At 52.6% G+C, this 56,668-nt stretch carries 58 protein-coding genes and 1 riboswitch (1 of these 59 cut by a window edge); of the genes, 23 read left to right on the top strand and 35 right to left on the bottom strand.

Annotated elements, in window-relative coordinates; all coding sequences use genetic code 11:
• On the bottom strand, positions 1 to 492 hold the beginning of the coding sequence (locus tag ACFOMG_RS09820; protein WP_376866342.1) for a DUF3549 family protein. The gene continues 531 nt to the left of window position 1, outside the view; the window shows 492 of its 1,023 coding nt (coding positions 1–492); the start codon lies at positions 490 to 492; its stop codon lies off the left edge, out of view.
• Positions 493 to 636: 144 nt separating this feature from the next.
• On the opposite strand from ACFOMG_RS09820, the gene ACFOMG_RS09815 reads away from it, so the two are divergent.
• Complete coding sequence (locus ACFOMG_RS09815; RefSeq protein ID WP_376866340.1) at positions 637 to 885, top strand: hypothetical protein; 249 nt, start codon at positions 637 to 639, stop codon at positions 883 to 885.
• 7 nt (positions 886 to 892) lie between these two features.
• On the opposite strand, the gene ACFOMG_RS09810 is transcribed toward ACFOMG_RS09815, so the two are convergent.
• Positions 893 to 1,483: a DedA family protein gene (locus ACFOMG_RS09810; RefSeq protein ID WP_376866339.1), complete on the bottom strand. Its 591-nt coding sequence runs from the start codon at positions 1,481 to 1,483 to the stop codon at positions 893 to 895.
• A 92-nt stretch (positions 1,484 to 1,575) separates the two neighbouring features.
• Here ACFOMG_RS09810 and ACFOMG_RS09805 point away from each other — a divergent pair, with 92 nt between their 5' ends.
• Positions 1,576 to 2,433: a class I SAM-dependent methyltransferase gene (locus ACFOMG_RS09805; protein WP_376866336.1), complete on the top strand. Its 858-nt coding sequence runs from the start codon at positions 1,576 to 1,578 to the stop codon at positions 2,431 to 2,433.
• On the opposite strand, the gene ACFOMG_RS09800 is transcribed toward ACFOMG_RS09805, so the two are convergent.
• Together ACFOMG_RS09800 and ACFOMG_RS09795 are read right to left on the bottom strand one after the other, a co-directional pair.
• Positions 2,434 to 3,423, bottom strand: a complete 990-nt coding sequence (locus ACFOMG_RS09800; RefSeq protein ID WP_376866335.1) for a GGDEF domain-containing protein — start codon at positions 3,421 to 3,423, stop codon at positions 2,434 to 2,436.
• A complete protein-coding gene (locus ACFOMG_RS09795; RefSeq protein WP_376866334.1) occupies positions 3,413 to 4,345 on the bottom strand; it encodes a diguanylate cyclase domain-containing protein in 933 nt (310 codons plus the stop codon). Before ACFOMG_RS09795 ends, ACFOMG_RS09800 begins: the two co-directional genes overlap by 11 nt.
• Before the next feature lie 148 nt (positions 4,346 to 4,493).
• On the opposite strand from ACFOMG_RS09795, the gene ACFOMG_RS09790 reads away from it, so the two are divergent.
• The 8 genes from ACFOMG_RS09790 to ACFOMG_RS09755 are packed head-to-tail and all read left to right on the top strand — an operon-like array spanning position 4,494 to position 12,014.
• Complete coding sequence (locus ACFOMG_RS09790) at positions 4,494 to 5,750, top strand: glutamate-5-semialdehyde dehydrogenase (RefSeq protein WP_376866331.1); 1,257 nt, start codon at positions 4,494 to 4,496, stop codon at positions 5,748 to 5,750.
• On the top strand, positions 5,750 to 6,385 hold the full coding sequence (gene nadD, locus ACFOMG_RS09785; protein ID WP_376866330.1) for a nicotinate (nicotinamide) nucleotide adenylyltransferase: 636 nt from the start codon (positions 5,750 to 5,752) through the stop codon (positions 6,383 to 6,385). The genes ACFOMG_RS09790 and nadD overlap by 1 nt, the downstream gene beginning before the upstream one ends.
• Before the next feature lie 7 nt (positions 6,386 to 6,392).
• The gene (gene rsfS, locus ACFOMG_RS09780; protein ID WP_376866329.1) at positions 6,393 to 6,731 is read left to right on the top strand and encodes a ribosome silencing factor; all 339 of its coding nucleotides are present in this window, start codon (positions 6,393 to 6,395) and stop codon (positions 6,729 to 6,731) included.
• 6 nt (positions 6,732 to 6,737) lie between these two features.
• Complete coding sequence (gene rlmH / locus ACFOMG_RS09775; RefSeq protein WP_376866328.1) at positions 6,738 to 7,205, top strand: 23S rRNA (pseudouridine(1915)-N(3))-methyltransferase RlmH; 468 nt, start codon at positions 6,738 to 6,740, stop codon at positions 7,203 to 7,205.
• Between the two features lie 9 nt (positions 7,206 to 7,214).
• Positions 7,215 to 9,068, top strand: a complete 1,854-nt coding sequence (gene mrdA, locus ACFOMG_RS09770; RefSeq protein WP_376866327.1) for a penicillin-binding protein 2 — start codon at positions 7,215 to 7,217, stop codon at positions 9,066 to 9,068.
• Complete coding sequence (gene rodA, locus ACFOMG_RS09765; RefSeq protein ID WP_376866326.1) at positions 9,068 to 10,222, top strand: rod shape-determining protein RodA; 1,155 nt, start codon at positions 9,068 to 9,070, stop codon at positions 10,220 to 10,222. Before mrdA ends, rodA begins: the two co-directional genes overlap by 1 nt.
• 44 nt (positions 10,223 to 10,266) lie before the next feature.
• Positions 10,267 to 11,238 carry a lytic murein transglycosylase B gene (gene mltB, locus ACFOMG_RS09760; protein ID WP_376866325.1) on the top strand — a complete coding sequence of 324 codons (972 nt, stop codon included), beginning with the start codon at positions 10,267 to 10,269 and terminating at the stop codon, positions 11,236 to 11,238.
• Positions 11,238 to 12,014 carry a septal ring lytic transglycosylase RlpA family protein gene (locus tag ACFOMG_RS09755; RefSeq protein ID WP_376866323.1) on the top strand — a complete coding sequence of 259 codons (777 nt, stop codon included), beginning with the start codon at positions 11,238 to 11,240 and terminating at the stop codon, positions 12,012 to 12,014. The genes mltB and ACFOMG_RS09755 overlap by 1 nt, the downstream gene beginning before the upstream one ends.
• Positions 12,015 to 12,155: 141 nt before the next feature.
• On the opposite strand, the gene ccoM is transcribed toward ACFOMG_RS09755, so the two are convergent.
• Together ccoM and ACFOMG_RS09745 are read right to left on the bottom strand one after the other, a co-directional pair.
• A complete protein-coding gene (gene ccoM / locus ACFOMG_RS09750; RefSeq protein WP_376866321.1) occupies positions 12,156 to 12,275 on the bottom strand; it encodes a cytochrome c oxidase subunit CcoM in 120 nt (39 codons plus the stop codon).
• 101 nt (positions 12,276 to 12,376) lie between these two features.
• A complete protein-coding gene (locus ACFOMG_RS09745; protein WP_376866320.1) occupies positions 12,377 to 12,646 on the bottom strand; it encodes a hypothetical protein in 270 nt (89 codons plus the stop codon).
• Position 12,647: 1 nt separating this feature from the next.
• Here ACFOMG_RS09745 and ACFOMG_RS09740 point away from each other — a divergent pair, with 1 nt between their 5' ends.
• The gene (locus tag ACFOMG_RS09740; protein ID WP_376866319.1) at positions 12,648 to 14,000 is read left to right on the top strand and encodes a surface lipoprotein assembly modifier; all 1,353 of its coding nucleotides are present in this window, start codon (positions 12,648 to 12,650) and stop codon (positions 13,998 to 14,000) included.
• An 11-nt stretch (positions 14,001 to 14,011) separates the two neighbouring features.
• Entirely contained in the window at positions 14,012 to 15,544 is a 1,533-nt protein-coding gene (locus tag ACFOMG_RS09735; RefSeq protein WP_376866318.1) for a FecR family protein, read from the top strand.
• Positions 15,545 to 15,546: 2 nt separating this feature from the next.
• Here the strand turns inward: ACFOMG_RS09735 and ACFOMG_RS09730 are convergent, their stop codons facing one another.
• From ACFOMG_RS09730 to ACFOMG_RS09695, 8 genes are all read right to left on the bottom strand, one after another.
• Positions 15,547 to 17,757 (bottom strand): CHASE2 domain-containing protein, encoded by a 2,211-nt coding sequence (locus ACFOMG_RS09730; protein WP_376866316.1) that lies wholly within the window; start codon positions 17,755 to 17,757, stop codon positions 15,547 to 15,549.
• An 81-nt stretch (positions 17,758 to 17,838) separates the two neighbouring features.
• On the bottom strand, positions 17,839 to 18,144 hold the full coding sequence (locus ACFOMG_RS09725; protein ID WP_376866314.1) for a hypothetical protein: 306 nt from the start codon (positions 18,142 to 18,144) through the stop codon (positions 17,839 to 17,841).
• 50 nt (positions 18,145 to 18,194) lie between these two features.
• Positions 18,195 to 19,355, bottom strand: coding sequence for a glycosyltransferase family 4 protein (locus ACFOMG_RS09720; RefSeq protein WP_376866313.1), 1,161 nt, complete (start codon positions 19,353 to 19,355; stop codon positions 18,195 to 18,197).
• Between the two features lie 73 nt (positions 19,356 to 19,428).
• Positions 19,429 to 20,145, bottom strand: a complete 717-nt coding sequence (locus ACFOMG_RS09715; RefSeq protein ID WP_376866311.1) for a helix-turn-helix domain-containing protein — start codon at positions 20,143 to 20,145, stop codon at positions 19,429 to 19,431.
• Between the two features lie 184 nt (positions 20,146 to 20,329).
• Complete coding sequence (locus ACFOMG_RS09710) at positions 20,330 to 20,764, bottom strand: CBS domain-containing protein (RefSeq protein ID WP_376866310.1); 435 nt, start codon at positions 20,762 to 20,764, stop codon at positions 20,330 to 20,332.
• A gap of 28 nt (positions 20,765 to 20,792) precedes the next feature.
• Complete coding sequence (locus ACFOMG_RS09705; protein WP_376866309.1) at positions 20,793 to 21,050, bottom strand: DUF4404 family protein; 258 nt, start codon at positions 21,048 to 21,050, stop codon at positions 20,793 to 20,795.
• Between the two features lie 54 nt (positions 21,051 to 21,104).
• Positions 21,105 to 21,614 (bottom strand): hypothetical protein, encoded by a 510-nt coding sequence (locus tag ACFOMG_RS09700; RefSeq protein WP_376866308.1) that lies wholly within the window; start codon positions 21,612 to 21,614, stop codon positions 21,105 to 21,107.
• A 104-nt stretch (positions 21,615 to 21,718) separates the two neighbouring features.
• Complete coding sequence (locus tag ACFOMG_RS09695) at positions 21,719 to 21,925, bottom strand: DUF2788 domain-containing protein (RefSeq protein ID WP_376866306.1); 207 nt, start codon at positions 21,923 to 21,925, stop codon at positions 21,719 to 21,721.
• Between the two features lie 143 nt (positions 21,926 to 22,068).
• Between ACFOMG_RS09695 and ACFOMG_RS09690 the strand changes: the two genes are divergently transcribed.
• A complete protein-coding gene (locus ACFOMG_RS09690; protein ID WP_376866305.1) occupies positions 22,069 to 23,082 on the top strand; it encodes a putative solute-binding protein in 1,014 nt (337 codons plus the stop codon).
• A gap of 13 nt (positions 23,083 to 23,095) precedes the next feature.
• Here ACFOMG_RS09690 and ACFOMG_RS09685 read toward each other — a convergent pair whose 3' ends face one another.
• Positions 23,096 to 24,622, bottom strand: a complete 1,527-nt coding sequence (locus ACFOMG_RS09685; RefSeq protein WP_376866303.1) for an AbgT family transporter — start codon at positions 24,620 to 24,622, stop codon at positions 23,096 to 23,098.
• A 75-nt stretch (positions 24,623 to 24,697) separates the two neighbouring features.
• Here ACFOMG_RS09685 and ACFOMG_RS09680 point away from each other — a divergent pair, with 75 nt between their 5' ends.
• Entirely contained in the window at positions 24,698 to 25,807 is a 1,110-nt protein-coding gene (locus ACFOMG_RS09680) for an NAD(P)/FAD-dependent oxidoreductase (RefSeq protein WP_376866302.1), read from the top strand.
• A 241-nt stretch (positions 25,808 to 26,048) separates the two neighbouring features.
• Complete coding sequence (locus ACFOMG_RS09675; RefSeq protein WP_376866300.1) at positions 26,049 to 26,297, top strand: hypothetical protein; 249 nt, start codon at positions 26,049 to 26,051, stop codon at positions 26,295 to 26,297.
• A 56-nt stretch (positions 26,298 to 26,353) separates the two neighbouring features.
• Here the strand turns inward: ACFOMG_RS09675 and ACFOMG_RS09670 are convergent, their stop codons facing one another.
• Entirely contained in the window at positions 26,354 to 26,632 is a 279-nt protein-coding gene (locus ACFOMG_RS09670; RefSeq protein WP_376866298.1) for a thioredoxin family protein, read from the bottom strand.
• The gene (locus ACFOMG_RS09665) at positions 26,613 to 27,596 is read right to left on the bottom strand and encodes a permease (protein ID WP_376866297.1); all 984 of its coding nucleotides are present in this window, start codon (positions 27,594 to 27,596) and stop codon (positions 26,613 to 26,615) included. Before ACFOMG_RS09665 ends, ACFOMG_RS09670 begins: the two co-directional genes overlap by 20 nt.
• Positions 27,597 to 27,928: 332 nt before the next feature.
• Between ACFOMG_RS09665 and ACFOMG_RS09660 the strand changes: the two genes are divergently transcribed.
• Positions 27,929 to 28,855, top strand: a complete 927-nt coding sequence (locus ACFOMG_RS09660) for a patatin-like phospholipase family protein (protein ID WP_376866296.1) — start codon at positions 27,929 to 27,931, stop codon at positions 28,853 to 28,855.
• Here ACFOMG_RS09660 and ACFOMG_RS09655 read toward each other — a convergent pair.
• Positions 28,763 to 29,050 carry an acyl-CoA dehydrogenase family protein gene (locus ACFOMG_RS09655; protein ID WP_376866293.1) on the bottom strand — a complete coding sequence of 96 codons (288 nt, stop codon included), beginning with the start codon at positions 29,048 to 29,050 and terminating at the stop codon, positions 28,763 to 28,765. The two genes, ACFOMG_RS09660 and ACFOMG_RS09655, sit on opposite strands and share 93 nt — an antisense overlap.
• 159 nt (positions 29,051 to 29,209) lie before the next feature.
• On the bottom strand, positions 29,210 to 30,106 hold the full coding sequence (locus tag ACFOMG_RS09650; protein WP_376866291.1) for an SDR family oxidoreductase: 897 nt from the start codon (positions 30,104 to 30,106) through the stop codon (positions 29,210 to 29,212).
• Between the two features lie 419 nt (positions 30,107 to 30,525).
• Here ACFOMG_RS09650 and ACFOMG_RS09645 point away from each other — a divergent pair, with 419 nt between their 5' ends.
• Positions 30,526 to 30,774 carry a helix-turn-helix domain-containing protein gene (locus tag ACFOMG_RS09645; protein ID WP_376866290.1) on the top strand — a complete coding sequence of 83 codons (249 nt, stop codon included), beginning with the start codon at positions 30,526 to 30,528 and terminating at the stop codon, positions 30,772 to 30,774.
• 44 nt (positions 30,775 to 30,818) lie between these two features.
• Positions 30,819 to 32,009 carry a type II toxin-antitoxin system HipA family toxin gene (locus ACFOMG_RS09640; RefSeq protein WP_376866289.1) on the top strand — a complete coding sequence of 397 codons (1,191 nt, stop codon included), beginning with the start codon at positions 30,819 to 30,821 and terminating at the stop codon, positions 32,007 to 32,009.
• Between the two features lie 7 nt (positions 32,010 to 32,016).
• On the opposite strand, the gene ACFOMG_RS09635 is transcribed toward ACFOMG_RS09640, so the two are convergent.
• Positions 32,017 to 32,970, bottom strand: coding sequence for a GlxA family transcriptional regulator (locus ACFOMG_RS09635; RefSeq protein WP_376866288.1), 954 nt, complete (start codon positions 32,968 to 32,970; stop codon positions 32,017 to 32,019).
• A gap of 119 nt (positions 32,971 to 33,089) precedes the next feature.
• Between ACFOMG_RS09635 and ACFOMG_RS09630 the strand changes: the two genes are divergently transcribed.
• Complete coding sequence (locus tag ACFOMG_RS09630) at positions 33,090 to 33,593, top strand: nuclear transport factor 2 family protein (protein ID WP_376866287.1); 504 nt, start codon at positions 33,090 to 33,092, stop codon at positions 33,591 to 33,593.
• Here ACFOMG_RS09630 and ACFOMG_RS09625 read toward each other — a convergent pair.
• Entirely contained in the window at positions 33,587 to 34,624 is a 1,038-nt protein-coding gene (locus ACFOMG_RS09625) for an AraC family transcriptional regulator ligand-binding domain-containing protein (protein WP_376866286.1), read from the bottom strand. The two genes, ACFOMG_RS09630 and ACFOMG_RS09625, sit on opposite strands and share 7 nt — an antisense overlap.
• A 77-nt stretch (positions 34,625 to 34,701) precedes the next feature.
• Here ACFOMG_RS09625 and ACFOMG_RS09620 point away from each other — a divergent pair, with 77 nt between their 5' ends.
• Positions 34,702 to 35,649, top strand: a complete 948-nt coding sequence (locus tag ACFOMG_RS09620) for a pyridoxamine 5'-phosphate oxidase family protein (protein WP_376866285.1) — start codon at positions 34,702 to 34,704, stop codon at positions 35,647 to 35,649.
• Between the two features lie 37 nt (positions 35,650 to 35,686).
• Here the strand turns inward: ACFOMG_RS09620 and ACFOMG_RS09615 are convergent, their stop codons facing one another.
• The 13 genes from ACFOMG_RS09615 to ACFOMG_RS09555 all read right to left on the bottom strand — a co-directional run bounded on the left by ACFOMG_RS09615 (position 35,687) and on the right by ACFOMG_RS09555 (position 48,344).
• Positions 35,687 to 36,142, bottom strand: a complete 456-nt coding sequence (locus ACFOMG_RS09615; protein WP_376866284.1) for an NfeD family protein — start codon at positions 36,140 to 36,142, stop codon at positions 35,687 to 35,689.
• A 26-nt stretch (positions 36,143 to 36,168) separates the two neighbouring features.
• Entirely contained in the window at positions 36,169 to 37,110 is a 942-nt protein-coding gene (locus ACFOMG_RS09610) for an SPFH domain-containing protein (RefSeq protein ID WP_376866283.1), read from the bottom strand.
• 42 nt (positions 37,111 to 37,152) lie between these two features.
• Positions 37,153 to 37,698, bottom strand: coding sequence for a GNAT family N-acetyltransferase (locus tag ACFOMG_RS09605; RefSeq protein WP_376866282.1), 546 nt, complete (start codon positions 37,696 to 37,698; stop codon positions 37,153 to 37,155).
• On the bottom strand, positions 37,698 to 38,276 hold the full coding sequence (locus ACFOMG_RS09600; protein ID WP_376866280.1) for a hypothetical protein: 579 nt from the start codon (positions 38,274 to 38,276) through the stop codon (positions 37,698 to 37,700). Before ACFOMG_RS09600 ends, ACFOMG_RS09605 begins: the two co-directional genes overlap by 1 nt.
• 180 nt (positions 38,277 to 38,456) lie before the next feature.
• Positions 38,457 to 39,860, bottom strand: coding sequence for a replicative DNA helicase (dnaB, locus tag ACFOMG_RS09595; RefSeq protein WP_376866278.1), 1,404 nt, complete (start codon positions 39,858 to 39,860; stop codon positions 38,457 to 38,459).
• A gap of 178 nt (positions 39,861 to 40,038) precedes the next feature.
• A complete protein-coding gene (gene rplI, locus ACFOMG_RS09590; RefSeq protein ID WP_376866277.1) occupies positions 40,039 to 40,485 on the bottom strand; it encodes a 50S ribosomal protein L9 in 447 nt (148 codons plus the stop codon).
• Positions 40,486 to 40,523: 38 nt separating this feature from the next.
• Complete coding sequence (locus ACFOMG_RS09585) at positions 40,524 to 41,381, bottom strand: hypothetical protein (protein ID WP_376866276.1); 858 nt, start codon at positions 41,379 to 41,381, stop codon at positions 40,524 to 40,526.
• A 19-nt stretch (positions 41,382 to 41,400) separates the two neighbouring features.
• Positions 41,401 to 41,631, bottom strand: coding sequence for a 30S ribosomal protein S18 (gene rpsR, locus ACFOMG_RS09580; protein WP_094059612.1), 231 nt, complete (start codon positions 41,629 to 41,631; stop codon positions 41,401 to 41,403).
• Between the two features lie 14 nt (positions 41,632 to 41,645).
• Positions 41,646 to 42,080: a 30S ribosomal protein S6 gene (gene rpsF / locus ACFOMG_RS09575; protein ID WP_376866275.1), complete on the bottom strand. Its 435-nt coding sequence runs from the start codon at positions 42,078 to 42,080 to the stop codon at positions 41,646 to 41,648.
• Between the two features lie 977 nt (positions 42,081 to 43,057).
• Positions 43,058 to 45,376: a TonB-dependent receptor gene (locus ACFOMG_RS09570; RefSeq protein WP_376866274.1), complete on the bottom strand. Its 2,319-nt coding sequence runs from the start codon at positions 45,374 to 45,376 to the stop codon at positions 43,058 to 43,060.
• A 192-nt stretch (positions 45,377 to 45,568) separates the two neighbouring features.
• Entirely contained in the window at positions 45,569 to 47,314 is a 1,746-nt protein-coding gene (locus tag ACFOMG_RS09565; RefSeq protein WP_376866273.1) for an alkaline phosphatase, read from the bottom strand.
• A gap of 279 nt (positions 47,315 to 47,593) precedes the next feature.
• Positions 47,594 to 47,905, bottom strand: a complete 312-nt coding sequence (locus tag ACFOMG_RS09560) for a DUF2149 domain-containing protein (protein WP_376866272.1) — start codon at positions 47,903 to 47,905, stop codon at positions 47,594 to 47,596.
• A complete protein-coding gene (locus ACFOMG_RS09555) occupies positions 47,898 to 48,344 on the bottom strand; it encodes a MotA/TolQ/ExbB proton channel family protein (RefSeq protein ID WP_376866270.1) in 447 nt (148 codons plus the stop codon). Before ACFOMG_RS09555 ends, ACFOMG_RS09560 begins: the two co-directional genes overlap by 8 nt.
• Positions 48,345 to 48,480: 136 nt before the next feature.
• A riboswitch (cobalamin riboswitch) is annotated at positions 48,481 to 48,610 on the top strand.
• A 102-nt stretch (positions 48,611 to 48,712) separates the two neighbouring features.
• Between ACFOMG_RS09555 and ACFOMG_RS09550 the strand changes: the two genes are divergently transcribed.
• Together ACFOMG_RS09550 and ACFOMG_RS09545 are read left to right on the top strand one after the other, a co-directional pair.
• Positions 48,713 to 53,167, top strand: a complete 4,455-nt coding sequence (locus ACFOMG_RS09550) for a cobaltochelatase subunit CobN (protein ID WP_376866268.1) — start codon at positions 48,713 to 48,715, stop codon at positions 53,165 to 53,167.
• A 306-nt stretch (positions 53,168 to 53,473) separates the two neighbouring features.
• Complete coding sequence (locus ACFOMG_RS09545) at positions 53,474 to 54,748, top strand: hypothetical protein (RefSeq protein ID WP_376866267.1); 1,275 nt, start codon at positions 53,474 to 53,476, stop codon at positions 54,746 to 54,748.
• Positions 54,749 to 54,968: 220 nt separating this feature from the next.
• Here the strand turns inward: ACFOMG_RS09545 and ACFOMG_RS09540 are convergent, their stop codons facing one another.
• The gene (locus tag ACFOMG_RS09540; RefSeq protein WP_376866266.1) at positions 54,969 to 55,358 is read right to left on the bottom strand and encodes a hypothetical protein; all 390 of its coding nucleotides are present in this window, start codon (positions 55,356 to 55,358) and stop codon (positions 54,969 to 54,971) included.
• 351 nt (positions 55,359 to 55,709) lie between these two features.
• On the opposite strand from ACFOMG_RS09540, the gene ACFOMG_RS09535 reads away from it, so the two are divergent.
• Positions 55,710 to 56,668: alpha-amylase family glycosyl hydrolase (locus tag ACFOMG_RS09535; RefSeq protein WP_376866370.1), on the top strand; the 959-nt coding region annotated here is incomplete at its 3' end.

The following is a 56,668-nucleotide window of genomic DNA, read 5'->3' as shown; positions in this document are numbered from 1 at the left end:
GGCCACCACTTCGGCCAACCCCTGTAAACCCAGCTGCTGCCAGTTGTCCCAGCCCAGATCACCACTCAGATACGCCCGTGTCGTGGCGTAATACTGAGTCACCGGCTGCCCCAGCGTCATCAGCGCCAGGGCATGAAAATACGCCATACGGTTAGCATCCGGCTTAAAGCTGCAGGGCGCTTCACCGTGCTCTTTATCCGGATCAGCGACTACCCGTAACCAGTGCTCCAGAAACTGATCCCGTGGCCCGGGCTGCAGAATGTTCTGTTCGTCCAGTGGCAGCTTCAGAAACCAGATATTGTGCTGCCCCGGCTGTTTAGGGTTCCAGCTCAGCACGCCCACCCAGGCATGTTTCAGATACGGGGTTGGATAAGGTTTGGCCAGCTGCTCAAAGGCGGCAAAATCCTTGCGGGAGATTTTTTCAATCCGACGTCCGAGGTCAAATATGCGCATTTGTGCGCCGCTTTTTTCTACTAACTGGCCAATGGTCACTGGATCGCCCTTCTGGAATGGTTGTGCAAAATGCGGATTTTATCAGACTCAGCAACAGGCTTTTAGGCCCACGCCGCTTTGTCCGCGGTTTTATCTCACCGGTGATGTTAAACTGCTGCCGAATCATCACCACAGGATAAAAATATGGCACTGCTATTCGCAATTATCGCCGGCATGATTATCGGCGCCGGCAGCGTGGCTTACACCCTGAGCAAACGCTGGAAAAACGAAGTGGAGATCGCCAAAGCCGATATGCAGCAGGTGCTGGAACAACATCAGCAGGAGCAGCAGGCCAGCCGTGAGCTGCAACAAAAAGTGGCTGATCTGGAATATCAGCTGAACGAGGCCCGCAAAGACCTGAACCATTACCGCAGTCAGCACAAGCCTGACTGAACGCTGGTCAGCGACGCCGTAGCCAGAAGCTGAACAGCAGCGCCACGGCGCTGGCCAGTAGCAGCATCAATACCAGCTGACTGCCGTCCAGATAGTCTTGTACCGCCTCCCCAAGCCAGAATACCGGCAAACAATACAGCAGTGCCCAGGCCGGAGCCGACAAGCCGTTGGCGCTGTAAAACTGTCGCCGTGGCATCGCACAGGCACCCGCTACCGCGGGGACCAGCGGCCGCAACGGCCCGATAAAGCGCCCCAGCACAATGCTCCAGACGCCATAACGAAAAAAGAAGCTTTCACCGTCGGCCAGCCAGCGCGGATGGCGGCGAAAATATGACCAGTGGCGAATGCGCTGCTGAGCGTTAAAACCCAGTTCATAGCTGATCATATCGCCAGCGAAGGCGCCCGCAGCCGCTAGTGCACACCACAACAGCGGATCTATGCCCTGCTGCTGGGCCAGCAGGGTCAGCGATACCAGCAATGCCACTCCCGGAATCAGCAGCCCTACCACCACTAATGACTCCAGCAGTGCCAGCAGGCAGATGGCCAGCAGCAGCCAGCCGCGCGATTGGGTCAGAAAATCGGGAATCAGTTCAGGCATAGCTCATTGTCGGGTTTCAGGGTATGGTTTATCGCTAAACCGGATATAAGGCCGGATTTAGTGATAACAATGATAAGATAACTGAGTTCACCATGACCGCTGCCACAACTCAAGATACCGATACCTCCCGCATCAGCATCAGCGCCCACTACACAGGTTACATCTGGTACAAACACGGTTTGTCTGCCCCGGGGTTTGTAACGACCATGGGGCGTATTGCCAATGCCGCCCTGACACCGGTTAATGCGTTTCTGAGGCTGGTCGCCGGCGCCGATATCGACGTATTTTTATTACAACGCCACTCAGTGATCGATCATCAGGTCGAACAGCTGATTGAACAACAGGGCGTGGAACAGGTACTGGAACTGGCCTGTGGTTTATCGCCCCGTGGTTACCGGCTGACACAAAAATACCCACAGCTGCATTATATCGAAGGCGATCTGCCCGGTATGGCACAACGCAAACAGGCGTTACTGGCGGACATCAGTCAGACCGACAAACATCAGGTCTTCGCCTGCAATATTCTCGAGCAACACGGCGAACAATCGATCCAGGCGCTGTTAGATAAGCTCGACCCGGGCAAAAAAACCCTGATTGTGACTGAAGGGCTGGTGAATTATTTTGATCTTGCGACGATTCGTGGCGTCTGGGCACGCATGGCCAGCGGTCTGAAACAATTCCCGGCCGGTTATTACGTCACCGACCTATACCCGGATTTCGTCCACCACCCATCGTACAAATACGTGCAGTTCGCGCAGAAACTGGTGGGCTTTTTTACCCGCGGCCAGTGGCCGCTGCATTATCGCAGCGATGAGGCCATTGAAAGTGGTTTTAAGCAGGATGGGTTCAGCGATGTCAGGGTCCACGACCCGGCAGAATTTTATGGCCAGCTGAACGTGCCACAGGCGAAAACCCAGACACTGGTGCGGATTATCCGCGCCAGTGTCTGATCAGTCATCCTGAAACGCAGCCAGCTGCAGGCTGGCACGTTTCTGTTTTTTCAGCCGCATATCCAGTCGTTTTTCCAGCTCCCAGCTATCCAGCCCGGCCTGCCAGGTCACCGCGGCGGTGCCCAGAGTCATTTCCGCCACCGGTTTCCAGGTCTGGGCCTGCATATTGCGCTTAATACGCTCCATCAGAATGATGGCACCGTCTTCCGGGCAGTGCGGTAAAATCAGCACAAACTTATCGTCGCCCAGGCGAAACACATCATCTGCCGCCCGGATCTGCTCCTGAGCGCGGCGGACAAAATCCGGTAATAACTGCTGAATCGCACGCTTGCCATGAATATCGATCAGCTGGCGATAATCTTCCATCACCAGACCGATCAGCGAAACCTGCTGCCGGGTGGTTTCACTGCGGGCGATTTCACGCTCCAGTGCATTAACAAAATGGCGGCTGTTATAAGCTCCACTTTCCGGATCCGTTAACGCCAGACGTTTCAGTGATTCTGACTTCAGCTGCGTCAGATAGGCAAAACACCAAGCCGAGCCCAATAACAGCAGGTAGTTAGTGCCGGTCCGCAAACCGTAGGCGGTATTACTTTCACTCCAGACGATCACAATCACACACACCGCCACCAGCAGATTAAAAACGGTCGCCTGAGCAATCGGCAAACAGAAATAACTGAACAGCGGGACCGCATACAGATAATGAATCATCTGCTGGGGATAACTCGGTAACTGATACAGGGCCAGTGATACCAGCAGCAGGATCAGCGGATAATTAATCCAGGCGTAGGTCTGGCGGTCACGGTTGATATAAATAAAGATGGCACTGAACAAAAAGGCAGGAATAGCGATGGCATTACTCAGCACCAGCGGATACAACCCCTGGCGGTACTGATCGTACATTAGCAGGGTAACGGCCAGAGCAGCCAGGGTATACACAATCATCTGTAACCGGGGTTGCAGTTGCTCCTGGGGAATATCAAGCAGCATAAAGATTCTCCATCACCCGGCGGATCAGACTGTGGCTGTCGTCGTCAGCCCGATAATGTTCCTGATGCAGCGTCAGGCTTTTTAATTCGGCATAACGGCTGTTTTGCATGCTGCCATGAATCTCCTGCTTCAGCTGCTGTGCCTCCGGCAGGCCACTGTGGGGCATCAGAATAACAAAGTCATCACTGTCGAGCCGGTAACAGGCATCATAGTTACGCAGGCTTTTACGCAGCTTTTTACCGAGATAACTCAGTCGTTGTTCATAATCGTCTACTTTCAGACTGTGCCAGCTGCGCGGCGTGGCAATGGCCAGCAACATCAGCTGACTGCGCTGCCGGTCAGCCCGGGTCATTTCTTTGTTCAGGTCCAGATCCAGCTGATGCTGGTTATACACCTGGGTCAGCGGATCAGTATTGACAATTTCGATCAGCCCCTGGTTGTTGCGTTCGTTGATCAGCGCGTACATCACCGAAAAGATGTAACAGGCGGCGTAGGTAAATAACATCTGCATGCGGATATAGCTGTCGAACTTATCCAGCACCATCACAATCAGCACCGCACTGTAGATCAGTGAAATATAACTGGCCGCCCGGAACGGAAACAGGAAGTAAGTATAAATCGGTACAAAGTAGATCCAGTGCACCACCTGAGAATTCTGATTCATACCAAACAGGGTAAATACCGATAACAGCCCGACCAGAATCCATTCGGGATACGGTGACGAACGTTTTTTACGCCGCACTAATAAAAAACCGGCGTACAACACCAGCAATAACGAAAAGCCAGCCGCCACGGCGGCAAACATTTTTTTGTCTTCGAGCAGGTCGAGAACCGCAATCACACTCAGACCGGCGGCAGCCAGCAGGCAATAAATCACTTTAACCTGCAACACGACCAGACTGTGAAACTGTGCTTTTTCCATGAAAAACTGATCCGGGGAACGGGTGAATAATATTCTGCCTGGGCGTTATTATCACTTTTCGGGCACAGGCCGTTTAAGTGTAGTACAGACCGCAGTTGGTATATACTAGCGCGCTTTATCGTCAACGATCCGCAAACCGGTGTGCCCGATGGATGTAACCGAATATATGAAATCTCTGGGTGGGAACGCCCGCAAAGCCTCTCGTGCTGTTGCCCGCGCTTCTACTCAGGACAAAAACGCCGCGTTATTGGCCATTGCCGACGCTATTACCGCACAACGCGATACACTGAAAGCTGCCAACCAGCGTGATATGCAGCGTGGCCGCGATAACGGCCTGGATGCCGCCCTGCTCGACCGGCTGGAACTGACCGATGACCGCATCGACACCATGATCGAAGGTCTGCACCAGGTCGCCGCCCTGCCTGACCCGGTGGGTGAAATCACCGATCTGAAATACCGCCCGAGCGGCATTCAGGTTGGCAAGATGCGGGTACCGCTGGGGGTAATTGGCATCATTTATGAGAGCCGCCCGAACGTTACCATTGAAGCCGCCAGTCTGTGCCTGAAATCCGGCAACGCTGCTATTCTGCGTGGTGGTTCTGAAGCCATTGAAGCCAACCAGGCGCTGGCCGTGTGTATTACACAGGGGCTGGCCGCTGCCGGTTTACCCGCCGCGGCCGTACAGGTGGTGGAAACCACCGATCGTGCTGCGGTCGGTGAGCTGATCACCATGCCGGAATACGTCGACGTGATTGTGCCGCGCGGCGGTAAAGGCCTGATCGAACGTATCAGCCGTGATGCCAAGGTAACGGTGATCAAACACCTGGACGGTATTTGTCACGTTTATATCGACCAGTTTGCCGACAAAACCAAAGCCATCAATATTGCCATTAATGCCAAAACCCATCGTTACGGCACCTGCAATACCATGGAAACCCTGCTGGTTCACCAGGCTGTGGCAGCCGAGATTCTTCCGCAACTGGCCAGCGCTTACGCCGATATCGGGGTTGAACTGCGCGGCTGCGAAGCCACCCGCGCCATCCTCAGCGATGCGCTGGTGGCCAGCGAAGAAGACTGGCACAGCGAATACCTGGCACCGATTCTGTCGATTAAGCTGGTCGATGATATGGACCAGGCGATTGAGCACATCAATCATTATGGCTCGCACCATACCGACAGCATTATCAGCGAAAACTACACGCTGGCACGCCGCTTTTTAACCGAAGTGGATTCCAGCTCGGTGATGATCAACGCCTCCACCCGCTTTGCCGATGGCTTTGAATATGGCCTGGGTGCGGAAATTGGTATTTCCACCGATAAAATCCACGCCCGCGGTCCGGTTGGTCTGGATGGCCTGACGTCTCAGAAATACGTGGTGTTAGGTAACGGTGAAGTGCGTAACTGATGTCTGACGTTACTGGCCGCTGGGCCCTGCTCGGCGGCACCTTTGACCCGATCCACATCGGCCACCTGAGAATCGCCGCCCATTTGCGCGACCTCGGCTTTGATAAAGTTCTGCTGATTCCGAACCGCATTCCGCCACACCGGCCACAACCCCAGGCTGACGGTGAACAACGGCTGCAAATGCTGACACTGGCATGTGTGCCGCTCGATGGCGTCGAACCCTGTGCGGTCGAACTGCAGCGCGACGATTACAGCTACAGCGCCATTACTGTCGCAGCACTTAATGAACAATACCCTGACGTCCGCTTTACCTGGGTTATGGGTCAGGATGCCTGGCAGGGATTTGAACACTGGCATCTGCCACTGGAATTATTGCAGCAGGCTAACCTGCTGGTGGTCAGCCGCCCGGGACTGCAAAATACCAGCCACTGGCAGGAACAACAGCTGGAACTGAGACAGACCGATATCCGGGGTTTATTACAGTCTGACGCCGGAGCAATTTGTCTGCACCCGCTGCCGGAACTGGATATCTCGGCCTCTTACTTGCGTCGTGCTATCAAGCAAGGCGACAATGTCACCTTTCTGGTGCCGGACGCGGTACTGGAATACCTGAATCAACATCAACTCTATCGATAGTACCTGAATGCAAACTGAGCAAATTAAATCTCTGGTGGTTGACGCCCTGGACGACATGAAGGCCCAAAACATCACTGAACTGGATGTCCGCGGCCGCACCTCCGTAACCGACTGGATGATCATCGCCACCGGTACCTCTAATCGCCACGTCACAGCCGTAGCAGCCAATGTCGAAGAAAAGGCCAAACACGCCGGACTGCGCCCCAATGGCACTGAAGGCCGGGCAGCGGCCGACTGGGTACTGATCGACCTGGGCGATGTTGTGGTCCACGTCATGACGGATCAGTCACGTCACTTTTACGATCTGGAACGCCTCTGGGGTGAACCGGAAGACAACGCTGAATAATCCCCTATGAAGCTGCGTTTATTGGCCGTGGGCACCAAAATGCCGGCCTGGGTGGAACAGGGTTATCAGGAATACGCTAAGCGCCTGCCGCATGACTGCTCGCTGGAGCTGGTGGAACTGAACCCGGGTCACCGCGGTAAAAACACCAGCAAAGAAAAAGCCATGCAGCAGGAAGCCGAAGCGCTGAAAAAAGCCATTCGTCCTCAGGATCATGTGGTGGCGCTGGATGTAAAAGGCAAACCCTGGAGCACCGAGCAGCTGGCCGGCAACCTGGCCGACTGGCGTATGCAGGGTGGCGATGTGGCGTTGCTGATTGGTGGCCCGGACGGCATGACGGCCGATGTCTTGGCACTGGCGAAACAACGCTGGTCGTTATCCAACCTGACGTTACCGCACCCACTGGTGCGGGTACTGATGGCCGAACAACTGTACCGCGCCTGGAGTATCCTCCAGGGCCACCCTTACCATAAATAAGGGACGGTCATGTGGGAGCAGTCGTTCAGAGACACATCGGCCGAAAAATCCATTTTCCGAAACCGTACCATTGTTCTCGGCAGCATCATCTTTCTGATGTTATGTGGCCTGGCCTGGCGCATGATGTACCTGCAGATCGACCTGCATGAAAAATATCGCGACCTGTCAGAAAACAATCGCATCCAGCTGAAACCCATTGCCCCCAACCGCGGGCTGATCTACGACCGTAACGGTGTATTACTGGCTGAAAACGTCCCCGCCTACAGCCTGACTCTGGTGCCGGAGCGGGTACGCGATCTGGAACAAACCATCGCCTACCTCGATCAGCTGATCGGCATATCGGAACGTCACCGCGAGCAATTTGAAAAACGCCGTAAATACCGCCGTCGTCCGTTTGAACCCGTGGTATTGCGCCATAAGCTGAGCGAAGACGAAATTGCCCGCATTCAGGTGAACCGCTCCTTCCTGCCGGGCGTCGATGTCGAAGCACGACTGGTACGCCATTACCCGCAGGGAGACACCTTTGCTCACGTATTGGGGTATGTCGCCCGGATTAACCAGAAAGAACAACAAAAACTGGATGAAGATGAAGATACCAAACGCCAGTACAGCGCCAGCCGCTACATTGGCAAAATTGGTATCGAGCGCCGTTATGAACGCGACCTGCACGGGCAGGTGGGTTATCAGAAAGTAGAAACCAACGCCCGCGGCCGCATTTTACGGGTAATTGAACAAACCGACCCGGTGCCCGGTGACGATATCACCCTGCAACTGGACACCCGTCTGCAAAAGCTGGCGGAAAAAGAAATGCAGGGCTACCGTGGCGCCCTGGTTGCCATCGACATCGCCAGTGGTGGCATTATCAGCCTGTACAGTAACCCGAGTTACGACCCCAACCTGTTTGTCACCGGCATTTCCCATAAAGACTACTCTTCCCTGCGTAATAATCCGGACCTGCCGCTGTTCGACCGCACCCGGCGCGGTCAATATCCGCCGGCTTCCACCCTTAAACCGTTTGTCGGGCTGGCGATGCTGGATGCCAACATCACCAGCTGGGATGAACAGATCCACGACCCCGGCTGGTACCAGTTACCCAATGACAAACGGGTTTACCGCGACTGGAAACGCCGTGGCCACGGACTGGTTAATATGGAAACCGCCATCGTACAGTCGTGTGATACCTATTTTTATGAAACCGCCGTACGCACCGGCATTGATACGCTGTCGCCGTTTCTGGCGCAGTTTGGTTTTGGCCGCGATATGACCCTGGACGTTAACAATACCTTAACTGGCCTGTTGCCGACCCGGGACTGGAAGCGCGCTCATAACGGTTCATTCTGGTATGCCGGTGACACCGTCAACCTCGGTATTGGCCAGGGATATATGCTGGCTACACCATTACAACTGGCCACCGCCACCGCGGTGTTAGCTAACCGTGGAAAATGGGTCACTCCACGGCTGATTTACGCCCATAACAATGAGCTGGATACCGTTCCACACCCGGATATCCCGGACATTAAGCTGCAGAACGAACAACACTGGGATCGTATGTTCCGCGCCATGGAAAAAGTGATCAGCAGCCCCTGGGGAACGGCAAGACGACTGCGTGCCAGACTGAAATACCCGATTGCCGGTAAAAGCGGCACCGCTCAGGTGGTGGGCATCAAACAAAACGAAGAATACGATTCTGAAGCGCTGCAGGAGCGGTTACGCGACCACGCCTTATTTATTGCTTTTGCGCCGGTAGAGAAGCCGGAAATTGCGATTGCCGTGGTCATCGAAAACGGAGAGTCGGCCGGTCGTACTGCCGGGCCGATAGCGCAAAGCATTATCAATGAATACCTCGGAGGCGCGGAAGGCTGATGGCATCCACTGACTTTTCCCGCACCATGAACGAAGCCGGCCCTCAGCATGGCTTCAGCCGCAGCCGCGCCTGGTTTGCCAGTATTCACGTCGATCTGGTGTTGTTCTTGTTATTACTGGCGCTGGCTGGCGGCGGCTTATTATTGTTATACAGCGCCAGCGGCCAGAGCTGGGGCATGGTCAAACGCCAGGCGATACATTTTGGTATCGGTTTTATCATGCTGTTTATTGCCGCTCAGGTGCCACCGCGTATTTACCAGCGCCTGGCACCCTGGGCCTACAGCGCCGGGTTACTGGCGCTGATTGGGGTTTTGGTTGCCGGTGTCGGCGCCAAAGGTGCACAGCGCTGGCTGGAGTTGCCCGGACTGCCCCGCTTCCAGCCGTCAGAACTGGTTAAACTGGCATTACCGCTGACCGTCGCCTGGTACATGGCCAAGCGGCCGGTACCACCGCGTTTATTCGATCTGGCCAAAGCGATGCTGATCATCGCCCTGCCGACCGTGCTGATCTTAAAACAACCCGATCTCGGCACCTCGATTCTGATCAGCGCGTCGGGTTTTCTGGTGTTATTTTTTGCCGGAATTCCCTGGTGGCTGATTTTTTCTATGATTGGTATCGTCGCAGCCAGCGCCCCGCTGATGTGGTTTTTTGTGATGCGCGAATACCAGAAGCAACGGGTATTAACCTTCCTCAACCCGGAAAGTGATCCGCTCGGCTCCGGCTGGAATATTATTCAGTCGAAGACAGCCATTGGTTCCGGAGGTATTGAAGGTAAAGGTTTTATGCAGGGAACCCAGTCACAACTGGAGTTTTTACCCGAAAGCCACACCGACTTTATTATTGCCGTGCTGGCAGAAGAGCTGGGATTAATTGGCGTATTAATTCTGCTGACGCTGTATTGCCTGATTATTATGCGCTGCCTGTATTTATCCAACCGTTGTGAAACCCTGTTCGGGCGTTTATTAGCCGGCAGTTTGTCAGTGACCTTTTTTATCTACGTGTTCGTAAATATTGGTATGGTCAGTGGCATCCTGCCAGTGGTCGGCGTACCCTTACCGCTGGTGAGTTACGGCGGTACTTCCGTGGTCAGTCTGATGACTGCGTTTGGTATTCTGATGTCGATGAATACTCACAGAAAAAACCAGAGCCCCTAAAGGGCCGGGTACTGAAGTACCGCGGAGAAAACAGGAATTACATTATGCGTTTATCAGGTATCGCTGCTGGCGTTATTGCGTTTATGGGTGTGTCTCTCCCCAGCGCCCAGGCAGCCTACGACAAACATCCACGCTTCGAAGAATTTGCCCAACAACTTGAAGCCGAATACCAGATCCCGGCCAGCGAAGCCAAAAGCTGGCTGGCCCAGGCAGAAAAACTCGACTCAGTACTGGAGGCCATTCAACGTCCGGCCGAGCGCAGTAAAGAGTGGCACGAATACCGGCAGATTTTTCTCACCAAACAACGCATTGAGCAAGGCCGTGAATTCCTGAAAAAATATCAGGATTTACTCGCAGCCGCTGAAGAAAAATACGGTGTTGATAAAGAAGTCATCGCTGCCATTATTGGTGTCGAAACATTCTACGGTCAGCGCCAGGGACGTTACCGGGTGCTTGATTCCCTCGCCACACTGGCGTTCGATTACCCCAAACGGCCATTATTCTGGCGCGAATTAAAAGCCTTCTTTTCGCTGGCAGAAAAAGAACAACTGGATCCGGCCAAGATCAAAGGTTCCTATGCCGGCGCCATGGGCTATGGGCAGTTTATTCCGACCAGTTACCTGATGTATGCCGTCGACGGTGACAACGATGGCAAACGTGATTTGTGGCAAAACCCGGCCGATGCCATCGCCAGCGTCGCCAACTACTTCAAACGTCATGGCTGGCGTCAGGGAGAACCTGTGGTTCAGCGGGTCCGGGTATCCGGCGATCAGTACCAGGATGTGGTTAACGACAGCCGCAAACCCAAATGGAGTGCGGCGGAATTAAAAGCGCTGGGAGTGAAACCCACCGAGGCCATCGCCGATGACAAACCAGCTACGCTGATGCAGCTGCAAGGCGAACACGGCGCTGAATTCTGGCTCGGAGAATATAACTTCTACGTTATCACCCGTTACAACCACAGCCGGTTGTACGCCATGGCGGTGTATCAGCTCAGCCGCGAGCTGGCCGACTGATGGTACGCCGCTATGGTCTGGTTACCCTGATGATGGTACTGCTGGTCGGCTGCAGTACCTCACGCTATCAGCATCATCAGGATTTCACACCACCGGCGATCGCCGATATCCATGCTCTGCCGGAACCACAACCAAAAGCCGAAGCCCGCAGCGTGATGGGAAACCCGGCGCGTTACACCGTGCTTGGCAAAGAATATCAGGTTATGCGACAAGCCGATGATTACCGCGAAGAAGGCCTGGCTTCCTGGTACGGCATGAAATTCCACGGTCATCGCACTTCAAACGGTGAGGTGTATGACGTTTACCAGTTTACCGCCGCCCATAAAACCCTGCCGTTGCCTAGCTATGTACGGGTTACACGGCTGGATAACCAGCAATCGGTAGTGGTCAGAGTCAACGACCGCGGGCCGTTCCACGACGGCCGTATCATTGATTTGTCTTATGCCGCAGCTGTGAAACTCGGCATTCATAAACAAGGCACCGCGGCGGTCCGGGTGGAAGTATTACACCCGCCGAAAAACAAAACCGAGCGTTGGGTTCAGGTAGGCGCCTTATCAGACCCAAGCGCTGCGGCCAAGCTGCAACAGCGTTTGCAGCAGCAACTGGCAAAGCGCTGGCCGGTAACCGTTACAGCCCCGGAAACCGGCCACCAGCCGGCCCTGCATAAAGTGCGGATTGGCCCGGTAGAGGAAGGTGACCCCCTGCAACAACTGCTGCAGCAACTGCAACAGCTGAACTTAGGTCAGCCACTGTTATTAGCCAGACATCAGCTCTAACGCCCGACGAGCACAAAAAAAGGGCCATGACCACAAGGATCAGGCCCGGAGGCAAGGTACTCAGCGCAGAAATCGGAAACGATCATCCCAGCTTTGCCACTGCGCGGAACAAAGCTGAAAACAGTTCAGCAGCGGCTGGTGTTATTCACCGGTGCCGTGCTTTTTCATGTCTTTTTTAACGGCTACGTATACACCTATAAAGAAGGCACAAGTCAGAGTTACAATGGCCAGACCTGCAAATACCACTTCATCCATAAACATAGCGCTCACCTCTCTCAAGTTGTTATCGGCTCAGGCCAGCGACCGCGCCAGCTCAGTTGCTATGCCGTCAATGTAGCAACGCCAGAACAACCGGAGTTGACTCATATCAAGAGATTTTCCGCCCAGTCCGAAGGGCGAAACCAAGCTTGATACAGGTCAAATAACCACATTTTAAGAAAGGGATTGGTGCATTCCTTGCTGATATAAAAATTATCAGCAGCCCGATAATCAGCCCAATACGCGACAAAAGCGGAAATTATCGGCAAAAAGCCATACCAACCCCTACCGGCACTGGCATTTCTGGCAAACCAAGGCAAACTATCGGTATCGCTCTGCTTTCCGGCGCATTGCGCACTTGTTAAGGACTCCATTATGGCGAAAGGACCCGGCATCTGTTTTGTGTGCCTGCTCAGCCTGACGACTTTGATCAGCAGCCCAGTGCTGCAGGCCCAGACCAATGACAACCCGGCGGTTTTGCCGCTTATGCCACAGTTACAGCAGCTGATTGAACAACAGCGTTACCAGCAGGCGCTGCAACTGGCGCAACAACATCTGGATCAGGCAGAAGGTGATCCAGATTTTGATTTCTATTACGGCCTGAGCGCCGCACAGTCGGGATTATTTCACGAAGCCTTATTTGTCTTCGAGCGCCTCAGCAACCATTATCCGGACGTGGTTCGTTATCGCCTGGAACTGGCCCGTTGTTATTATTTTCTCAGCCAGCTGGACAATGCCGAACGGGAATTCAGGCTGGTACTCAGCAGCCAGCCACCGGCCAGCGTACGCACTACTATCGACGCATTCCTCGATCGCATCGCCGAGCAACGGCTGACATACCGCAGCCACTGGAACACCAGCCTCAGCTATGGCGCGGGTTACGATTCCAATATCAACTCTTCCACCGACCTCAATGAAATCGACATCCTGCTAGCCGGTGCCGAGCGCAAAGTGCGCTTAAACAAAGATCAGACTGCCAGTGGCAGTGGTTTTTACAAGCTCAACGCCAGCACCCTCTACCGCCGGCCGGTCAGCAAACGCAGTGGCTTCGACCTGCATCTCAGTGGCCAGCGTAAAGCCAACGCCCGCAATGATGATTACGACCTGAACGCCATCTACGCTGATGGCGGCATGCAGCTGATCCGCGGCCGCCATCAATGGCGCCTCGGAGCCGCTTACCAGCACTACTGGCTGGATGACAAAACCCTGCAACTGACACCGGCACTGAACCTGAGCTGGAAATACCTTACCCGGGCGGATCTGCAGTTCAGCAGCAAACTGGAAATTCGTGAACAGGACAACAAGCTGAACGACGACCTGGATGCCACCCAGGCAGAAATCAATAGCGGCTTCGAATACGCCAGTGCTGTGTTTGCCGGTCAGGCGGGTATAATGCTGGCCAGCGATTCGGCGCCCAACAGCCCGCTGGCGAAAAACAGCCTTGGCATCAACCTCAGCGGCCAGTACCTGTTGTCTCAACACGCCAGTGCTTACGCTTTAGGGCAATGGCGGCAGATGATGTTTCAGCACAGCGATCACGACAATGTGCTGGTTAATGGCAAAAAGCGGCGTGAAACTCTGCTGCAGGCCGTATTGGGGGCATCCCGCCAGCTGACAAACGAACTGAGCCTGTATGGCCAGCTGACCTATATGACAAACCAGAGCAACATCGACATTTACCAGTATGACCGCAACCTGATCGAATGCGGACTGACTCTGGTGTTTTAAGGAGGCCTGATATGACACGCTTTTTTTTCTGGCTGAACACCGCTTGCCTGGTGCTGCTGTGCAGCCAGACACATGCTATTGCCGTGGCCGGCCATGTGATTATGGTCAAAGGCGACGTTATCGCCCGCGATGACCAGGGACAGCAACGGCCGCTGTCACGCCGCGACCCGGTGTACGATAGCGACACTATCCTCACCGGCGATGATAGCCGGCTGCAGATTCGTTTTATCGATAAAGGTCTGCTGGCGTTAAAAGCAAACTCCGAACTCAGTATTCGTTCCTACCGCCAGCCGGACCCGGATCAGCAGGATGACGGCGATATTCTGATGAAACTGGTGGAAGGTGGCTTCCGCACCCTGACCGGCACGATCGGCAAAGGCAATAAAGAAGCCTACAAAGTCGAAACCCCGGTAGGCAGCATTGGTATTCGCGGCACTATGTACAGCGTCTGGTTCAGTAACCGCGAGTTATTAGCCGGTGTCTGGAACGGCGGCATCCAACTGGATGGCCCTCAGGGTTCCACCTCTCTGGGGGACGGGGCCGATTACGACTTTGGCCGTTTCACCGGTACCGGCTTTGAAGGATTACTGACCCCACCCGCACAGCTGGAAACAGCCAGCACGGCCGCCACACCACTGACAGCGGAAAAAGCACAGGACAAACAATCAGCCCTGGCCGAACCCGCCACGCCGGCGCTGGATAACAGCGACGGCGCCAGCCACTTGCCACAGCCGCTGCCCAACCCGATCGACAAAGAACCCGACGCTGCCACACAAACCACTCTGATCGGCAATGGCCAGATGGACAGCCTGCAATATGGTCAGTTGATCAGCTCAGCAGGCAATCAGCCCGGTGGTGTGATGTACGATGGCAGTGAACAGCCGGTCTTTACCCAGCAGCAGCTGTCCGGCCTGACTCTGACCCGCTTTGATGGCCCCGCAGACCCCAGCGTCACGCCACCTGCAGTGGCGAATGTCAACTGGGGCATCTGGAACGGTTCTGCCGAACAGCCGATTCGCCAGTACAACAGCGAGGGCCAGCTAATCAACGAAATTCATGAGCCGCTGTTATGGTTAACCGCCAACCCGGCCAGTAGCCTGGATGTATTTGGCATCAACGGCAGCCTGTCTTTTTATAGCGAAGGTGGTGCGCAGCCCGGCCTGATTAATGGTGAAGCCGTGAATGATCTGACGGTGTTCGGCGGCTTCGACGTTAACCTGGCCAATGGCCGGGTGAACGATGGTAATCTCACAGCCGCCTATGGTGACGACTATTGGTATGCCCGCTTTGCCGGTCAGCTTAACAGCAGCGGTTCTGATTTTCAGATCACTGGTGGCAACCATGGCGAAGCCACACTGAATCTGGATCAGAGTACGATCACAGGCATCCTGGTCGCGCCACAGGAACCTGGCTCAGTTCCCGGTTTTGCCGGCGGTTTTCAGCTGATCGATCAGCTCGACAACAGCGCCGCCGGGTTGTTCGCCTGGCCGGGGCGGATTGATTCCGGACTGCCCACCAGCGACAACCCGGAACCACAACGCTGACGCTATTTAACGGTATGGCGAAAAACGCCATCCCAGTCAGCGCCCAGTCCGGCCTCACACAGATCATCAATGCGCTGGCGGTATAAGCGATACACCGCCTGCTGCGGGTACTGCTCAATCAGCTGATCAAACGCCTGGCGCGCCTGCGCCCACTGTTGCTGGCGGTAGCACACCAGCGCTGCCTCATAACGCTGTAACTGCAGCCTCAGTCCGGCCTGCTGCTCTGCCAGCAGACACAACGGCTCATACACCTCAACCGGCTGTTCTTTACCTTTTACCTGAATACGATCGATGTAACGATACACAAATTCCGGTGCCTGCTGCCGGGTCTGTTCACCAACCAGAATATCAACACCATAGTATTTGGTCAGGCTTTCCAGCCGCGAGCCCAGATTCACCGCATCCCCTAATACGGTATACGCACGCCGGTAGGACGATCCCATATCACCAACGTTCATCGGCCCGCTATTTACCCCAACCCCAACCGCCACCGGCGGCAGACCCTGGCGGATAAACTGCTGTTGCAGGCGGCGTGTCAGTTTTTGCATTTCCAGCGCCGTAAACACCGCGTGGTAGGCATGACGCGGATCTTCCAGCGGCGCTCCCCAGAAAGCCATCACCATATCACCAACGTATTTATCAATGGTGCCTTCGTTATCAAAGATCACTTTGGTAATAGGAGTAAAATAACTGTTCAGAAATGCTTTTAACTCCGATGCCGATAACGATTCGGAAATCCGGGTAAAGCCACGAATATCACTGAACAATACCGTCAGCTGTTTATGTTCCCCGGCAAACTGATACGCCTGTGGGTCAGCCATCATACGGTCGATATGGGCTGGTGGCACATACTGATCGAACATCACTTTCAGCAATCGCCGGCTGGCATTTTCGCGTAAAAAACCGTACCCCAGATTGAGCATGGTTAAGCCCACAATCAGCAGCACAATGGTCGCCAGCGGCAGATCCAGATGATGGTAATGCCACAGGTAAAAATTACCGGCCAGCGCCAGCAATACCGTGGCGCTGCTGCTGATAATCGCCGCCACCGGCCCCAGCCGTGGCAACCATAACGACAATAACATCCCCAGCAATAACAGCTGCGCCAGGGTAGCGCCCGCCTGCCATTCCGGCCGGTATGGAAATTCGCCGTGCAACAGGGTATCGATGATATTGGCGTGTACTTCCACCCCCGGGTACTGGCTGCCAACCGGTGTTGCCCGTAAATCTGCCAGCCCCAGTGCGGAAGCGCCCACCAGAACAATGGCGCCTTCCAGTTGCTCCGCCGCCACTTCACCACTGAGTACATCCGTGGCTGAATAGTAACGATAGGTTTTTTGCCGCCCGCGATACGGCACAATCACCCGCCCGGAACCATCTGTCCGGGCCATCTGATCTTTCAGCCCCACCCGGCGTAACACATCAACACTGCCGACCCTGGCCGTTTCCAGCTGCAACTGCTGATCAAACAGATAGGTCATAACCGTGGCCAGCGATAACGACGGGTAAACCTGAGAACCATAACGGATAACCAGCGGGGAACGGCGGATGGCACCATCCGGGTCGGCAAAAGTAGTGACAAAACCCCCACCGGCAGCGGCCTGCTGCAGTTGTGGCAGATTAGCGGCGTAGGCCGATTTGGTGATCATCACCAGCGTTTGTTGTTGTTCTTCCGTCAGCTGATACACAGCTGGCGGCAGCTGACCCACGGTGACGTCATCCTGCTCCAGAAACAAAAAGCCAAGCACCACATCGGTGGCCGGCATAATGGCGGCAAAATGCCGGTCGGCATCCACCTGCTGATGCAGCTGGGCAGATAACCAGGCGTTATTCGCCGGCAGATGCTGACGGATTTCATCCACCGGATTTCGTTCCGGCTCAGAAAACACCACATCAAACGCCGCCACAACCACACCACTGTCACTGAATTTCTGCACCAGCTGCGCCAGCGTATGACGACTCCAGGGCCAGCGCCCCTGGGCTGCCAGCGACGCTTCATCAATATCAACAATAACAATCGGTTGTTCACCGGGCTGGCGCGGCTGCCACTGCAGTGACCAGTTAAAACGCAGGTCATACAACAGAAACTCCAGCCGGTTCAGCCAATGGCTGCTGTTCTGGTTAACCTGCAAGCTGAGAACAATCAGATACGCTGTCAGCGCCACCCCTAAGATGGCTGACAAGCGTGAGCGTGGAATACCTCCCCACCGCATAACGTCGCCTTAAAAACGTCCCTGGATTGGGCAAACATTACCACAGGCGCACCACGGTGTCGCACGCCACTGAACACGGAATCAGGCCATCACCACCTGGCCTCGATACACCCGCTGACTGCGTTTTGCCGTACGCTCAGCATCATCGACCAGTTGCTGGGCGCCACGATAACGCCGCGGTTCCGTGGTCAGCGCGGTGGTTGGTTCCTGAGTCGGTAAAAATGCTTCTATCAGCGCCAGCAGCTGCGGGCTGACACCACTCTGCACCAGAGTCCGCAGTTCGTGCTCCAGCGTTGGCGAGTCGTAGTGAATGTCGCAGCCCTGTTCATCTTTGGCGAGGCGTTTGATCTTTTGCAGGATAGCAATGCTCCGGCGATTAAATTCCACAGACTCATCTCCTTAATAACTTGGTGCCCTGTTATTAAGGAAAGCAAACCTCATACCATAGTTTGAAGATGAGGCCGGATTTTACCGCAGGGTTGTGTCAGGGCGCTGCGTACATGCTGGTCGAACTGCTGTGCCACGGCCTCCCAGCTGGCCTTTTCTGCCGTTTCCCGGGCCGCTTTACCGGCCTCAATCCGATCCAGCTGCAATAACTGCTGCGCCGCCCAGGTAAAGTCATCGCCGCAGTTTTCCTGTGCCAGGTAACCATCAATCCCCGGCCGCACATACTGAGCGGCAGCCGCCATATCGTAGGCCACCACCGGCAGACCACTGGCCAGTGCCTCCAGGGTGACCAGGCCAAAGGTTTCGGTCATGCTGGCAAAAATAAACAGATCGGCAGAGGCGTAATAACGCGCCAGCGCTGCCCCGGTCTGAACCCCGGCAAACAGAATATCCGGATGTTGCTGCTCCAGTTCTGCACGCATCGGGCCATCACCCACCATCACCAGCTTCAGCCGTGGCTGTTGTTGCTGTAACGCCCGTAAAGTGACGATCACCTGGGGGATATTTTTTTCTGCCGCAATACGCCCGACATACAGCGCCACCGGCTGATCCGGCTGCACCCGCCATTGCTGCCGCAACGACTGACAACGGCGCTGCGGCTGAAACAATTCACAATCCACGCCGTGCGGCAAAACATGAACGTTATCGAAGCCCGAACGGGACAAAAAGCCGGCACTTTCCGGCGATGGCACCAGCGTGCCCAGCGTACGATTATGGAAACGCCGCAGCCAGGACAGCGTCAGACTTTTAACCCAGCCCAGGCCGTAATAACTGCTGTAACGATGAAAATTGGTATGAAAGGCACTGAGAACCGGCAACCCCTGACGACGTGCGGCTTTCAGCGCCGAATTTCCCAGCGGTCCCTCGGTGGCGATAAACACCAGCTGCGGACGGAACGACTGCCAGGCCTGACGAATACGCCGGCTCGCCGGCAGACCGATCTGCAGATCCGGGTACATCGGAATGGTCAGCCCGGGCAGCCAGACTTCTTCATGTTCCGCCGTCCAGTCACTCTTCGGCCGGGTACGGATAATCTGAATCTGGTAACGCTGGGGATCCAGCGCCCGGATCAGCTGTCGTAATGAATTAGCCACACCATTAACGTCAGGGACGTAAGTTTCAGTGACTATGCTGATGCGTATCGGCGCCATAAACGGGAATCTCTCAGTCTCATCGACTCAGTGTGCCCCGCAGATGATGACACTTTAATGAAACGGCCCGCGCTCAGTCCTGTGCCAGCTTGGTCAGCCGATAGCGTAACTGCCGTGGCGTCAGCCCCAACACCTTCGCTGCCATGGTTTTATTGCCATTACACTTTTCAATGGCTGCATGAATATCATCCAACTCATCGCCCTGAACCCGCTGATAAGGACGGGCGTACAGGGTCCGGAAGTTTGGCACCACCTGAGTCACCAGCAACTGCGCAATTTGCGCACCGATAAACTGCAGCAGATTCAGATCCGGTGTGTGTTCACAATGACGTAAATCGACCACCAGCACTGCCAGGACCGCCTGACGTAACGTCAGTGGCAACAATAAACAACGCTCCTGCCCGGATAACAGAGAGTGTTGGGGTACAAAGGCGTCAGCACGTTCCTGGCCATCCCGGATCACCAGCCATTCACGCGACTCAAACTGACGACACAACGCATGTTGCACGGCAAAGCTGTACACACCGTTATTGACCCCGGTCGAACAGAACTGTGCTTTGAAACGGCTGGGAGACTCAGGCACAGCCAGCGATACATTCTGCAAACCGGAGACATCACACAACAGGGTTAAAATGGCCTGAATGCTGTCGTCGTCCTGTTGACGCTGCTCCAGAATACGGGTCAGCCCCTGAAACACATCCTGCTCTGCCAGTTCCCGTCCGGCGTTTCCCGCAAAGTGTCCGGCATGAGCTACCGAACGATAATCCTGAATATCTGCCACTTTATGCATACCAGCTCCTTAACCCCTGAGGACCTTGTTTCAACTGGCTATCGCAAACTCCGTACCAGAAAAGCAGAAGCCGCAGTTATGCGGATTTTGCTGCGGCCATTATCAACGGACACAAAAAAGCGCATCCTGGATGCGCTATTTTCTGGCACGGAGACCACGATGACGAACCACCGCGGTGCATATTTCAGGCAATTCCCGGATCATCATCCGGCAGGTATTCTTTTTTAAGCCACAAAGAAAACCCACGACAGGCATCCAGGCTGGTGAGAATACCGGCGAGGCGATCCTGCTTCAGCACCAGCACCGCATCCACCCCCTGGTCAGCCATACCTTCCAGCACCACATCCAGCCGGGTATGCAAATCAATTTGTTTGATCTGTTGCTGGCACATATCACCAGCGGTCAGATCGGTCAGTTCAGCCGTGGTATGGCCGGGCTGACGTGCCAGCTTGATATCTTCACTGCTCAATAAACCGATCACTTTATGGCCAGACATCACGGGCAGGTGATGACAATCGTGTTCTTTCATCAGGTCCGCAGCCTGAGACAAGGGCACAGACTCTTCCACATGAACCGGGAAGGCCGTCATGATCTCCCCCACCGTTGGCATATGACGCATATCACTCTCCTGAGATGGTTTTGACCGATCAGACTCCGATGCGGCCCAGAGTATCAACGATCTGGCGCAACACACCGGCCAGTGTTGGATGGTCCTGCTCAAAACGAATCGCCTGCTGCTGCAACTGTTCGGTCAGTGCTTCATCAGCCTGACCCGCTTCCGTCTGACCTGCGATATCACCGGCGATAGATTGCAATAATTCACGGCTTTCATCATCCAGCTGCGGATGCTGCTGCAGGGTATCGTGCAGTTGTTGTAACTGTTGTTTCAGGGATTCCCGGGGCATGTTACTTCTCCTTCTGAGTATCCCTCCAGTTTAGCAACCTGACACGAAAGAAGGCTAATCCAGATCAGGGTTATGCAGAAAATAGAACGCCATATCACAGCTGGAGCTGATTGCCTGTAACGGATTACGGTTGGCAGCAGCGCCGATATAAAACAGGCTGACGTCTTCCAGCTGCATCCCCCGGGCACAAGGCACCACCTGACGCAGAGTATGAAAAATCAGACTGTGATTGGTCGAAAACGGCACCAGAATATGATCGCTGCCCTGCAACCACTGCAACAATTTGAGTAACTTCTGGGTATTGTGAATCAGACTTTCAGACGGGTTGGCATAAAACAATTGCACCGGGCGGTGCTGAATATGGTGATGCTGACTGAGATCGTCGACCAGCGGCATCGTGGTACCGATTAACTGCTGCAACTCAGGCGAAAAAACTCCCGTCCCGGAGTGCGACGCCGCACCAGGCAGATTATTGATAAACACCTGGCCATGCCCTGCCAGACTATCCGGAACCGGCACTCCTCCCGGATATGGCACAACCTCCAGCCGACTGATAGCACCCATAACAACTCCCTGTTGTTTTTTTCCACGTTACTAAGACTTCAGAGCCTGAGTCAAAGTGTTTTTGGCCAGATGGCCACTAACTTCCTGTCTGTTGTGCTATCGGCTCAGATAACGTCGCTGAGAAACTGCTCCAGCACCAGCTTGATCAGGAAACCCGCCACGCCGACAAACAGGCCAATAAACAAAATAAACTGACCAAACTTCCCGGCATTCGAACGACGGCCCAGATCGTAAATAATAAACGCCATAAAAGAGATCAACAGCGTCAGACCAATACGTAATGCCCAGGTTTCGAACTGTTCTGCATTCATAATTTCACTACTCAGGAAGAATCAGACGGCGCGTAGTGTACTCCTGTGATGGCTCTGGTAACAGAGCTTTGCTATTGGCACCACGCAGGCGGTATGATGCTGGCCAATCAATAACAACAACATACTCACCAAAGGATGACTATATGCGCATCTGGCTCACCCTATTTCTGTGTCTGAGCACCACTCTGGTCAGTGCCGGGCAAAGCGCTGACCACCAGCAACCGAAACAAATTTTCTGTGTTTTTGACCCGGTCGGCGCCCGTGGCCCGATTTATTCCGCCATGCTTGATTACCAGACCCAGGCGTTAACCTGGGGGGCAAATCTGGAGCTCAAAGCCTATACCAACGAAGCGGTGGCGGTCGCCGATTTCCAGGCCGGCCACTGTGATGCCATGGGCGTTACCGGCACCCGGGTACGGCCCTACAACAGCTTTACGGCCAGTATCGAAGCGCTTGGAGGCCTCAGTGACTACCAGCAGATGCAACAGTTACTCGGCATGTTAGCCAAACCCAAAGCCAGCCGTTACCTGGTCGAAGGGGAATATGAAGTTGCCGCCATCCTGCCAGGGGGAGCGGTGTATATTTTTGTGCGTGACAATCAGATTAACTCCATCGAGGCCGCAGCAGGCAAACGCATCGCCACCCTCGATTACGATCAGGCTTCCGTCCATGTGGTGGAACACGTCGGGGCGACTATGGTGCCCTCCAGCGTCGCCACCTTTGCGCCGCGCTTTAACAATGGTGACGTGGATATCGCCTATGCCCCGGCGGTCGCCTATCAGCCGTTTGAAATGTACAAGGGATTAGGCCAGCAAGGCGGAATCTACCGTTTTTCGATGGCACAGATGAACTTTCAGATGGTAATTCGGCATCAGAAATTTCCCGCAGGCTTTGGTCAGAAAAGCCGTGAGTTTGCCTATAACAACTTTGACAAAGCACTGCAGCATATCCGCGATGCCGAAGCCGGTATTCCCGAGCAATACTGGCTTGATCTGCCGGCCGGTAAAGAAACCGAATACAAAGAGATGTTGCGCCAGATCCGCCTGACGCTGACGGCCGCCGGGGTATACGACAAAACCATGATGAAGCTGATGTTTAAGCTGCGCTGCCGCAGCGATCCTTCCCATTATGAATGTGCTGAACGAAAAGAAGGCTGAGCGCTGCGGGGCCTTAGCCCGGCCCCAGCGGGATACCCAACACCAGCCAGACAGCCAGAAAAGCGCTCCAGCCCACCAGCATCACCAATGAAAACGGCACCATCATCGCCAGCAGAGTACCAACACCGGCATCCTGGCGGTATTTCTGCAGCAGCGCCAGAACCAAAGGAAAATACGGCATCAGAGGCGTAATAATGTTGGTGCTGGAATCCCCGACCCGGTAAGCCACCTGGGTCACTTCCGGAGCGATACCGGCCAGCATCAACATAGGCACCAGCACAGGTGCCAGTAACGACCACTTGGCCGAAGCGCTGCCCAGCAACAGATTAATCAGCCCGACCAGCACAATTAACATCACCAGCGTCAGCGCCTGGGGCAATGCCAGCCATTGTAATAACGCCGCTCCCTGGACTGCCACCAGCAAGCCTAACCGGCTCCAGCCAAAGGCATTCACAAACTGAGCTGCAAAAAACATCAGTACCAAATAAGGCGCCAGCGTGCGGATGGTTTGTTCCAGATCCTCCACCAGCGCATGACTGTTGTGATAACGGCCAGTGAGGCGACCAAACAGCCAGCCGCTGACAGCAAACACCAGCCCGACCAGCACACTCAGATTACGCATCAGCGGCGATTGCAGAAAACCCCCGTCTCCGGCCAGCCAGCCCGCTGGCCACAGAGCACTGGCCAGCAATAACAGTGTCAGCAGCAACGCCGTCAGGGCCGAAACGACCGCAGGCGACAGCAACCCGCCAGGCGACGCCGGCACAGCCGATTCTGCGCCACCCGTCGCGACTGACACAGAAGACGAAGCCGTGCCGTCGGCATTTGCCGGCGGCAGGCCCGGCTCCACCCAGCGGTGTAACACCAGGCTGATCAGCAGCGTAATAAACACCGTGGAAGCGGCCATAAAATAATAATTAGCTGCCAGAGTGACCTGCCGCTGAGGATCAATCAACTGCGCGCTTTCGCTGCTGATACCCGCCAGAATGGCATCCACCGGCCCCATCATCAGGTTGGCACTGTAGCCCCCGGAAACGGCCGCGAACGACGCCGCAATACCCGCCAGTGGCGAGCGCCCGGCGAGCTGAAATAACACCGCACTGAGCGGAATCACCACCACGTAACCGGCATCAAAAGCCAGACTCGATAAAATGCCGGTTAACACCACCGCCAGAGTCAGACCGACCCCCGGCAGATGACGCATCAGTTGCTGCAACCAGCTGGCCAGCATGCCGCTGCGCTCTGCAATGCCCAGCCCCAGCATCACCACAATCACCGGCCCGACCGGCGCAAATCCGGTGAAATTGTTAACCGCCGCCGACAACATCCACACCACACCGTCTTCACTGAACAGTGGCCGGGCACTGACCAGCTCGGCAGTGGCCGGATGTTCCACCTGCCAGCCCAGCCAGGCCGCCAGGGTTGAAACCACCACTACCAGAAACCACAGGCCAATAAACAGCACCACAGGTGCTGGTAAACGATTCCCCCAGCGCTCAATCCGTTGCGAAAACTGCTGCCAGAAACTGTACTGATCCATACGACTCCCGTTGCGCTACAATGGCCCGGTTAAACACGATGTCTGTACAGTATCACTCAGCGGGAAAAACGAAAGATGAGCAGCGATTTTGATTTCTGCATTATTGGTGGTGGCGTGGTCGGCCTGGCGATCGCCCGCCAGCTGAGTTCGCTGGGCAGTGTGTTATTAACAGAACAACACGATCTGCTTGGCAGTGAAACCAGCAGCCGCAACAGCGAAGTGATTCACGCCGGGCTGTATTATGCGCCGGGATCACTTAAAGAAAGCCTGTGTCTGCGCGGCAAACACCTGTTATACGACTTCTGCCAGCGTTATCAGATTCCACACCGCCCGATTGGTAAGCTGATTGTGGCCCAGCAACCTAATGACCCGGCGCTGGACCAGCTGCAACACAAAGCACAACAACTGGGAATTCCGCTACAGCGCTGGAACCAGCAGCAACTGCAGCAACAGGAGCCCGCGGTCAGAGCCAGTGAAGCCTTATATTCCCCCACCACCGGCATTATCGACAGCCACAGCTACATGCAGGCACTGACACACCAGGCTGAACAACAAGGTGCTTTAGTAATGCGCCAGACGCGTTTTTTAGCGGCGCAGCAAACCAATCACGACCCTGCCTGGCAAATAGCCCTGCACACCAGTGATGGACCCTTTACCACCAGTGCCCGCTGGCTGATTAACTGTGCCGGCCTGCAGGCTCAGCAGGTAGCCGCAGCCAGTGGTCTGGCCGCCACACACATTCCCGACTTATACCCCTGCCGCGGGCATTATTTCAGCTACAGCGGCCGCAGCCCTTTTCGCCACCTGATTTACCCTCTGCCGGAAAAGAACCTCACCGGCCTGGGCATTCATGCCACCCTCGATCTGGGCGGCCAGGTAAAGTTTGGCCCGGATACCGAATACCTGGCATCAGATGATCTGAGTTACCAGGTCAGGCCGCAATTACGTGACAAATTTGCCAGTGCAATCCGGCGTTATTTTCCCGCCCTCGACGAACAGCAGTTACAGCCCGACTACGCCGGCATCCGCCCCAAATTGCATAACGCCAGCCAGTCCGCCACGGACTTTTGCTTGCGGCTTGATCAGGCACAAAAGTCACTGCATTTATTTGGTATTGAAAGCCCCGGATTAACCGCATCACTGGCGCTTGCCGAGTGGGCAGAACGCTCAGTTAGCCGCGAATAACAGCGTCATTTGACGGAAAATAGTCATAATAATCAGAAGCTTATAACGATTTTACAGGTTGTAATCGACCACGTGTGCAGAAATGTTACGTCGGAGCTACACTGTAATCTGATCGAACACTCACTAACCCAGAAGGTTATACAAAAGTTCACAAGAAGGCCCTGATACGACACAAGGGCAATGGCAGAGCCTGCTATTCTGAGAACAGTTGTTAAATACACTCTGTGTGAAAGGGAGCACTATGACTCAAGCACTTCGTGCCAGGCAGGATCAGGAACATCAGACCGTGAGCACCATCTTATCCGATCAGGTGATGATTCCGATTAACTGCGACCATTGCCATCAGGACACAGACGTCAGCCTGCAGCAGCTGAAATTGCGCAGCCCGGTGTTATGTGAACATTGTTATGAAATTAAAACCTTCAGTGAAACCGAACTGAAGCTTACCCGGCTGATATTAGCCCAGGCCGGTTACCATTTCGCCTTGTAATAATCGGCCGGAGCAATCCGGCCTGTTTTATCGCGCTGGCAGATTCATCATCACCGTTATTCCAGCATCTTTTTTATCTGCTCCTCAGTGGGCACCGAACCGGAATGTTTTAAAACACCATCAACCCCTACCGCCGGCGTACTCATCACCCCTGCGGTCATAATCGCTTCCAGGTCCGTCACTTTAGTCACGCTAACAGCCAGGCCCAGCTCTTTAGCCACCTGCTCCAGGCGCTCCGCAGTGGTGACACAGTTTTTACAACCAGAACCATAAACATTAATTTGCTTCATCATTTTTCCTCTTCCAAAAGCTGCATCATAAAACGTTAACGGCATTAAACAGCCAGCCAACCAGACAGAATGCCACTAACAAATAGGCGGCAATCAAGGCCAGTAATTTAAATTTCATCACCTGTTTAAGCATCATAAATTCCGGCAGGCTCACGGCCACAGCACTCATACAAAATGCCAGCGTGGTACCGAGGGGCAGACCTTTAAGCAACAGGCTTTCCATAATCGGAATAACAGACGTTGCATTCACATACACTGGAATAGCCATCAGCGCGGCCAGCGGCACCGACCACCATTGTCCGTCTGCCAGATATTGCTGAAACCACTGCTGCGGCACAAAACCATGAATAAAGGCGCCAATCCCAACACCAATAAACACCCACTTCCAGATACGCTGAAAAATTTCACGGGTTTCCTGCCAGGCAAACTGATGGCGTTGCCGGATGTCCAGCCGGGGGGACTCATAAATAAGCTGAGCAGCCTGATCGCCCTGTTCATATTGCTTGGCTAAAAACACCACCAGCCAGCGCTCGGCTTTCAGCGCATCAATCAGCCAGCCACCGATAATGCCGGTTAATAAACCCACCGACAGATAGAGCAGGGTGAACTTCAAACCCAGCAGCGAACTCAGCAGGACAATGGCCACTTCATTAATCATCGGCGAAGTCAGCAGAAATGCCATGGTCACCCCCAATGGAATGCGGGCAGACACAAATCCCATAAACAACGGAATCGAGCTACAGGAACAAAACGGCGTTACCGCACCAAACAAAGAACCCAGCAGATAACCACTGTAGCGGCCTTTACCCTGCAAATAAGCCCTGACCCGTTCCGGGTTTAAACTGGCCCGCATCAGAGCAATGATATAAATCAGTACCATCAGTAACACCAGAATTTTACTGCTGTCTTCAATAAAAAAGTGCACCCCGGATGCCAGCCGGGTATCCGGCTCCAGCGCCAGCACGGTGAACGTCAGCCAGCTGGCCAGATCAGTAAACCAGTGCAACATGGTGTTACCTCAATTCTGTAGTCTCTGAATATAAACACGAATAAGCTCTGCAAAAGATGCACAGACATTAATTAATGCAAGACACGCCTGATAAGCCATTGTGATCGCGGTAAATTATACATCCCAAGCCTTCATTATTAAGACATTCGCGGCACTAACTGTTATGCCTGAAATGATTACCCGCCTCAGGCCAGCCCGGCGGATATCACATGGCAGTTACTGAAAGCAGACCATCAGCAAAAACTATAACGCCGGTTTAAATTTGTAATTTCTGCTGATGCAGCCTGAAGCGTAAGCTGATTAGCGTTGATTTAACCGCTGGCCACACCACTATGACTCAGGCATCTCATCAGGCAACTGCAAAAACATCTCAGTCCCCCTGCCATCACTGCGGGCCGGAAACACCATTGCCACGTACCGCTCTGGTGGCGGAAGGTGGTGGCCAGCGGGGTGTCTTTACTGCCGGCATTCTGGACGCCTGGATGGCTGCCGGGTTTAATCCATTCGAAATCCTGATTGGCACTTCCGCCGGGGCTCAGAACCTGTCGAGCTATATGACCTGCCAACCGGGTTTTGGCCTGAATGCGATTACCGAGTTTTCCTCTCAGCCGCAGTTTTTTAAATGGCAACGCTCGTTGATTGGTAAACACGCAGTGGATCTGGATTGGTACTTTGATCAGTTAAACAGCTCCGCCAGCCAACTGGATATCAACCGCGGTCATTCGCGCTTGCAGCAACGTCAGTTATATTTTTCTGCCACCCGCAGTGATAACCGCCGGGCGGAGTTTTTTTCACCCGATCAGCACAACTGGCTGGCGATGTTAAAAGCGTCCAGCGCCCTGCCGGTATTGTATAAAGGTGGCGTTAAAATTGGTGAACACCAGTATGTGGATGGTGGATTGTCGGCTCCACTGCCGGTGGAAGAAGCCTACAACCGCGGCGCCAGAAAAATTACCGTGTTAAGAACCGTGGCAGAAGATACCAGCCTGGTATCGCCCTGGGCCCATAAACTGAAAGCCCTGTTTTGCAGTATGCATTATTGCCCGAAAATACTGGATCTGATTACCCATCATGAAGACAGCTACCAGCGCAACCTGGCGTTTATTCAGAACCCACCGGCTGATGTTGAAATACAGCAGTTGTTTCCACCGCAGCCGCTGGCCAGTTCACTGGTGGGCAGCCCGCGTCAGGCGCTGCAGCAGGATTATCAGCTGGGGCTCAATAGCGGACGGGATTTCCTGCAACAGTTTGCCGCCTGACCGGAGCTTGCCGCCAGGCGCAAACCGGATGTTTAAGGAATCTCTGATATAACCAGCGCCACCTAAAATCTGCAGACATTCGCGGTACACCGACTCTGCCGTTAAGGTCGCCTGTACTTTTAACAGAGCAATATCTGAGGTACGTGCCGTTATCCACCTGAGTAATACAGGTATCCAGGTAAGCGTAAAAAGCATTCAGCTGGCGAATCATTTCCACAAACTTATGGCGAATTACCTGATGCTGTGCCAGCCGTTCGTGGTTCCAGTTATTCACAACAATTAAGCGACAAGTGCCGCAGCTATAAACGAGTTATAGCTGCTTGATTTAAAGTTATCTGAATTAACCAGGGCTGATTATTCTTCTGATAATTCATCAAGATTTGAGCGATGGAAACCATCGTACCTCTCGACATTGTTGGTTTCCGGACGCGGCAACGGCATATACATATGGCTGGAACCAAACTGTGCACCACCATCGATATGCACAGTATCACCGGTAATAAAGGCCGCGCCCGGGCTCAACAGGAAAACAATCGCCGAGCTGACTTCGGCTTCGGTACATAAACGACGCAGCGGCATGGCTTCACCGGTTTTTAATAAACGCTTACGGGTAGCCGGGTCGTAGGTGGCTAAACCGCTGGAAGCAACAATACCCGGAGCAACCGCATTCACCCGTACGCCATAACGGCCCCATTCCCAGGCGGCGGTTTTGGTGAAGTTTTCCATCCCGGCGCGGGCAGCACCTGTGTGACCCATCCCCGGGAAACCATTGCTGCAGTCGGCGGTAATATTCACAATCGAACCTCCATTTTCCTGCATGGTGGCTTTGTACACTTCACGTGCCATCAGGAAACCGCCAACCAGATTGTTTTCCACAACGGCCTGGAAACCGTTTTTACTGATTTTTTCCAGCGGCGCCGGGAACTGACCACCGGCGTTATTCACCAGGCCATGAATGCGGCTATGCTGCTCAACAATGCTCTGAATCACTTCCACCACACGCTCTTCATCGCGAATATCGGCAACACGAAAGTCCGCTTTGCCACCGGAGCCGGTTTCTTTGCTGTCTGCTTCGATCTCTGCCACCACCTGCTGCAGCTTTTCCTCACGACGCCCCATCAGCACCACGGTGGCACCCAGGCTGGCCAGCTCATGAGCGGTACAGCGACCAATACCACTGCCACCGCCGGTGATAACAATCACCTGATCGTTAAATAAACCCGGGGCAAATACCGATTGATAACCCGTCATCACACACACCACTGTTATTTTTATGAACGGCTAGCCTACCACCAGCAACGCCGCAGGAAAGTGGCCGTAACGCCGACACGGTTTAACAAAAGTGTTCAGCGGCATAAGTCGATATACTTGCGCCTACACATGGATTTCACACGGCAGCCTGGCACTGGGCTTACTGCCTGTAAACGCTTATGTGTCGTGGGAAAGCAATCTGGCGGGGTTACCGGCCGGTGGCCTGTGTGCATTATGGCTGCACCGGGAAGACACCGGGGCAGTATCGGGCTGGCGCAGATCAGGCCTAGAGCACCTTCCAGCGACAATGGTTAACCGCCTCGAAATGTACAAAATACTTTACAATACATGTGTTTTCTTGATTTTGTATAGTATTTTATACAAACTGAGTTAAACCCATCGTATCTTTAAGCGATATCATGAATACAGTTGAACTGGGCCAACAGATACGGCAACTGCGCCTTGCCGCAGGTATCTCACAACAACAGATGTCTAATGATCTGGCACTTTCGCGTGCAACGTTAAGTGGCTTAGAAAAAGGTCGTAGCGGTGACATTGGCATCCGTAAGATCATAAAAATCCTGGACTACCTGGGCATGGAACTGACTGTGGTCGATAAATCGCCCTTCCCTACGTTTGAACAAATCCGGGAAGAAACCAACAAGTAAGCACATCGAGAGAAACACGTCAGCAAAACAACCGGAGCGGGACCATGGATAACTCACTTAATGTCTGCATTAATCAGCAACCGGCTGGCGAATTATTCCGTGACGAGAACAATTATGTGTTCCGCTATCAGACTGACGAGCATCAGAGCAGCGAAGCCTCTCTGAACAACGCGGTGTCGTTAACAATGCCACCACGGAAGCGTGATTACAGCCATTCTCAGTTATTCCCCATCTTCGAAATGCACCTGCCGGAAGGTTATTTACTGGCACTGATTCAGCGCCACTTTGGCAAGCTGCAACATGAAAAAGGACAAACTCAGGATGACCTGAGTCTATTACAACTGCTGGCACCCGGCATTCGAGGTCGGCTGAATTACGATGCAGGCAGTACAAAGGATGAACCACTCACGCTGGAGAGCCTGATACACCCCAACAGTGAGCAGTTATTTGACGAGCTGGTGCAAAAGTTTGCTTTAAAATCTCCACTCAGCGGCGTTCAACCCAAGGTTTTGGCCCGGGTTTTAAATAAAGCAACGTTAAAACTGGACGACTATATTGTTAAGGCCTGGGGGCCAGAATATCCCGAATTAGCACTGAACGAGTTCTGGTGTATGACAGCGATTAAAAATGCCGGAATTGATGTGCCTGAATTTTACCTGTCGGATGACAATAAGCTGTTTATTATGAAACGCTTTGATCTGCTGGACGATGGCAGCGCACTTGGGTTTGAAGATTTGTGTGTATTACAGGCGCGCCAGCGCGACGATAAATACAGCGGTAGTTATGAACAGCTGGCTAAAACGCTGAATGCCTTTATTTCTCCGCCATTAAAAGCCCGCAGTTTCCAGCAGTTTTTTAAATTGATGGTTATAAATCAGCGTTTGCAAAACGGTGATGCACATTTAAAAAACTTCGGGATTTTATATCCGGATTACCGACAGGTTCAGCTGGCTCCAGCTTATGACGTCGTTAGCACCACCGCTTATGTTCGTAACGATATGTCGGCACTGACCATGATGGGCAGTCGCAAATGGTGGCCGCGTAAACATCTGCTTAACTTCGGAGTAACCAGCTGCGGCCTGACTCTGAAGCAAGCTAATACACTATACGATGAATGCCTGACCGCACTGGCTAAGACGGCCGAGCACATCAAACAACTGGAAATGGATTCCATGACTGAAGATCAGCAATGTGTGCTGGAGCATTTGCTGAAACTGATGACAGCTGAGAGTTAACCAGCACTTAGCTACCGAATTTACTGCGATACTCACTCGGCGCCAGCCCGGTATGACGCTTAAATAACTGGCGGAAAAAACGCACATCTTCATAGCCACATTCACGGGCAATCACATCGACTTGTTTTAAACTGGTTTCCAGCGCTTTTTTCGCCACTTCCATACGCAGCGCCTGAATATACGCCAGCGGTGTTTGTTGCGCGGCTTGTTTAAAACGTCGCTTAAACTGACGTTCGCTGAGGTTAATTAATTCCGCCAGATCCTGTTGGGTAAATTGCTCACAGACATGCTGTTCCAGCCAATCCTGAACCTGATGAATTAAATGATCCTGATGCTGGCGTTGGGGCATAAAGCTGGCGTATTGCAGCTGGCTATGACGGTCCAGATCGATTAACACCGATTTCGCCACTTGCCGGGCAATCGCTTCCCCAAAATACTGACGCACTAATAGCAGGCTCATATCCTGGTAAGCACTCGCTCCGCCGGAACAGGCCACCTGCCCGTCCTGAGTGAGCATGGCACCCGGTTGCCAATCACAATCCGGAAACTGCTGCGCCAGCCAGTCAATCACACTCCAGTGGCTGGTCGCCTGACGACCGTCCAGTACTCCCGCCGCCGCCAGCACATAAGCACCGGTACAGACACTCACCATACGACAACCCTGCTGGTGCAACTGACGTACCCAGGCCAGAGTCGGCGCCGCCACCCGGGCCTGATGCAGGTATGGGCCATCAATAGCACCGACAATTAATAAATCCGCGCTGTCCACTTCCCGGATATCGCAATGCGCAACAATCTGTAACCCGCCACTGCTCTGCACCTGACGCCCGTTTTCTGCCACTACCTCCACCTGCCACTGGCTGTCTTCTGCCAGCCGCCGGGCTAATAACAAAATTTCCATAGGCCCGGTAACGGAGGTCAGCGGACAACCATCCAGCGCTAAAATGACACAACGTTTCATACAACAAGCCCTTAAGAATAAGATGGCCTTATTATCCCCCAGGTTGTCATATAAGCCACCACACATCGCGCCAGCTTCACACTACACTAACTGCTGTTATCCAGCCCTGAGTGACGGTTATGAATCCCCGCCAAGATGCACAGCAATCAGAACAACAGCAGCAACAACAACTGATCGAAGATTTTTATCGCGCGTTTCAGCAAAAAGACTTTGCCTTCATGGCGCAGTGTTATCACCCGGATGCCTATTTCCGCGATGAAGCTTTCGAGTTAAGCGGTAACGAACCCGGCGCCATGTGGCATATGTTGTGTGAACGTGGCCAGGATATGACACTGGAATTTTCTGTGGCCCAGAACAACGGACGCACGAGCGCCCACTGGGAAGCCAGATACACCTTCAGCCAGACCGGCCGTACGGTACACAATATTATTGATGCCGAATTTGAATTTAAAGAAGGTAAAATTGTGCACCATATCGACCGCTTTAATTTCTGGCGCTGGAGCCGACAGGCACTGGGATTACCGGGTTTATTATTAGGCTGGTCACCGTTTTTACGCCATAAGGTCAGCCGGATGGCAATGACCAGCCTGCAACGATTTATGGCCAACAATCATTATCAATAATTCTGTAACCAGCGCCGCCGGACTTTATAAAAAGAACTGACATCGGCATAGCCTAATAATTCACAAACCGTCAGCGGGTCGTCATAACCCTGCTCCAGCAACTGCTGATAACGATGATAACGCCACTGCTCCAGCTGGGCGCTGAAACTGGTGTTCTGCTGCTTCAGCTGGCGATATAAGGTGGTACGGCTGATCCCCAACTCCGCAGCGACACAGTCGGCATGACTGAATTGTTTGGCGGAACGACTGAACAGTAACGCCAGGCGTTGCACAATATCCTCGCTCAGCGCCGCCAGCTGCTGACCAGCCTGTTGCTGCAGTAATCCGGCCAGGTACGCGTTGGCCTGCAGCAGTGGTTTCTGCAGTTCGCCGGGCTCTGGAATAATACGGTTATGGTCTGCCTGATAGTCCACCGGACAATCAAAATAATGCTGAATATAAGCGGCCGTTGTCGCACAACGGCGCCGTTGCAAACAAACGCGCTGCAATTTTAACGGTTCACCACTGAGATATTCCGCCCAGCTTTTAAAACCCGCCAGGCTGCGATCCTCGGCCAGCTGCGGATAACCCGCAGCAACGGGATAACTGAACAGAATATGCGGCAAACCGTCGTTATCCGTTGTTACACGCCATAACTCATCGCGGTTCATTAACGCGACATGGCGACAAAATACATCAACAGCCTGGTGCAGATTGGCACAATGGCATAACCAGTGCGCTAATATCCCGCGGGCATTCTGATGAATCTGTGCCCCCATCTGCCAGCCGGTTAACGGCTCCGCCGTTAATGCCGCCTGTTGCCACAATGTCAGCAACAACGACCGCGGTAAGCGCCGGGACAATAACCCGGAAACATCACCGCCCTGCTGTAACTGTTGTGCTGCGGCAAAAACCGCTTTGCCACATAAATCACCGATCTGTCCGGGAGTTAACAGCTGACGCTGCCACAATTGCCGCGCCAGATCGACCACTGCAATGGCCGATACTCCCGTGCCGTCAGCGCTGCCGTTTTTATCCGCTTTTGCAACCACGTTCCTCTACCCTGCAACAATCGGCCTGTCACTGCTCAGGCGCTGTTTTTATCCTTGCATAAACAAGGAGATCAGCGATGCAGAATACCCCCGACCCGATCAGAAATGAAGTCGAGTTACGCCAGCACATTGCCGCTTACCCCAGCATTCTTGACCAGCGTATTCAGACCCGGCTGGATGATTTATGCCTGGAATTTATTCACGCCAGTCAGTTAATAATGGGGTTTTACCAGGCACAGGATCAGGCAGATTTTTTTATTCTGCCAACGGATCAGCTTATGATTCAGTCACCGGAGCAACTGCAGCTGAGCGCTGTATCCCTGCCCTCTGCCAGCGTCAGTCTGATTTTTCTGATTGCCGGTGTCGATCATGTATTACGTATTAATGGCCAGCTGACCGAAAGCGGCCGGCTGCACATACAACAGAGTTATTTTCATTGTGGCCGGGCGGCGATGCGTGCCCGCCTGTGGCAGCCCGAAACGGTTAGCGCCACAATAACCCCGGCCGATTTTATCCACCGGGCACGCTATGCTTTGCTTGCCAGTTTCGGGGCCGATGGCAAGGTGCTGATTTCACCACGCGGAGAACAGGCCGGGCAGATTCAGTTATTGGCCGATGGTAAGCTGCTGTTACCCGAGCGTCCGGGCAATAAAGTGGCTGCCAGTTTACGTAACCTGTTAACCGACCCACGCATCCGGCTGGCATTAATTATTCCCGGTTGTGAACGGGTGTTGTGTGTCCAGGGCATGGCCAGAATATCGGCCGCAGCAGAAAAACGGCAACAGGCCGCCGTCGATAACCGCCCGGCTAAGCTGGTAATTGAAATCGCTGACGTCCGGACTCACTGGCTGAATAACAGCGCACTTGATGCCACGTTCTGGCAATTATCAGAACAGCCGGTTAGCGGGCTGACGCCGTTTGCCAAAGCACTGGCTACTCATATGAAAGGCAAAGGTATGATGGGGAAATTAACCCACCTGGTGGTCGACCGGGTGGTAAAAAAAGATGCCAACAATCTGTACTGATTGTGGCATCTTAATGAGGTTGGTGTATGGCGCTGAGTTAAACGGCTTCAACCCACATTACACCAACCTCGGTGCGCACGACTTTCACTTCAGTCCCGGCAGCCAGAGGTTGGCGGCTTTTCAGTTTCCAGCGGACGCCGGAATAATTACGTTGTGCTTCGCCACGGCTGTCAACGTCCTGCTCCAGAATAAATGTCTGATCGGCAAAATCACTGTCGACTGCTTTATGTTCAACGTTATTTTGCAGACGGCTCAGAGGTTTCCATAACGTCACCGCCAATACCGCTGTAACCAGGGTGTTACTCCACAACGCCGTCATCACACTGGCTTCCAGCAAACCGGCATTCATCGCAATACCGGTCAGCAGCAGAGATATCCCTAAAAACAACAATACAAAGGTAGCAAACCCTAATACCGCCACTTCGATAATCAGAGCAGCAATCCCGAGAATCATCAGGATTTCTGCCATATTTTCCATTCTGAAAAAGTCCATTGCGTTACTCTCTGGTTCGCTCTGTATCAGCTCTGCTTTTTATTCAGCGAGTTAATAATCGACATTGAAGAAGCCACCAGAGAACTGGCGTCAGTACCACCTTCCGGCAGTAACACCACGGAAGATTCACGGGCAATCGCTTCTTTCGCGTTGATGGCTTTGGTTGCCAGGTCCAGCTGAATCGCTTTCTGACCCTGTTCGGTATCAGCCGCTTCACCCACTTTACGTAATGCATCGGCCTGTGCTTCTGCAACTGCGGTGATCGCACGTGCTTCACCTTCGGCTTTCAGGATCTGTTCCGTTTTATCGGCTTCTGCCGCCAGTACCTGCGCCTGCTTTTTACCTTCCGCGACGTTAATGGCCGACTGACGGTCACCTTCGGATTCCAGAATCTGAGCACGTTTCACCCGCTCAGCTTTCATCTGCGCTTCCATCGCATCCATCACCGAACGTGGTGGCACAATATCTTTGATCTCGTAACGCAGAACCTGAATGCCCCATGGCTCAGACGCTTCATTGATGGACTCAACAATCGCTGCATTAAGCTGGCTACGTTCTTCAAACGTTTTATCCAGCTCCATTTTACCCAGCTCAGAACGCATCGTGGTTTGCGCCAGCTGAGTCACAGCGAACACATAATCGTCCACACCATAAGTCGCTTTGTAAGGGTCCAGCACCCGGAAGTACAACACGCCGTCAACCGACAGGGTGATGTTGTCCTTGGTGATCGCCGACTGGCTAGGTACATCCACCGCCTGTTCTTTTAAGCTGCGGTCAGCTGCTACCTGGTCGATAAACGGAATAATAAAATTCAGGCCAGCTTCTTTAATGCCCTGGAATTTACCAAAACGTTCGATCATCCAGGCACGGTTTTGCGGTACAAATTTAATACTGCTTTTCAGCAGAATCACAACCAGTATCAGCGCAAAGGCCTCTACTGACAGAATCATATTAATCAAAGCTTCCATTGTATTTCCTTATATAAAAATGTTGCGGCGTTAAGCCGCTGATCAGTTTTTCTGACGGTCTTGCGCCAGAAACGAATACAGTTCCAGATCGATGATTTTACCGTCAAACTCCTGTTGTGCCGGTAAACACCCTTCATGCTGAAAACCGATTTGTTTCAGATAATTTTCGTGTTTTTCCGAACCCGCTGCCAGGCGCATTTCCAGTCTGTGCAGCTGCAGCTCGTCGAAACAAAAGTTCATCACCGCCGGAACGACTTCGGCAAGTACCGAAAAGTTAATGCTATCACTAAGCTCCCACCAAATCTGTGCGCTATCTGTCATCCAGTTGATTTTTTGTATGCCTATACGCGCAACCAGTTGCTGGTCAAACACTCCTTCTACCAGCCAGCAGGCACTTTCACGCACCTCGAAACGCATGGCCACCCGCCGCAGTTCATCCAGCGCCTGAGCGGATACCGTCATTTCAGCTTTGGGGATATGGGCCATCACCCGTGGCTGACTTAACAGCTGGTATAACGCATCACCGTCTTTATTTGCATCCGGCAACCGCAGGGCAAAATTCTGAGTCGAAAAATTCCAGTTCATCATTATTCTCCGCCAGTCTGAAGGTCAGCAACACGATGCAACTGGATGACATCGACATAGGTTTTTTCACCGTTGTCAGCAATCAGCTTCCAGCCATCACGCAGGGTTGCACAAGGCTCAAAACCAATACCTGCCAGAGTGTCGAGCAGCGCCTGATCCTGCCCGACAATCCACTGATAAGCAAAATTGCGCATATGGTATTTTTCACTCAGAAAATCCATACACACGGTTAACGCCGACGCCCGTTGTGCCAGGGTTAACGCCGCCAGGCCATCAACCCGCAACGTCGCCCGTAACTGCGATGGTTGCCAGTCAAACACGCTGACCATGCCCTGAAATTCGCCATTAATTTCCAGCGCCCACATCATTCCACGCTGAGTCGCCGCCATTTGCACGCTCAGTTCAATCATTCGCGCGATATGCTCCTGGGCGGCTTCGGACGCCGGATCCAGCGGCCGTTGTCCCGGCAGTTCAGGATGCTGGTAGAGATTTAACAGGTTGGCCTGATCATCGTCGCTCAGGGAGCGAACGCGGCCACGGAAGTCTGCACCTTCAAATTGCAGCTCGGGAGTAAAATTCATGCAGTATCACCAATGCTTGGTTTAATCGCTGATTTCATTACGGATGTCCGTAGAAATAACAGCCTAATATTTTCTGCCGCCGCGCCGAAGGCACATCCCTGTGCCTGCCGCGCGAACGCAACATCCTGTTGCTGCTCTCGAAAACATTAGACTGCTATTTTTTATTCGAAATTGGCGATCTTAATAATCATCATCGCCCTCATAACCATGGGCGAGGTTTTCAAATCGGGTAAATTTGCCAATAAACGCTAAACGGTCGGTACCAATCGGACCGTTCCGGTGTTTACCGGTAATCAGTTCCGCCACGCCTTTATCGGGCGAGTCTTCGTTATACACTTCGTCGCGGTAAATAAACTGAATAATATCGGCGTCCTGCTCGATGGCACCGGATTCCCGCAGGTCGGAGTTAACCGGGCGTTTATTCGGACGTTGCTCAAGCGAGCGGTTAAGCTGCGACAGCGCAATCATCGGACAGTTAAATTCTTTCGCCATCGCTTTTAACGAGCGCGAAATTTCCGAAATTTCCTGGGTACGACCTTCCGACGGGCCCGACACCCGCATCAGCTGCAGGTAATCGACCATGATCATCGCCAGGTCGTTGTTGTTTTCGCGGTACACCTTGCGTGCCCGGGCGCGCATTTCCTGCGGTGTTAACGCAGCGGTATCGTCGATATACAGTGGCAGGTCTTTTAACATATTGACCGCCGCCGACAGCTTGGGCCAATCGTCATCAACCAGCTTGCCACTACGGATACGGGTCTGATCGATTTTGCCAATTGAGGATAACATCCGCATCACAATCGATTCCGACGGCATTTCCATCGAAAACACCAGACAAGGCCGCTTACTGCCCAGCAAAGCATTTTCCACCAGGTTCATGGCATAGGTGGTTTTACCCATCGACGGACGGGCGGCAATAATCACCAGATCGGATTTCTGCCAGCCTGAGGTACGGTTGTCGATTTCAGTAAAGCCGGACGTCAGACCGGATAAACCATCCGGCTGGTTAAACATTTCATCCAGCTGATCCAGCGTGCTTTTTAACAGTGGCGCCACCACCTGCGGGCCACCGTCTTTGCGGTTACCTTCGGCAATCTGAGCGATCGACTTTTCCGCATCCGACAATAAATCCAGCGCGGTAGCACCATCCGGCTCATAAGCCTTGTCCATCATCTCGCTGGCGGCTTCAATTAACCGTCGCTGCTGCGAACGCTCACGCACAATCTCAGCGTAAGCACCACAGTTATCAATGGATGGCGTCATATCCACCAGCTGGCTGAGGTACGCCGCGCCGCCCACTTTTTCCAGCTGCCCGCGCTCTTCCAGCTCTTCGGCAACGGTCACTACGTCAATCGGCTGCTCCGATTTCACCAGATGACTGATGGAACGGAAAATCATACGGTGATCATGACGATAAAAATCACTGTCCTGGGTGGTTTCAGAGATCGCTTCCCAGGCCCGTTCATCCAGCATCAGCGAGCCGAGTACCGATTGCTCTGCCTCGACCGAATGAGGAGGGGTACGGCCTGTGCCACTGCTGGCATTCATATCGCCATCGGCGTGTGGAATGTAGTCGTCGTTCATAAGCCCGTTGTTTATCAGCCCGTTGTTTATCAGACCAGAGTCGTCTGTAACACCGCAGGAATCGTCAGATACAAAAAAGGCACTATCTGCACAATCCCCGATAAGGAAAAGAGCCTAATAGTGCCTTTTTCTGTTGCAACTGTCATCCGGCCAAAGGCGGATGAGTTGCTAACAATACTTACTCAGCAACAACGTGCAGTTTCAGTACCGCGTTCACTTCAGCGTGCAGGTGGATCGCAACGTCGAACTCGCCAACAGAACGGATAGGACCGGTAGGCAGACGAACTTCAGACTTGCTCAGCTCAACACCGGCTTCGGTAGCCAGCTCAGCGATGTCACGGTTACCCAGAGAACCGAACAGCTTACCTTCGTCGCCTGCGCGTACTGCAACAGACAGCTCGATGCCTTCGATTTTCTCTTTACGGCTGTTTGCTTCAGCCAGTTTTTCAGCTGCTGCTTTTTCCAGCTCAGCACGACGAGCTTCGAACTGCTCAACGTTAACTTTAGTTGCAGGAACCGCTTTGTTTTGCGGGAACAGGAAGTTACGTGCGTAACCTGGCTTAACCGTTACCTGTTCACCCAGTTCACCCAGGTTTGCTACTTTTTCTAACAGAATAATTTGCATAATCAATTCCTCATTACAGGGCCAGACCGTTAAAAGGTTCAGTCTGCCGTGTCTTTTGGTAGTCGCGCGCGGAAGTTCCATGCACTGTCCAGACACGCTACGAAAATTAGTAATGTGTACATGTATTGCCCTAACACGAATAAACCGATGTAAACAACGATCATCCAGTTCGGGCTGGCTTTGGTCTGAGAGACCAGGCCATGGAACAGAGCCAGTCCGGCGAGCATCAGCGGTATGGTTAATACCGGCATCAGACCTGCCAGCTCCGGATCCAACTGACCAGCAGTTAACATCACCAGCATGACCGGTAATGAAAAAGCCAGTGGCAGTCTGAGCTGTTTGAACTCGGCACCAAACCCGCCCGGGTTATAAAAGGTGCTTTGCCAATAGCGTCCCAGTAACAGACACAACATAAATACCAGCGCATGCAACGCGGCTAATACTCCACTGATCATGGGTGCCACTAACGGCTGCAACTGAGTTAATAACTCCGGTTGCTCCTTTAAGGCTTCCGCAATCAGCTGCTCACTGCTGTCTTTTACCTGAGGTAACACCTCGGGTAACAGCAACGGCAACAGGAAATACACCACAATGCCTGATACCGCTGACACCATCACCGTCCAATCGAGACGAATGGTTGCCCGCAGCACCACCGCCAGGGCGCTGGTGCCCAAAGCAGTTAACAACGGCGTCGGGTCGCCCATGGCCAGCCAGGTAATTCCCGGCAATAAAGCCCATAACACAACCTGAGCCGCCTGTTGCCAGCCATACCGCAAAATAACCAGCGCTAAAATTGCAGCGCCAAGCCAGAAAAACAGCGGTATCGCCAGACAAGCACCGGCCGCGACAGTTGCCTGCCAGCGGCCGGTCATGGCCCATTGAGCCAATTTCTTCATACGCTAAAAACCAGAGCGATTAATTATCGTGCTGATCAGTGTATGGAAGAAGGGCAATATAACGAGCGCGCTTGATCGCAGTGGATAACTGACGCTGATATTTTGCACGGGTACCAGTGATACGGCTTGGTACGATTTTGCCGGTTTCAGTGATGTAACCTTTCAGAGTATCCAGATCTTTGTAATCGATCTCAGATACGCCTTCGGCAGTGAAACGGCAGAACTTACGACGACGGAAAAAACGTGCCATGACTCAGTCTCCTATTACTCAGCGCTGTCTTCAGCTTGGGTCTCTTCAGCAGCTTCTTCAGCTACTGGTGCTTCTTTCTTCTCTTCAGAGTTTTCCTGACGAGATTCGCTGCGACGACGATCTTCACGGCTTTCAGCAGCTTTGATCGGAGACATATCAGTAACAGCTTCGTCACGACGGATTACCAGGTTACGCAGAACAGCGTCGTTGTAACGGAAGTTGGTAGTTAGTTCGTCCAGAGCGTCCTGAGAACACTCAACATTCATCAGAATGTAGTGTGCTTTATGAACGTCGTTGATTGGGTAAGCCAGGTGGCGACGACCCCAGTCTTCGAAGCGGTGAATCTGGCCACCGTCAGCTTCGATTGTATTGGTGTAACGCTCTACCATAGCTGGTACTTGTTCGCTTTGATCTGGGTGTACCAGAAAAACGATTTCATAGTGACGCATTGTCAGCTCCCTATGGGTTATAGCCTTCCGGCCCATCCGGTAAGGCAAGGAGTTTGCCCTCACTGTTAACAGGAACAGTGTATTACTCTGCAGTAGAGCAATTGACGGACAAAATGGAGCGCGGATGTTAACAGAGGGCGGCGCCCGGTTCAAATGTTAAACAGTTAGCCGCAAGTCGGCGTGGCCGGCTGCGACAACCCGCCACAGCGACGCCCGGCTGGCGAAGCGCTACTATTTATTACCACCGAGTTATACAAATCCCGGCGTTTATCAGACTATGAGGGTGGTGTGGTAACGCCCGGCTCAGTGCAGACAACGCATTCAGACCAGCCTGAGGGTGCTGGCCTGAATGCGTTTTTTTATGCCACTAAACTGAGCTCGCACGCTGGCGGGTGAAAGCCGGCAAGGTATGCGCTGACAAAAACCCGTAAAAACAGCTGTACCTGTTTTACTTGTGCACAAGTCAAGCCCTGAAACGACTGAAATGGCAACTTTTTCCACCGTCGCGCTCTTGTGCATAAGAAACCTCTGTCAAGCGTTAAGTTCCCCACAGAAACTGTGAATAACTTTGTGAGTAATCTGATTAAAACTGTCACAAAGCCAGTAAAACCGGGCTTATCACAAATTGGTCTATTTTTTACACAGCTGAGAAAAAATCGAAAAAACCTTATATTTCAAGGGCTCCAGCCCGATCTGATACGAAAGTGCCAATTTTTTATAAGGCGATCAAAGTCAAGGGCAAAGCGGATAAAAATTCATTCGGACGAACATTTGCCTGGGGAAAATCAATCATGGATTTCCACAGTTTCTGTGGATAATTCTGTGAATGAGTTGCTTATAACGATGCCAAACAGGCTTTTACATTAGCTCTCCGACAGATTGATCATTTTTTAACCAGTCAAAATAAAAAACCGCAACCAAACCTGAACGACAGGCCCGGCTGCGGTTGAACAACAGGCGAAATCAGTGCTGCAGCATCACCACATGCTGGCTTGCAGACTCAGCGAGTAGCTCCGCGGCAGGCCGATCACTTCGGATGCATTACGCGAGCCCTGCGGCTGTTTACTGGCGGCCTGTACATATTCACGATCAAAGAGGTTATCAACCGCGAACGTCAGCGTCACATGATCCCATTCGTAGCCGACCGACGCGTTAACCACAGTACGTGCATCGTTGCGTGGATCATAACGGCTGCCATCCTGCAGATTTGGATTCACCCGCACATAGGAAGTGTCCTGATAATTGGCATTGGCATTAACAACAAAACCATTATCCATGCGGTAACTACCACCCAGGTTTGCCGTCCATTCCGGGGCGTTAGCAAAGGCACGGCCTTTCAGATCATCATCCCCTTCGGTAAAGCGGGTAAATTCAGTCTGACTATGACCAAGGCCAAAGTAACCGTTAAAGTTGGCGTCAAAGTACAATAACTCCAGTTCTGCGCCCTTCACGGTCGACTCACCGGCATTCACGGTTTCGGTATCAAACTGGCCGGCATCGCCCTGAATACTGACCTGCTGATCCTGCCAGTCGAGATAAAACACATTGGTGTTGGCGGCTAAACGGCCATCCAGCCACAGACTGCGTACAGCCCATTCATAATTGGTGACGTACTCAGGGTCATAGCTGTATACCTTACCCTGAGCCAGGTTCTGCCCCACCCCTCCGGAACGATAGGCTTTCTGTACCACCAGGCTGGAAGAAACCGCATCACTGAAATGGTAAGTAGCGCCGATTTTTGGCAACCAGGCAGAAAACGTTTTATCAACCCGTGGCTTCACCACCGAGGCATCGGTGGCGGTTTGTAACAGACGGCCGTTAATCAGGCTGATGGCACCCGCCGCTAACTGACCGGTCTGCGCATCGGTTTGTTGTGCCACCGCAGCACCCACCGCCGCCGGGTCCGGTAACTGGCTGGCAATCGCAACCACATCTTCGCTTTCATTTTCCTGCTTTTCCCGGTCGTAACGGATGCCGGCAAGCAGATCGATACGATCATTCAGCGCAAACGTCAGGTCAGAAAACAATGCCTGAGTGGCAACATCCACTTCGAACTGGCTGCCGTAGTCCAGCCCGGCGTATTCAGGATACTGATTCGCCAGCAGTGTGGCGGTTGGCAGATCGAGCGTGATGCCTTGTGACGCACCCAGCGCCACCAGCCCCGGGCCGGAAATACCGTATTGTGACAGCTGGATCAGACGATCACCGGAAGAGACATCTTTAACACTCTGATCGGAGTAATAAGCGCCGAATACACCGGATACCCGCTCAAACTCAAAATTCAGCCGCACTTCCTGGGTCAGCGTCTGTTCATCACGGTCATCGATCAGTTTCAGATTCTGATCTGCCCCGGCATCCCCATCCCAGTCATAGTGGTAATCGATATCGCTGTGTGACGTGATGGCATTAAGCACCAGGTTGGGGCTCAGCTGATAGGAAATATCGAGAATATTGTAACGGCCATCGAGGGTTTCACGGGTGCGGTCGTTAAAGAAGACCTGAGGATCATCATAACGGTCTTTCGACTGCAAAGACTGCCAGGGAACGCCAACCTCATTATTGTTCTGAGAATGGGTATATAAAATCTTCAGGCCGCTGACGGCACGCGGTTCAAATAAAACCTTGGCGCGAACATCGGCGCTTTCCCGATAATCAGCATTCTCACTGCGGTTAGGGTTATCGATATAGCCATCGTAACGACGTTCCTCCGCGGCAATACGAAATGCCAGCTGATCTTCGATCAGAGCACCACCCGCCGCAGCCGCTAATTCTTTACGCCCATGGCTGCCGGCAATCAGCCGCGCTTTGGCATCCCAGTCATAGGTCGGATCTTCGGTACGGATAATCACCGCACCCGCCAGCGCGTTACGTCCCTGCAGGGTCGACTGCGGTCCGCGCAATACCTCAACCTGGGCCACATCCCAGACAGAAGTCCCTTGTTTCAGGGCGCGGTAGGATAACGGCGCACCATCCAGATACATACTGGCCAGGTAGCTATTACCGCCACCCGACACCCCTAAAGCATCAATGCCGCGAATCGTAAAACTGTTACCTGTGCCGGTAACCGGCGTCACATTGGGAGTGCGATCAAAGGTATCGTAGATATCCGTCAGGCGTTCATCAGCAATCTGCTCAGCATCGATAATTTTTACACTATCGACGGTATCCTGCAGGCTGCGTTCTGTTTTTTGGCCGGTGACCACAACGCTGCTCAGGGTAACCTGATCGTCAGCGGCATGAGCCACGCTTGCCAGCAGAACAGCCACGGCCAGCGGGGTTTTGGTAAGTATTGTCATAATCCGGTTCCTTAATGAGAGCAATTACCATTTGCTGCGAACTATATCGACAAAGATCATATTTGCAATACATTCTCATTAAGATTCTCATTTGAATTAATCAATCCGCTGCCCGGGGCCCATACAAAAACACCCCGGCAAGCCGGGGTGCTCAGTACCACCTGCGATCAGCCCAATCGCAGGTTACTGACCTTATTCAGCGATCAGAGCCGCCATCATCTTCTGACCGATGTCAGTATGATGTTGCAGTGTCGAGAACTGCTTAGTGATGGCTTCAGGACCAAAGGCATACACAGGAACCGGTGCTGCGGTGTGAGTACCATTGCCCCAGGTAACGCTTTGTTTAGCCGCCAGCTCGCGGCCAATCAGGGCACCGGTATCTTCGTCAGCGTAAACATAGAAGTCTGAAAAGTCGTTGAACAAGGGAATGTTCGTGGCCTTCAGGTAACCGTGATCCGGATGTTGTTCTTCCACAGGCACGTCATAACGGGCGGCAATACGTTCTCCGGATTCGTTATCGATGCGGAAGTCTTCATGCACACTGGCATTCACTTCTTCAACCCAGGCCGCTGCGCTGCTGTTTGAGAAATCCCAGTCACCATTCACTGAATCGAGAATGTCGTAGAACGAACGTTTCTGTGCATAAATTTTGTCCAGTGTGGCCAGCGAACCAAAGTTGTAATTCGGTTTGTAATCACGCGCACTGCCGTCACTGTTGACCATCCCGTCACCCGCCAGGGTTTTAGCCTGCGGAATATCATGCTTGTGGTAAGCCACACCAAAACCACCAGTTTCGTGGTCGGCGGTGACAACCACCAGCGTATCGTCACGCTCTGCAACCCATTCGTACACCGCCTGAACCGCTTCGTCGAACTTCAGCATTTCGTGCAGTAACCAGCCGGCATCGTTAATATGACCTGCCCAGTCAATCTGACCACCTTCGACCATCAGGAAGAAACCATCCGGGTCCTGAGACAAAATATCCAGCGCTTTTTTGGTCATTTCTTTTAACGATGGCTCATCAGCACACTTATTGCCCGGCTCAACCGTTGCTGCATTTTTGCAGTGGGTATATTCAATACCATCGTTCATCGCTGAATCATCAAACAGACCCAATAATTTACCGCCGGATACCGCGTTCATCTGAGTGCGGTCAAAGGCCAGAGCGTAACCGGCATTTTTTGCTTCCGTTAATAAACGGCGATCATCATCCAGACTACGCTTGGTTTTTTTAATCACGTGCGACGGTGCATTTAACTCAGTCGCCAGTTCAGCAAACTTCTCTTTCCGCAGCGCTTTCTTCTGATCGTCATCCATGCCGGTTAAATCAACACCCGCCAATGGATCGTGAACCCAGTGACGTGAGCCACCACCCAGTAACACATCAACCTGAGCGGCTAATAAATCTTCCGCAATGTCATTTTCCAGGCTGCGGTGAGGACGGTGTGCAGCAAAACCCGCCGGCGTGGCGTGAGTTAAACGGGTATCGGTAATCAGGCCGGTGGCTTTACCCATTTTGCGGGCTTTTTCCAGAATGGTTTCGACTTTATTACCGTTATCATCCAGGCCAACCGCCTCAGAAATCGAGCCCTGCCCGGTCGCCAGCTGAGTGGCAGAACAGGCGGAATCCACCACCAGTCCGGCATTAGTACCCATCGGTGCGGTCATTGATAAACCCAGCGAACCATTTTCTGCCAGCTTCTGCAGACCGGTGACACGATCAATATGTGCGGCATTGGCCGGTGAACGACGGGCATATTCTTCCAGAATACCAACCTGCTGTGCGCCCATACCATCACCAATCATCAGAATCAGGTTTTTAACCTGTCCCTGAGAACCCGCGGGTTCGGACTTATTATCGGAATCTGAGTCACTGCCACAGGCAGTCAGCATGGATGCCGTCAGAACAGCAGCCGACAGCTTGGTTAACATTTTCATACCTTCATGACACCTTATTTTTGTTCATTATTAATCGGGATTGCCGGGTGGCTTCCTGCCCCGAAGCAAAGTGGTGCCGGATCGTAAAAGCACAAGATGACAGTAATATTGCAAACCAGATTGAATACTCAATCAGTGATATTTTTATCCTGAAAAGATACTTCTGGCCGCTTTTTCAGCGGCCATAAAACACATCACTCCATGAAAGCTGAAGCAAAAAAAGGAAGGAGAAAATAAGGTGCTTCAGGCAGACGGGCAATAACCCAGCAATACATTCTTTTATTGGCCAATTAAAATTAATTTGCCACTTTCCGGATCGCGGTAAACCTGGCCCATCGACTGGTAACCCTGGGTTTTACCATTTTCCAGTTGCTGGCGTAATGATTCCGGCATATCGGTTAATTCACGACTGTGCTGCAGCTGAATAGTATCCTGCAACTGAAAATGCTGGCGTAATTCCGGGCTGACCGCGACCAGTGCGGCAATTAAGCCACAGGCAAACACCAGCATAATATCCACCAGATTGGCTAACGGACCGAGTGGCTCATCATCCTGAGCATCGAAGGAAGAACTGCGCCAGCGATCAGTCATAAGCCGGCTCCAGTGCGGCAATGGCTTTATCGTACCAGCGGCGCCGAACCCGGCCTAAAACAAACCCCACAATGCCGGCTAATAACCCCACCACCGTGGTATCAAATGCCACCGTCATCGCTGTTGTTAACACCGATAATTCACCGTCACCCAGTGCTGCCAACCCTGGCCCGAGCGGAATCAGAGTGCCCATTAACCCCAGCATAGGAGCAATACGGGTAATAAAATCAGCCCGCTCAATCCGGCGCTTGCCCACTTCTGTTAATAACGTTTTATCACCACGTTTGATCAGCCGGCAAATACCACCAAAGCGCTCTCCCAATGCCAGGCCGGTTTCATATAAAGCCAGCAACAGAAAGAATAACAGCGCCCAGACAACCGGCTGTAATAACAGCGAAGTCACCTGATGCATCACATTTAACGACAACGAAGAAAACATAAATACTCCGGCACAAAATGTCGGGCCAGCAGACGGTGGCGCAACGAAAAGTGAGCGGCACATTAGCAGGAAAGCCCACCCTTGAAAAGCAACAACAATTGACATTCCGGCTGGCCGGGGGTAGAACAAGCGCCGACGTTTTTGCCCGCTTCGGTATACCCGATCTGTGGCAACGTGGAACCCGGTGTAACTCCGGGGCTGTACCCGCAACTGTCAGGGTGGCACACCCACCTGAGCCAGATACACGTAGCGTCGCTGGATAGTACACCGGGCGGGAATACTCGGTACTGCGAGTGAAGCCGTGGTTCTGTTACCCGCCTCCGCGGTACTTTTTCTCTCCCTCAAGGCCAACCGACTTGAGGTTATTTATGTTGTTTTATCGCTTATTGTCTGCCACCCGGCTGACACGGTTATTATTGTTGTTTGCAATCGCCGGCACGGCGCTGTTCAGTCAGGCAGAAACCAGCAATAACGATTACCTGCTGCTGTTAACCTCCCAGCGAAATGCGGAAACCGTTGCCGAAGCGGTCCGTTTATTTCAGCAGCAACATCCACAGTTATCCGTTCAGGCCCGTACCGACAGCCAGATTTATGAAGCAACCGAACAACAACGCCGGCAACTGGTATTAAATGCCCGGGCGATTATTGGTGCCGGATTATTCGGCCCGGCCGTTGCTGAACTGAGCCCGCTATTTTCCACCTTCCGCCAGCAGCACAAACCGCTGCTGGTGTTCAGCAGTGATCATCGCCTGGTCGCGATGAGCACACTGGCAGGACGAACCTTATTCAGCGATCAGCAACAGCTGCGGCAACTGAGCAAACAACGCCCGGGAGACAACTTTGCCGCCTGGCTGCAACAACAGCAACAGCACAACCCACAACAGGCACAGTGGTTACAGGCCCGCGCTTATTGGCAGGCCGGTGGCGAACATAACGTACAACAATTATTGAACTGGAGTTATCAGCAACTGGGAGAACCACTGCAGGCAGCAGCACCTGTGCCACAACCCCGGGTACGCTGGTACAGCAAAGGTACTCTGCATAACCAGCTGCCCGCGCCCGACCCGCGTCCGCTGGTTGTGGTGATCGACCATGCCGGAGGTGGCCGCCCGGCGGATGCTGCATTGTTACGCAACCTGTGCCAACAGATAGAACAGCAGCAACAACAATGTATCGCGGCACTGGCCTATTGGGGCGAAGCCGGCGTTAATGCCTTAAATGAACTGGTGCCTTATCAGCAACAACTCAGTGCCATCGTGATGCTGCAGGATTTTGTGATTGGTGGCGGCGAAGGTCGTCAGCGGGTTACCGAGTTATTAACACACTTTAATGTGCCGCTGCTGAAAGCGATTAAATTACGCGACCGCAGTGCCATGGAGCATCAGTTATCAGCCGACGGACTGGCGGCAGAAAAAGTATATTACCAGGTCGCCATGCCGGAACTGCAGGGTGCCTCTCAGCCGCTGATTATTGCCACCGCCGGCGAACAACATAACGACCCGCTCAGTGGTATCCGCATTCGCGCCATTGAAGCCAAACAGGATGGTCTGGCGGCATTAACCGCCCGCCTGAAACGCTGGCAAACGTTGCAACAAAAAGCCAATCAGGATAAACGCCTGGCCATTATTTATTACAACCATCCGCCCGGCCGCCATAACATCGGGGCAGATAATCTCGATGTACCGGCATCGCTGTGGCAGATACTTAATCAGCTCAAAGCGCGCGGTTATAACCTGGGAGAATTGCCGCAATCGCAGCAGGCGTTGCTTGATCTGATGCAACAGCGGGGCATTAATTTACCGCGTGATGCCAAAGCACTGCACAACATGGCGAAACAAATTCATACCATGGCTCCGGATGACTACCGGCGCTGGTTTAATACCCTGCCCGCCAGTGTTAAAAATGAAATGGAAAATGGACCGTTCGGGTTATTACACGAGCAGCTGAAAGCCGCTGTAACGGCCCGCAAACCACAGCTGGCCGATGGCCTGTTACATCATACCTTTGAAGAAATGCATCACCTGCTGGAAGGCGTTGATCATCCCGGGCGGCAACGAGCGCTGAAATTAATTGAACAGTTAGAGCAATGTTATCTGCGTACGGTAAAACATGCCGAACAAAACAATGATGGCCGTTACCCCGCTTGCCTCGATAAAGAAGCACCACAACTGATCAGTGCGCTGCAACAAACCGGTATAGAAGGCCTGGGTGGCTGGGGAGAAGCCCCGGGCAAAGTAATGACGGTCAATCAACAGCTGTTATTACCCGGATTGCAGTTTGGTAATGTATTTATTGGCCCGCAACCGCCACGCGGCTGGGAAATTAACGAAGAATTATTACACGCTAACCTGGCGTTTCCACCGCCCCATCAGTACCTGGCTTTTTATCACTTTTTACGCGATGAATTTAACGCCGATGCTTATGTGCATCTGGGTCGCCATTCAACCTATGAATTTTTGCCCCGCCGTAGCGTCGGCCTGGGGGAAGATGATTATTCACGCATTATCGGCGCCGATATTCCCGGCATTTATCCTTATATTGTCGATGGTGTTGGCGAAGGTATTCAGGCCAAACGCCGCGGCCTGGCCGTGATGGTTGACCACCTGACGCCACCGTTAAAAAGCACCCCGCTATACGATGAGTTGTTGCAGCTGCGTCAGCTGATTGAAAGCTTCGAAGCCAGCCACGGCAGTGGTAATGAAGCCGTGGCCCAGCGCCTGGTGCAGCAGATTGTGGCAAAAGTCGATCAGCTGGAATTACGCGACGAACTGGCTCAGGCGATGTCGGCAGAACTGGCCGTCATGGGCATCAGTTTTGAAGAAGTGGATGACGATATGCTGGTACACGAAGTGGGGCATTACCTCACCGACCTGCAGGAACGTTTTATGCCGCTGGGGCTGCATATTTTTGGTAAAGACTGGAAAGATCCGGCGGTCGAAATGATGCTGCAATCCATGTTAGGTCGCCATCAGGATAACGATATCAGCACTAACAACGATGACCGCAGCGCAGAACAACAACGCTGGAAACAGCTGCTGCAACAATCTCCGGCCGCCGAAATCAATGCCCTGCTGAATGGTTTAAATGGCCGTTATGTGGCTCCCGGCCAGGGCAATGATCCGATTCGCAGCCCCGATAGTTTACCGACAGGGCGTAATTTTTATGCGCTCGATTCCAGTTTAATTCCCTCCAAAACAGCCTGGCAGCTGGGCCGAGAAATGGCGAGCCATGCACGCCAGAATAATCCTCAGAATGCCGATAAAAACGAAGCGGTCATCTTATGGGCCTCGGATGTGGTGCGCGACGAAGGCGTTATGATTGCGTTTGGTCTGGATATGTTAGGGCTGGAGCCGGTGTGGAACAGCCGTGGCCTGGTGAAAGGTTTAAAACGCCAGACGCTGGAAGCGGGCCGAACACGGCGCGACATGATATTTACCAGCTCGGGATTATTCCGCGACTTATACCGGCCACAAATGGTGTTATTAAATCAGGCAGGATTAATGGCGCTGGCCGCCTCAGCCGATACCATTCGCAAAGACTATCCGGCACTGACGCTGGCATTACAGCAGGCGCTGCAACCGCTACAGGCCCACGACCACTATAACGCCGGCCAGCCGGCCGATGAAACGCTGCAACAAAACCGGGTGGCCGCACACTGGGTTGAACAGACACGATTATTATTACGTCAGGGCCAGGCTGAGGAACAGGCCGGTGTGTTAGCCAGCATGCGGGTATTTGGCGATGCACCGGGCAGTTATGGCGCCGGTATAAACCGCATGGTGGAACGCTCCGGCGCCTGGCAACAACGCAGCGAACTGGCCGATGTATATATCCGCCGCCTGGGGCATAGTTTTGGCCTGAACGACTATGGCACACCGGCCCAGCAGGTTTTCAAAAACCTGCTGAAAAATACCGAAAATACCTACTTTGGCCGCTCCAGTAATTTATACGGTTTAATCGATAACAACGACGCCTTTGATTATCTTGGCGGCCTCAGCCTGGCGGTGGAATCGGTCAGCGGTCAGGTGCCGAATAATTATGTGCTCGACCACAGTGATCCACAGCAGTTTAAAGTCCGCCCGCTGGGCCTGGCACTGCGCCAGGAATTACGTGGCCGCTTTTTAAACCCGGAATGGTTAACCGGACTGATGCAACACGGCTACGCCGGCGCCCGTACCATGGGCAGTGAATTTCTGGAATATTTATGGGGCTGGCAGGTTACCAACCCGACGTTGGTCGGCGACTGGGCCTGGGAAGAAGTTAAAGCTGTGTATATCGACGATAAACACCAGCTGCAACTGGACGAATTTTTACAACAGGGCCATAACGCTCATGTAAAAGCCAATATGCTGGCGATTATGCTGGTTGCGATTCATAAAGAATTCTGGCGCGCCGATGAACAAACCACACAACAACTGGCCAGCGAGTTTGCTGAATTGGTTGCCGAAAACGGTTTACCGGGCAGTGGCCATACAGACCCGGATAACCCGATGTTAGGCTGGCTGGAACAACATGTATCGCAGCCACAATGGCAGGCCTTAAAACAACAGATCGACCAGGCTCGCCCTGCTGTTGATGAAGCAGCCAAACAGCAAGCCAAATATACCCGCATTGCCGAGCTGGAACCGGATACACTGGAAAAACTGCAGCAGGCTCAGAATGTGGCAGAGAATAAACAACAGCCGGAGCAGGCAAACAGCGAAGCATCACAAACAAGCGAACAAAATGAGCAACAGAATCAATACGCCTGGATTCAGACTGCCCTGATCATTTTTGCGCTGTTCGTTGTGGTTATTGGCTTCCTGCGCAGCCGGCGGTTGTAGCCTTCAGGGTAAACCGCAGGACTGGGTGAGTTGATATAAATCCTGGCCATACACCTCCCCCAAGCCCAATAAACAGTGTTTATTGGGCTTTCCCAGAAAAGGTAGCGCTCTTTGCTTTCGTACTTGCCTGCATTCCTCTCTGGTGATATTTTAAACACTAAAGAAATCAGTGGCTTACGGACGGGGTTTACAAGATAGTAGGCATCCCGTGGTCGAAATAGTGTGCGCGCACGCTTTTCTGGAAAGGAGTTGTCTGAAAAAATACTATTTGGTTTCAATTAAATATGCACTAAAGGTATTCATAAAGTGAACTATAAAACGCTTTTCATAAACGTTGCTTTCCTCTCTTTTTTACTAACTGGATGTGGCGGTGGCTCCGGGAGCAATTCCAGTGATAGCAGTAATGAAGATCTGACCGATGTTGGCACAGACCCGGTTCTGGATGATTCTCAAAACGATGGAGGTGAAGAGGACACGAGTCAGGACGAAGATAACACTTTAACCCGAGACTTGATTATTTCTGACGCAGATTATTCCGTGGGTACAACCATTCTGAGAGGACTGAGCTGGCCGGCCGGCGATTTACAGGTAGGGGCGCCTATCTATGCAACCTTTAATAACTCGAATTCTCACTCGATTGAGAAGGGTATTTCCGCAACAGATACAGTCGACGCCAGTGACTTTACCCCTGTTGTTACCACAGACCCTTCAAATGGCGAACCATTCCTTCGCGATATTGAATCGGTCCGATATACCGAAGCCGATGGTTCGTCAAATCGCTGGTTGATGAGTTGTGACAATACAAGCTCTGCCGGTCGCGCAATGGTAAAGGTTTACTCGGAGAATAACCCAAGCCCGTATCTGGCAGAGGTTCCGCTGTTTAAGCAAGAGATTGTTCAGGGGACTCTGCAAACCTGGACGATAAAAAATTGTAGACAAATCTCCATTGCCTCTGTGACAACAGCCTCATCGGGTTTTGGATTAGTGCTGTGGGCTATTGGTCAGGGGACTTTGTCCAATAATGGTCCAAAGGCTTATGAATTTCTTGTGCGTATAGACATGGATTACAACAAAAATGGTGCTCCAGACACTCGTGTTGTTGGTATTCCAACCTTGGTAAGCTATGTGAATACGGCACAGGGAGAGTATCTCTCGGTTGCGGGCTTCAGTTCTGATAAAGCCATTGTGGCGAGCTACACAAAGACGTCCAACTCTAATGAAATACGTATTATTGGAGACAGCTACAATCAGCCTTTAATGATCACTCAACAGAATAAGTTCACTGGTACGAATGGATTTATGAATGTTGCGGATATTCATCTCTGGAAGAAAAACACCAACGACTATCGAATTTATACGGTCAGCGGCACAACGGGTGTTTATGCCATTCAGTGGGATGCCGGCCAAGATCAGAAGATCGGAGAGCAGACCTATAGCAGCGGTGATATTCAGCATTGCACAGGCTCTATTACCGGCTTCCGTGATCCAGCAGCCACTGGCAGGCTCTGGTGTCATGACAATACGAATGCAGGCAACCTGCTCGAATTTGAAGCTCCAGCTATTGCAGCGACTGTGCTGTAGCAATCGTCACATCAATTTCACCTGAGCGGGTGAAGTTGATGTGGTCATCTTTATTTAAAATCAGTCAACTATCTAAGAGGTTCTTTAAAGATAAACAGAAGATAAACAGAGAAGATAAACAGGAAACCCACCCTAGCACTTCTCTCGTATTGATCAGGTTCGAGCCTGGATGAGGCAGCATTAAACAAAAAGCCCGGCAATTGCTGGGCCTTGTCTTTTGTTATTTATACTCAACGCAGTTAGGCTCAGCAATACAGATCCTTAAAGTGTCGGAGCTTTTCTTATAAGTGCCCGTTTGGTTCAGTGAGTTACAACCAGGGTCACCAACCGAAGATGATCCTGAAACATACCTACAACTGTTTATAATGTAGTTGCCTTGCGACTCCGTGCCAATAAGAGTTAATTCACAATTGCACTGCGACCCACTGGAGTCAGGAAAGTAAATCCAGCTTTGAGCCTTACTGAATGCTCCACCATTTAAATCAAGAGTCTCTTCACCATCAACCGACTTCCAAAGGCTAAATAAAGACTTTTCTTTATCATCAGATGAATCACTACCGCAGGCAGATATCAGAATTGCAGTGGCGAGAGTTAGTAAAAAACGGTTCATTTCAAACGTCCTTAAGTAAAATAAAAATAAGAGGTCGAAATATTAGCAAATCAGTTTTACATCCATTACTTACAAAAAAAATATTAGTACTTTCTCATTAGCAACACAGCCTTCAAAAAGTTGACGCGATAGATAACTTCAGTGATTAATAGCCAGGCCCTTCCTTTGTTCACGCATCAGGCATAGGCTTATCTAAGTCAATCAAGGGAGTCTGTTATGAGCGAAGAAGAAAAGCACAAAACCGACTATCTGGGTAATTTTTTACTATACGGCCTCGCCGCGTTTTTCATCATCGGTATGATTGAAATGAATTTCGCGGATAAACAGTCGGATAAACAGTATGNAAGACTCATGCCTAAGCCAAGAAAACAACAGGTCTCGCTAGACGCTACGCCTTACTATCACTGCGTTTCACGCTGTGTTCGTCGGGCATTCTTATGCGGGACGGACCACCTGTCAGGGCAGTGTTACGAACATCGCCGTGGCTGGCTGGAAGACAAACTACTAAGTCTGCCTGAGATCTTTGCTATCGATATCGCGGCTTATGCGATTATGAGCAACCACTACCATGTGGTGTTATTCATCGATGCCAGAAGAGCGAAAGCCTGGAGCGATATCGAAGTGATTGAGCGCTGGCATCACCTGTTTAAAGGAAATTTGTTTTCGCAGAAGTTTGTTAAAGGCGAAAAGCTTGATCATGCTCAGCGAGCCAGACTTCAGATTTACATTGAAGAATGGCGTTCCCGCTTGTCGAGTATTAGCTGGTTTATGAGAGTGTTGAACGAAGCGATTGCCCGAGAAGCGAACATCGAAGATGGATGTTCTGGCCGATTTTGGGAAGGACGGTTTAAGAGCCAGGCTTTGCTGGATGAAGCCGCTCTGGCGGCGTGTATGGCCTATGTTGATCTGAACCCCGTGAGAGCTAGTATTTCAAAGACTCCTGAAGCATCAGAATACACATCGATAAAACGGCGCTGTGACGCGGCGAAAAAATCAACCAATCCCAATCACAAAGCTCAGCAAGTTGAAACGCTTCATCCTTTTGTGGGCAACCCCCGTCAGAACATCCCGCAGGGAATTCAGATGAAACTGACGGATTATCTTGAGTTGGTTGACTGGACTGGCCGAATTCTTAGACATGATAAGCGCGGAGACATATCGAAGAGCACCGAGAATATCCTTGCTCGCCTCGGCATTGACGATAGCCAGTGGTTGGAAATGACCGAGTGCTTTGAAGAGTGTTTCCGGACGTTTGCGGGTGGTGAGCAAAGCTTACGTGCCGCTTGCGAGACGCTGAATTACAAACGACC

Source organism: Bacterioplanoides pacificum, assembly GCF_042648445.1.
GTDB classification, from domain to species: Bacteria; Pseudomonadota; Gammaproteobacteria; order Pseudomonadales; family Oceanobacteraceae; genus Bacterioplanoides; species Bacterioplanoides pacificum.
Note: the sequence above shows the minus strand (reverse complement) of the source record. Positions and strands in the feature narration are given on the sequence as shown.

Excerpts from the sequence above, each read along its gene's own strand:
- ACFOMG_RS09640 (WP_376866289.1), top strand. The coding sequence starts at position 30,819 with ATGGATAACTCACTTAATGTCTGCATTAATCAGCAACCGGCTGGCGAA.
- ACFOMG_RS09710 (WP_376866310.1), bottom strand. The coding sequence starts at position 20,764 with ATGCGTCATATGCCAACGGTGGGGGAGATCATGACGGCCTTCCCGGTT.
- ACFOMG_RS09790 (WP_376866331.1), top strand. The coding sequence starts at position 4,494 with ATGGATGTAACCGAATATATGAAATCTCTGGGTGGGAACGCCCGCAAA.
- nadD (WP_376866330.1), top strand. The coding sequence starts at position 5,750 with ATGTCTGACGTTACTGGCCGCTGGGCCCTGCTCGGCGGCACCTTTGAC.
- ACFOMG_RS09695 (WP_376866306.1), bottom strand. The coding sequence starts at position 21,925 with ATGAATGCAGAACAGTTCGAAACCTGGGCATTACGTATTGGTCTGACG.
- ACFOMG_RS09600 (WP_376866280.1), bottom strand. The coding sequence starts at position 38,276 with ATGAATTTTACTCCCGAGCTGCAATTTGAAGGTGCAGACTTCCGTGGC.
- ccoM (WP_376866321.1), bottom strand. The coding sequence starts at position 12,275 with ATGTTTATGGATGAAGTGGTATTTGCAGGTCTGGCCATTGTAACTCTG.
- ACFOMG_RS09715 (WP_376866311.1), bottom strand. The coding sequence starts at position 20,145 with ATGCATAAAGTGGCAGATATTCAGGATTATCGTTCGGTAGCTCATGCC.
- ACFOMG_RS09685 (WP_376866303.1), bottom strand. The coding sequence starts at position 24,622 with ATGGATCAGTACAGTTTCTGGCAGCAGTTTTCGCAACGGATTGAGCGC.
- ACFOMG_RS09810 (WP_376866339.1), bottom strand. The coding sequence starts at position 1,483 with ATGCCTGAACTGATTCCCGATTTTCTGACCCAATCGCGCGGCTGGCTG.
- ACFOMG_RS09585 (WP_376866276.1), bottom strand. The coding sequence starts at position 41,381 with ATGAAGAAATTGGCTCAATGGGCCATGACCGGCCGCTGGCAGGCAACT.
- ACFOMG_RS09745 (WP_376866320.1), bottom strand. The coding sequence starts at position 12,646 with ATGGAGTCCTTAACAAGTGCGCAATGCGCCGGAAAGCAGAGCGATACC.
- ACFOMG_RS09605 (WP_376866282.1), bottom strand. The coding sequence starts at position 37,698 with ATGATGAACTGGAATTTTTCGACTCAGAATTTTGCCCTGCGGTTGCCG.
- ACFOMG_RS09730 (WP_376866316.1), bottom strand. The coding sequence starts at position 17,757 with ATGCGGTGGGGAGGTATTCCACGCTCACGCTTGTCAGCCATCTTAGGG.
- ACFOMG_RS09665 (WP_376866297.1), bottom strand. The coding sequence starts at position 27,596 with ATGTTGCACTGGTTTACTGATCTGGCCAGCTGGCTGACGTTCACCGTG.
- ACFOMG_RS09540 (WP_376866266.1), bottom strand. The coding sequence starts at position 55,358 with ATGAACCGTTTTTTACTAACTCTCGCCACTGCAATTCTGATATCTGCC.
- ACFOMG_RS09620 (WP_376866285.1), top strand. The coding sequence starts at position 34,702 with ATGCAGAATACCCCCGACCCGATCAGAAATGAAGTCGAGTTACGCCAG.
- ACFOMG_RS09565 (WP_376866273.1), bottom strand. The coding sequence starts at position 47,314 with ATGAAAATGTTAACCAAGCTGTCGGCTGCTGTTCTGACGGCATCCATG.
- rsfS (WP_376866329.1), top strand. The coding sequence starts at position 6,393 with ATGCAAACTGAGCAAATTAAATCTCTGGTGGTTGACGCCCTGGACGAC.
- ACFOMG_RS09795 (WP_376866334.1), bottom strand. The coding sequence starts at position 4,345 with ATGGAAAAAGCACAGTTTCACAGTCTGGTCGTGTTGCAGGTTAAAGTG.
- ACFOMG_RS09650 (WP_376866291.1), bottom strand. The coding sequence starts at position 30,106 with ATGACGGGTTATCAATCGGTATTTGCCCCGGGTTTATTTAACGATCAG.
- rpsF (WP_376866275.1), bottom strand. The coding sequence starts at position 42,080 with ATGCGTCACTATGAAATCGTTTTTCTGGTACACCCAGATCAAAGCGAA.
- rpsR (WP_094059612.1), bottom strand. The coding sequence starts at position 41,631 with ATGGCACGTTTTTTCCGTCGTCGTAAGTTCTGCCGTTTCACTGCCGAA.
- ACFOMG_RS09680 (WP_376866302.1), top strand. The coding sequence starts at position 24,698 with ATGAGCAGCGATTTTGATTTCTGCATTATTGGTGGTGGCGTGGTCGGC.
- ACFOMG_RS09755 (WP_376866323.1), top strand. The coding sequence starts at position 11,238 with ATGGTACGCCGCTATGGTCTGGTTACCCTGATGATGGTACTGCTGGTC.
- ACFOMG_RS09660 (WP_376866296.1), top strand. The coding sequence starts at position 27,929 with ATGACTCAGGCATCTCATCAGGCAACTGCAAAAACATCTCAGTCCCCC.
- ACFOMG_RS09610 (WP_376866283.1), bottom strand. The coding sequence starts at position 37,110 with ATGGAAGCTTTGATTAATATGATTCTGTCAGTAGAGGCCTTTGCGCTG.
- ACFOMG_RS09655 (WP_376866293.1), bottom strand. The coding sequence starts at position 29,050 with ATGCTTTTTACGCTTACCTGGATACCTGTATTACTCAGGTGGATAACG.
- ACFOMG_RS09550 (WP_376866268.1), top strand. The coding sequence starts at position 48,713 with ATGTTGTTTTATCGCTTATTGTCTGCCACCCGGCTGACACGGTTATTA.
- ACFOMG_RS09720 (WP_376866313.1), bottom strand. The coding sequence starts at position 19,355 with ATGGCGCCGATACGCATCAGCATAGTCACTGAAACTTACGTCCCTGAC.
- ACFOMG_RS09815 (WP_376866340.1), top strand. The coding sequence starts at position 637 with ATGGCACTGCTATTCGCAATTATCGCCGGCATGATTATCGGCGCCGGC.
- mrdA (WP_376866327.1), top strand. The coding sequence starts at position 7,215 with ATGTGGGAGCAGTCGTTCAGAGACACATCGGCCGAAAAATCCATTTTC.
- ACFOMG_RS09560 (WP_376866272.1), bottom strand. The coding sequence starts at position 47,905 with ATGACTGATCGCTGGCGCAGTTCTTCCTTCGATGCTCAGGATGATGAG.
- rlmH (WP_376866328.1), top strand. The coding sequence starts at position 6,738 with ATGAAGCTGCGTTTATTGGCCGTGGGCACCAAAATGCCGGCCTGGGTG.
- ACFOMG_RS09630 (WP_376866287.1), top strand. The coding sequence starts at position 33,090 with ATGAATCCCCGCCAAGATGCACAGCAATCAGAACAACAGCAGCAACAA.
- ACFOMG_RS09735 (WP_376866318.1), top strand. The coding sequence starts at position 14,012 with ATGACACGCTTTTTTTTCTGGCTGAACACCGCTTGCCTGGTGCTGCTG.
- ACFOMG_RS09675 (WP_376866300.1), top strand. The coding sequence starts at position 26,049 with ATGACTCAAGCACTTCGTGCCAGGCAGGATCAGGAACATCAGACCGTG.
- ACFOMG_RS09800 (WP_376866335.1), bottom strand. The coding sequence starts at position 3,423 with ATGCTGCTTGATATTCCCCAGGAGCAACTGCAACCCCGGTTACAGATG.
- rodA (WP_376866326.1), top strand. The coding sequence starts at position 9,068 with ATGGCATCCACTGACTTTTCCCGCACCATGAACGAAGCCGGCCCTCAG.
- ACFOMG_RS09690 (WP_376866305.1), top strand. The coding sequence starts at position 22,069 with ATGCGCATCTGGCTCACCCTATTTCTGTGTCTGAGCACCACTCTGGTC.
- ACFOMG_RS09805 (WP_376866336.1), top strand. The coding sequence starts at position 1,576 with ATGACCGCTGCCACAACTCAAGATACCGATACCTCCCGCATCAGCATC.
- dnaB (WP_376866278.1), bottom strand. The coding sequence starts at position 39,860 with ATGAACGACGACTACATTCCACACGCCGATGGCGATATGAATGCCAGC.
- ACFOMG_RS09570 (WP_376866274.1), bottom strand. The coding sequence starts at position 45,376 with ATGACAATACTTACCAAAACCCCGCTGGCCGTGGCTGTTCTGCTGGCA.
- ACFOMG_RS09615 (WP_376866284.1), bottom strand. The coding sequence starts at position 36,142 with ATGGACTTTTTCAGAATGGAAAATATGGCAGAAATCCTGATGATTCTC.
- ACFOMG_RS09555 (WP_376866270.1), bottom strand. The coding sequence starts at position 48,344 with ATGTTTTCTTCGTTGTCGTTAAATGTGATGCATCAGGTGACTTCGCTG.
- ACFOMG_RS09645 (WP_376866290.1), top strand. The coding sequence starts at position 30,526 with ATGAATACAGTTGAACTGGGCCAACAGATACGGCAACTGCGCCTTGCC.
- mltB (WP_376866325.1), top strand. The coding sequence starts at position 10,267 with ATGCGTTTATCAGGTATCGCTGCTGGCGTTATTGCGTTTATGGGTGTG.
- ACFOMG_RS09670 (WP_376866298.1), bottom strand. The coding sequence starts at position 26,632 with ATGCCGTTAACGTTTTATGATGCAGCTTTTGGAAGAGGAAAAATGATG.
- rplI (WP_376866277.1), bottom strand. The coding sequence starts at position 40,485 with ATGCAAATTATTCTGTTAGAAAAAGTAGCAAACCTGGGTGAACTGGGT.
- ACFOMG_RS09700 (WP_376866308.1), bottom strand. The coding sequence starts at position 21,614 with ATGGGTGCTATCAGTCGGCTGGAGGTTGTGCCATATCCGGGAGGAGTG.
- ACFOMG_RS09635 (WP_376866288.1), bottom strand. The coding sequence starts at position 32,970 with ATGAAACGTTGTGTCATTTTAGCGCTGGATGGTTGTCCGCTGACCTCC.
- ACFOMG_RS09705 (WP_376866309.1), bottom strand. The coding sequence starts at position 21,050 with ATGCCCCGGGAATCCCTGAAACAACAGTTACAACAACTGCACGATACC.
- ACFOMG_RS09740 (WP_376866319.1), top strand. The coding sequence starts at position 12,648 with ATGGCGAAAGGACCCGGCATCTGTTTTGTGTGCCTGCTCAGCCTGACG.